46 protein-coding genes, 1 pseudogene and 3 CRISPR repeat arrays (1 of these 50 running past the window's edge) are annotated in these 57,671 nt (G+C 70.5%); of the genes and pseudogenes, 28 read left to right on the plus strand and 19 right to left on the minus strand.

Annotated features, from left to right (window positions below; all coding sequences use genetic code 11):
- Positions 1-604 precede the first annotated feature (604 nt).
- From GGD88_RS05605 to GGD88_RS05635, 7 genes are all read left to right on the plus strand, one after another.
- Positions 605-3,565 (plus strand): hypothetical protein, encoded by a 2,961-nt coding sequence (locus GGD88_RS05605; protein ID WP_184432600.1) that lies wholly within the window; start codon positions 605-607, stop codon positions 3,563-3,565.
- A 214-nt stretch (positions 3,566-3,779) separates the two neighbouring features.
- A CRISPR array of direct repeats spans positions 3,780-4,315; the repeat unit is 38 nt; unit sequence GGTGACCACCCTTCCGCTTATCCACGCGGACTGAAACT.
- Positions 4,316-4,353: 38 nt separating this feature from the next.
- Positions 4,354-5,454 carry a type IV toxin-antitoxin system AbiEi family antitoxin gene (locus GGD88_RS05610; protein WP_246423590.1) on the plus strand — a complete coding sequence of 367 codons (1,101 nt, stop codon included), beginning with the start codon at positions 4,354-4,356 and terminating at the stop codon, positions 5,452-5,454.
- Entirely contained in the window at positions 5,442-6,290 is an 849-nt protein-coding gene (locus GGD88_RS05615; protein ID WP_184432602.1) for a nucleotidyl transferase AbiEii/AbiGii toxin family protein, read from the plus strand. Before GGD88_RS05610 ends, GGD88_RS05615 begins: the two co-directional genes overlap by 13 nt.
- 118 nt (positions 6,291-6,408) lie before the next feature.
- On the plus strand, positions 6,409-8,175 hold the full coding sequence (locus GGD88_RS05620) for a Cas10/Cmr2 second palm domain-containing protein (protein ID WP_246423591.1): 1,767 nt from the start codon (positions 6,409-6,411) through the stop codon (positions 8,173-8,175).
- Positions 8,172-10,037: an RAMP superfamily CRISPR-associated protein gene (locus tag GGD88_RS05625; protein WP_184432604.1), complete on the plus strand. Its 1,866-nt coding sequence runs from the start codon at positions 8,172-8,174 to the stop codon at positions 10,035-10,037. The genes GGD88_RS05620 and GGD88_RS05625 overlap by 4 nt, the downstream gene beginning before the upstream one ends.
- Complete coding sequence (locus GGD88_RS05630) at positions 10,030-11,424, plus strand: RAMP superfamily CRISPR-associated protein (protein ID WP_184432606.1); 1,395 nt, start codon at positions 10,030-10,032, stop codon at positions 11,422-11,424. The genes GGD88_RS05625 and GGD88_RS05630 overlap by 8 nt, the downstream gene beginning before the upstream one ends.
- Complete coding sequence (locus GGD88_RS05635) at positions 11,421-13,796, plus strand: TIGR03986 family type III CRISPR-associated RAMP protein (RefSeq protein WP_184432608.1); 2,376 nt, start codon at positions 11,421-11,423, stop codon at positions 13,794-13,796. The genes GGD88_RS05630 and GGD88_RS05635 overlap by 4 nt, the downstream gene beginning before the upstream one ends.
- Positions 13,797-14,080: 284 nt before the next feature.
- Positions 14,081-15,924: direct repeats of the CRISPR family, unit length 37 nt; unit sequence GGTGAACACCCTTCCGCTTATCCACGCGGACTGAAAC.
- Between the two features lie 194 nt (positions 15,925-16,118).
- On the opposite strand, the gene cas2 is transcribed toward GGD88_RS05635, so the two are convergent.
- Together cas2 and cas1 are read right to left on the minus strand one after the other, a co-directional pair.
- The gene (cas2, locus tag GGD88_RS05640; protein ID WP_184432610.1) at positions 16,119-16,409 is read right to left on the minus strand and encodes a CRISPR-associated endonuclease Cas2; all 291 of its coding nucleotides are present in this window, start codon (positions 16,407-16,409) and stop codon (positions 16,119-16,121) included.
- A 28-nt stretch (positions 16,410-16,437) separates the two neighbouring features.
- Complete coding sequence (cas1, locus tag GGD88_RS05645; protein ID WP_184432613.1) at positions 16,438-18,447, minus strand: CRISPR-associated endonuclease Cas1; 2,010 nt, start codon at positions 18,445-18,447, stop codon at positions 16,438-16,440.
- Positions 18,448-18,710: 263 nt separating this feature from the next.
- A CRISPR array of direct repeats spans positions 18,711-19,387; the repeat unit is 37 nt; unit sequence GGTGAACACCCTTCCGCTTGACCACGCGGACTGAAAC.
- A gap of 178 nt (positions 19,388-19,565) precedes the next feature.
- Here cas1 and cas6 point away from each other — a divergent pair.
- Positions 19,566-20,534 (plus strand): CRISPR system precrRNA processing endoribonuclease RAMP protein Cas6, encoded by a 969-nt coding sequence (cas6, locus tag GGD88_RS19095; RefSeq protein ID WP_184432615.1) that lies wholly within the window; start codon positions 19,566-19,568, stop codon positions 20,532-20,534.
- A gap of 68 nt (positions 20,535-20,602) precedes the next feature.
- Here cas6 and GGD88_RS05655 read toward each other — a convergent pair whose 3' ends face one another.
- The 3 genes from GGD88_RS05655 to GGD88_RS05665 all read right to left on the minus strand — a co-directional run bounded on the left by GGD88_RS05655 (position 20,603) and on the right by GGD88_RS05665 (position 23,398).
- Complete coding sequence (locus tag GGD88_RS05655; protein WP_184432617.1) at positions 20,603-21,931, minus strand: tyrosine-type recombinase/integrase; 1,329 nt, start codon at positions 21,929-21,931, stop codon at positions 20,603-20,605.
- 540 nt (positions 21,932-22,471) lie between these two features.
- On the minus strand, positions 22,472-23,080 hold the full coding sequence (locus GGD88_RS05660; RefSeq protein WP_184432619.1) for a hypothetical protein: 609 nt from the start codon (positions 23,078-23,080) through the stop codon (positions 22,472-22,474).
- Between the two features lie 57 nt (positions 23,081-23,137).
- Positions 23,138-23,398 (minus strand): CDGSH iron-sulfur domain-containing protein, encoded by a 261-nt coding sequence (locus GGD88_RS05665; RefSeq protein ID WP_184432621.1) that lies wholly within the window; start codon positions 23,396-23,398, stop codon positions 23,138-23,140.
- 176 nt (positions 23,399-23,574) lie between these two features.
- Between GGD88_RS05665 and GGD88_RS05670 the strand changes: the two genes are divergently transcribed.
- Genes GGD88_RS05670 through GGD88_RS05680 form a run of 3 tightly spaced genes read left to right on the plus strand, consistent with a single transcriptional unit; the run spans position 23,575 to position 25,368 of the window.
- Positions 23,575-24,537 (plus strand): homoserine kinase, encoded by a 963-nt coding sequence (locus GGD88_RS05670; protein ID WP_184432623.1) that lies wholly within the window; start codon positions 23,575-23,577, stop codon positions 24,535-24,537.
- Between the two features lie 4 nt (positions 24,538-24,541).
- Entirely contained in the window at positions 24,542-25,015 is a 474-nt protein-coding gene (gene rnhA / locus GGD88_RS05675) for a ribonuclease HI (protein WP_184432625.1), read from the plus strand.
- A complete protein-coding gene (locus GGD88_RS05680; protein ID WP_184432627.1) occupies positions 25,015-25,368 on the plus strand; it encodes a YqcC family protein in 354 nt (117 codons plus the stop codon). Before rnhA ends, GGD88_RS05680 begins: the two co-directional genes overlap by 1 nt.
- Before the next feature lie 514 nt (positions 25,369-25,882).
- On the opposite strand, the gene dxs is transcribed toward GGD88_RS05680, so the two are convergent.
- The 5 genes and pseudogenes from dxs to ccmA form a co-directional block, all read right to left on the minus strand.
- The gene (dxs, locus tag GGD88_RS05685; RefSeq protein WP_184432629.1) at positions 25,883-27,808 is read right to left on the minus strand and encodes a 1-deoxy-D-xylulose-5-phosphate synthase; all 1,926 of its coding nucleotides are present in this window, start codon (positions 27,806-27,808) and stop codon (positions 25,883-25,885) included.
- Positions 27,809-27,896: 88 nt separating this feature from the next.
- On the minus strand, positions 27,897-28,775 hold the full coding sequence (locus GGD88_RS05690; RefSeq protein ID WP_184432901.1) for a polyprenyl synthetase family protein: 879 nt from the start codon (positions 28,773-28,775) through the stop codon (positions 27,897-27,899).
- Positions 28,776-28,957: 182 nt separating this feature from the next.
- Entirely contained in the window at positions 28,958-29,338 is a 381-nt protein-coding gene (locus GGD88_RS19270; RefSeq protein ID WP_184432631.1) for an exodeoxyribonuclease VII small subunit, read from the minus strand.
- 319 nt (positions 29,339-29,657) lie between these two features.
- The gene (gene ccmB, locus GGD88_RS05700; protein ID WP_184432633.1) at positions 29,658-30,326 is read right to left on the minus strand and encodes a heme exporter protein CcmB; all 669 of its coding nucleotides are present in this window, start codon (positions 30,324-30,326) and stop codon (positions 29,658-29,660) included.
- 152 nt (positions 30,327-30,478) lie between these two features.
- Positions 30,479-31,213, minus strand: a pseudogene (ccmA, locus tag GGD88_RS05705) (heme ABC exporter ATP-binding protein CcmA); the annotation flags it as partial.
- A gap of 146 nt (positions 31,214-31,359) precedes the next feature.
- Here ccmA and GGD88_RS05710 point away from each other — a divergent pair.
- Together GGD88_RS05710 and GGD88_RS05715 are read left to right on the plus strand one after the other, a co-directional pair.
- Positions 31,360-32,028: a glutathione S-transferase family protein gene (locus GGD88_RS05710; protein ID WP_184432637.1), complete on the plus strand. Its 669-nt coding sequence runs from the start codon at positions 31,360-31,362 to the stop codon at positions 32,026-32,028.
- A 19-nt stretch (positions 32,029-32,047) separates the two neighbouring features.
- On the plus strand, positions 32,048-32,920 hold the full coding sequence (locus GGD88_RS05715; protein ID WP_184432639.1) for a uracil-DNA glycosylase family protein: 873 nt from the start codon (positions 32,048-32,050) through the stop codon (positions 32,918-32,920).
- Between the two features lie 275 nt (positions 32,921-33,195).
- Here the strand turns inward: GGD88_RS05715 and GGD88_RS05720 are convergent, their stop codons facing one another.
- A complete protein-coding gene (locus GGD88_RS05720; RefSeq protein ID WP_221237022.1) occupies positions 33,196-33,990 on the minus strand; it encodes a carotenoid 1,2-hydratase in 795 nt (264 codons plus the stop codon).
- Positions 33,991-34,094: 104 nt separating this feature from the next.
- Positions 34,095-35,663: a 1-hydroxycarotenoid 3,4-desaturase CrtD gene (gene crtD / locus GGD88_RS05725; protein WP_184432641.1), complete on the minus strand. Its 1,569-nt coding sequence runs from the start codon at positions 35,661-35,663 to the stop codon at positions 34,095-34,097.
- A gap of 223 nt (positions 35,664-35,886) precedes the next feature.
- Between crtD and GGD88_RS05730 the strand changes: the two genes are divergently transcribed.
- From GGD88_RS05730 to GGD88_RS05790, 13 genes are all read left to right on the plus strand, one after another.
- Positions 35,887-36,756, plus strand: coding sequence for a polyprenyl synthetase family protein (locus tag GGD88_RS05730; protein ID WP_184432643.1), 870 nt, complete (start codon positions 35,887-35,889; stop codon positions 36,754-36,756).
- A gap of 1 nt (position 36,757) precedes the next feature.
- Positions 36,758-37,996 carry a methyltransferase gene (locus tag GGD88_RS05735; RefSeq protein WP_184432645.1) on the plus strand — a complete coding sequence of 413 codons (1,239 nt, stop codon included), beginning with the start codon at positions 36,758-36,760 and terminating at the stop codon, positions 37,994-37,996.
- Positions 37,997-38,124: 128 nt separating this feature from the next.
- A complete protein-coding gene (bchC, locus tag GGD88_RS05740; RefSeq protein ID WP_184432647.1) occupies positions 38,125-39,078 on the plus strand; it encodes a chlorophyll synthesis pathway protein BchC in 954 nt (317 codons plus the stop codon).
- Positions 39,079-39,125: 47 nt separating this feature from the next.
- The gene (locus GGD88_RS05745) at positions 39,126-40,082 is read left to right on the plus strand and encodes a chlorophyllide a reductase iron protein subunit X (protein WP_184432905.1); all 957 of its coding nucleotides are present in this window, start codon (positions 39,126-39,128) and stop codon (positions 40,080-40,082) included.
- Positions 40,083-40,118: 36 nt separating this feature from the next.
- On the plus strand, positions 40,119-41,684 hold the full coding sequence (gene bchY, locus GGD88_RS05750; RefSeq protein ID WP_184432649.1) for a chlorophyllide a reductase subunit Y: 1,566 nt from the start codon (positions 40,119-40,121) through the stop codon (positions 41,682-41,684).
- Complete coding sequence (bchZ, locus tag GGD88_RS05755; RefSeq protein ID WP_184432651.1) at positions 41,684-43,141, plus strand: chlorophyllide a reductase subunit Z; 1,458 nt, start codon at positions 41,684-41,686, stop codon at positions 43,139-43,141. Before bchY ends, bchZ begins: the two co-directional genes overlap by 1 nt.
- Before the next feature lie 215 nt (positions 43,142-43,356).
- Positions 43,357-43,563, plus strand: a complete 207-nt coding sequence (gene pufB, locus GGD88_RS05760; protein WP_184432653.1) for a light-harvesting antenna LH1, beta subunit — start codon at positions 43,357-43,359, stop codon at positions 43,561-43,563.
- 10 nt (positions 43,564-43,573) lie between these two features.
- Positions 43,574-43,756 (plus strand): light-harvesting antenna LH1, alpha subunit, encoded by a 183-nt coding sequence (gene pufA / locus GGD88_RS05765; RefSeq protein WP_184432655.1) that lies wholly within the window; start codon positions 43,574-43,576, stop codon positions 43,754-43,756.
- A gap of 141 nt (positions 43,757-43,897) precedes the next feature.
- Positions 43,898-44,722 carry a photosynthetic reaction center subunit L gene (gene pufL, locus GGD88_RS05770; RefSeq protein WP_184432657.1) on the plus strand — a complete coding sequence of 275 codons (825 nt, stop codon included), beginning with the start codon at positions 43,898-43,900 and terminating at the stop codon, positions 44,720-44,722.
- Between the two features lie 18 nt (positions 44,723-44,740).
- Complete coding sequence (gene pufM, locus GGD88_RS05775; RefSeq protein WP_184432659.1) at positions 44,741-45,718, plus strand: photosynthetic reaction center subunit M; 978 nt, start codon at positions 44,741-44,743, stop codon at positions 45,716-45,718.
- Complete coding sequence (gene pufC, locus GGD88_RS18470; RefSeq protein WP_221237023.1) at positions 45,718-47,976, plus strand: photosynthetic reaction center cytochrome PufC; 2,259 nt, start codon at positions 45,718-45,720, stop codon at positions 47,974-47,976. The genes pufM and pufC overlap by 1 nt, the downstream gene beginning before the upstream one ends.
- A gap of 605 nt (positions 47,977-48,581) precedes the next feature.
- A complete protein-coding gene (locus GGD88_RS05785) occupies positions 48,582-48,845 on the plus strand; it encodes a cyclic nucleotide-binding domain-containing protein (protein WP_184432661.1) in 264 nt (87 codons plus the stop codon).
- Positions 48,846-48,893: 48 nt separating this feature from the next.
- Entirely contained in the window at positions 48,894-49,052 is a 159-nt protein-coding gene (locus GGD88_RS05790; protein ID WP_184432663.1) for a hypothetical protein, read from the plus strand.
- A 16-nt stretch (positions 49,053-49,068) separates the two neighbouring features.
- On the opposite strand, the gene pip is transcribed toward GGD88_RS05790, so the two are convergent.
- The 3 genes from pip to GGD88_RS05805 form a co-directional block, all read right to left on the minus strand.
- The gene (gene pip, locus GGD88_RS05795) at positions 49,069-50,028 is read right to left on the minus strand and encodes a prolyl aminopeptidase (protein ID WP_184432665.1); all 960 of its coding nucleotides are present in this window, start codon (positions 50,026-50,028) and stop codon (positions 49,069-49,071) included.
- A 67-nt stretch (positions 50,029-50,095) separates the two neighbouring features.
- Positions 50,096-50,794 (minus strand): NTP transferase domain-containing protein, encoded by a 699-nt coding sequence (locus GGD88_RS05800; RefSeq protein WP_221237024.1) that lies wholly within the window; start codon positions 50,792-50,794, stop codon positions 50,096-50,098.
- The gene (locus GGD88_RS05805) at positions 50,791-51,681 is read right to left on the minus strand and encodes an SDR family oxidoreductase (protein ID WP_184432667.1); all 891 of its coding nucleotides are present in this window, start codon (positions 51,679-51,681) and stop codon (positions 50,791-50,793) included. The genes GGD88_RS05800 and GGD88_RS05805 overlap by 4 nt, the downstream gene beginning before the upstream one ends.
- A 136-nt stretch (positions 51,682-51,817) precedes the next feature.
- Between GGD88_RS05805 and GGD88_RS19100 the strand changes: the two genes are divergently transcribed.
- Both GGD88_RS19100 and GGD88_RS05815 read left to right on the plus strand, forming a co-directional pair.
- Complete coding sequence (locus tag GGD88_RS19100) at positions 51,818-52,672, plus strand: tetratricopeptide repeat protein (protein ID WP_184432669.1); 855 nt, start codon at positions 51,818-51,820, stop codon at positions 52,670-52,672.
- Positions 52,673-53,134: 462 nt separating this feature from the next.
- Complete coding sequence (locus tag GGD88_RS05815) at positions 53,135-54,349, plus strand: divergent polysaccharide deacetylase family protein (RefSeq protein WP_184432671.1); 1,215 nt, start codon at positions 53,135-53,137, stop codon at positions 54,347-54,349.
- A gap of 12 nt (positions 54,350-54,361) precedes the next feature.
- Here GGD88_RS05815 and GGD88_RS05820 read toward each other — a convergent pair whose 3' ends face one another.
- From GGD88_RS05820 to GGD88_RS05835, 4 genes are all read right to left on the minus strand, one after another.
- Entirely contained in the window at positions 54,362-54,553 is a 192-nt protein-coding gene (locus GGD88_RS05820) for a PLDc N-terminal domain-containing protein (protein ID WP_184432673.1), read from the minus strand.
- A gap of 87 nt (positions 54,554-54,640) precedes the next feature.
- On the minus strand, positions 54,641-55,450 hold the full coding sequence (locus tag GGD88_RS05825; RefSeq protein WP_184432675.1) for an alpha/beta fold hydrolase: 810 nt from the start codon (positions 55,448-55,450) through the stop codon (positions 54,641-54,643).
- A gap of 225 nt (positions 55,451-55,675) precedes the next feature.
- On the minus strand, positions 55,676-56,011 hold the full coding sequence (locus GGD88_RS05830) for a hypothetical protein (protein ID WP_184432677.1): 336 nt from the start codon (positions 56,009-56,011) through the stop codon (positions 55,676-55,678).
- Positions 56,012-56,731: 720 nt separating this feature from the next.
- Positions 56,732-57,671, minus strand: the 3' portion of a protein-coding gene (locus GGD88_RS05835; RefSeq protein WP_184432691.1) for a sodium ion-translocating decarboxylase subunit beta. It continues 191 nt past the right edge of the window; the window shows 940 of its 1,131 coding nt (coding positions 192-1,131); the start codon falls outside the window, past its right edge — the gene reads right to left on this strand; it ends in the stop codon at positions 56,732-56,734.

Consider the following 57,671-nt stretch of genomic DNA (forward strand, 5'->3'; position numbering starts at 1 on the left):
CAACGGGGCCTCCCTGGCAGTCTGTGTCGTGTCGCAACTACCAGTGTGTCAGACCGTCCCGTTGTCCGCCCCTCCCCGATTTTCCGTCATGAACCTTTTTTATGCTTCCGATGTCGGTCAATCGGGACCATTGTTGACGGTCTGAAGAGGGGCAAACAAGCTCATTTGCGACGCGAAAACGACGCACGGGATGCGGCCAACAGGGTGAAAAGCAGACAGCGCCCGGACGGAATCACAGAGCTTATACTGACGAAGGGGTGCGCCCTCGCGCCACGACAGGCGCCCAATAACCGAAAGGGGCGACCTCCGCCGGTGGGATTCAACGGCTGCAATCGGAGCGGGCTTGTGGCAATAACACGTGAAGGTGTGCGGTCTTCATGGCTCATGAGATGTCCGCTGCTGATGTTGGGTCTGTGGGGTTGTGGGCGGGGCGAAGCGCCGTCCAAAAACCGACTGACCGGACCGCCGGGCGGAAGGCGAGCCCACATTGGTTGCGGTTTCGCATAACACTGATCAAGCGCTTGGGGGCCAGGGGACTGTGGCTGAGCAGAGAGACTTCAAGGACACGCCGGGCCATTCCGATCCAGAAAGCCCGACGCATTCGGTGGTTCTGCCGCTCAATGATCTGGAGGCGCTGACGATCCTGCACCTCGTCGAGCGCCTCGAAAAGTCTCCCAACCGCAAGGCGATTCGGCCCAAGGCGCACCCGCTTAACGTCGGCTGGGGCGGACGCGCGACGATGACAGGCGCCCAGATTGATGCCCTGGCCGACACCGTCATCCTGGTCGAAATCCCCGACGGAGACCTGGCCCGCCGCATCACGCGGACCGGCCGAACGGTGACGATCGTCGACCACCACATCTATGCCGGTGCGACGGGCGGGCCCATCGACCGCCGTTCCGGGCTGTCATCCCTGGAACAGGTCATGCGCCATCTGGATGTCCGCCCGGAGGAGCTTGAGCCCGATTTCGCGGTTCACTGCCGGGCGGTGGCCGCGAACGACCGCGGCTTCATCCCGCACCTGACCAAGGAGCTGGAAGGGCACGACGCTCGGATCGCGGACATCCGCGCCCGGGATCTGACCATTGCCCGCCTCGCGTCGGACGACGGGGCGGACCTGGATCTCTCGACGTTTGACCCGGCGGTTGCCCCCTGGCGAGCCGAATGCGAAGCGACCCGCACCGCCATCGAAGTGGCCCGGGGGGCGTTGTGCGAGGCGCTGCGGGCCGGTGAGGCGCGGATGTTGGACACCGGCGGGATACCGACCGGGACGACGCCGCCGCGTCTGCTGCTGGCGCGGCTGCCGGACACCCACCGATTCGTCATGGCCGACGCCGCCGTCTGGGCCTTCAAGGAAACGGAAGGCCACAAGCTGACAGACCCACTGGAAATGCTGTTGGTCTTTCATGCCGCCGATGACAAGGCGCGACTCACCCAGATCGAATTCTCCGGCGCGCCGGATCGCGCCGACCAGGTCGCCCAGTGGTTCGATCCCCTGGTTCGCCGCGCATGGCCGGAGGGGACAGAACGCCTTGTCACCTATGCCGGCGGGATGGGGAACTACTTCGGCGCCCGGGATCCGATCGGCGGGGGGGCCGAGGCGCTCTCCAAGCTGGTCGATACCCTGCTGGGCGACCTGTTGACCGGCAACCGCCCGGTCACGGCGTGGCGCACCAGTTTCGTCCAGGCGCTGAGCCTCGGCGACCCGCTGGACAGCAAGGCCCCGGCGAACCCGGAAAACGAGACACCCCAAGAGCGGCCCCCGGCGACGCTCAAGATGCGGATCCTGGACCACTTGTCGGAGCGGCGCGCGGCGGATCCCGGGTTCGTGACGCCTGTCGCCTTCGAAGCCCAGGAGGCGCATTACTTTCTGCCCCATCTGCGCGATCTGCTGGCATGGCAGCCGAAAACCGCCCCTGAATCCGGCGAGGCCTGGGAGGCGGCGGGGAACCAGATCAAGGCCGGCCGGGCCTTCATCTCCCTCGCGCTGGCCGCGCCGTCGCTGTCGTTCACCATCGAATGGCCACGGAACACAGGCAGCAAGACGCCCATCAAGGTGGCCGTGGAGGAGGTGCGGCTTCATTTCGCCTATAACGATGTCCTGCTGATCGAGTTGACGGTGGGGGAGCAGATCCCGGAGTTCGGCGCGCATTCCGGTCTATGCTGGAAAGACCTGCTGAAGGCATCCCACCCGGCGTTCCATCGGCCGCTGGGGCAGGTGATGGAGGCCAACGCGAAGCTGCGCTACACCCATTGCGCCATGATACTGGGGGACGACGAGCAAACCGCCATCACCCTTCACCACAAGGGCACGGCGCTGGGAACACTGGTTCACGGCAAGCACATCGATCCCGATCCCTTCACCGGCTGGTTCAAGCCGTTCCTGCGAGAGATGCTGGGCCTGTCGGACGCGGACCTCTGCCAGGATGGCTGCCTGCCGAAAGACAAGCCCCAAGCCCGCCTGTTGTTCGACGACCGCGCCCGCGTCGTCACCTCGGTCGTGGTGCACGGCGCGCAACCCTGCAGCCCGAAGGGCAAGGCGGACTTCGACGTCATGCTGGCACGGCTGACCACCGTGGACGGCCACGGCACCACGCACACCTGCGATCCCGCCGCCGCTGTCAAGGAAGTCGAGGACGGGCGCTACAACCGCTACCGGTCCTGGGGATCCTGGTACACGGCCACCTCGCACAGCTTCGCTTTCCTCGGCTTCGACGGCTTCTTCCCGCGCGACATCATCCACCGCCTTCACATGCACACCATGTACCGGCGCATGGCCATCCTGGCGCAGGCCAACGTCGCCATCCTGGGCTCGTTCTCGCTTGAGGTCAGCGACGCCCTGCGGTTCGCGGCCCCGACGGACGCCACGCCGGCGCAACGGAACGAGGCCCTGACCCGCTACTACCGTCACCTTCACTGGGTCCAGTTGGAGTTCACCAACCACATCTGGTTCGATCGTGTAACAAGCCAGATCCAGGGCATCGAGCTGTTCGACCTGATGAACCGCCGCACCGAATGCCGCCGCGACTATGACCTGGTGCGCGACGAGATCGAGCAGATGCAGGGGGTCCTGACGGCCGAGCAGGACAAGCAGGAAGACCGCAACACCAAGGAGGAAGAGCGTCGCGAACGCACCCTGGCGGGCATCGGCCTGCCCTTCGTCCTGCTGTTCGCCTTCCTGGGCAGCCAACAGATCGAGGCCCACTTCTTTCTCTGGCCGTTGCTGGAATGGGGGACCGAGGCCCTCGGCTTTGACCCGGCCTACACCTGGGTGGTCGCCAGCGTCGCCGGCGCACTCGTCTCTGCCGTCGTGCTCCTGGCCGTCAGCCCGAAGTTCTTCGAAAACCTGCCCTGGTTCCGCGACAGACTGAAGGACAAGACCGGCGCGCAGGACCGATGGCGACGTCGGGCACGCAACGCCATCCTGATCGGAACGTTGGCGACGTTCCTTCTGGGCTATGGCTTGCAGTGGTCGGGCCGGATCATGGTGCAGGAGACTGAATCGGGCTTAAGCGTTGGGCAGACCGATCCCGGCGCGCCGCCGGCACCGGGGGATGGCGGTTAGCTCTGTCCGACCGCGTGCGAGGTCGAAGCGGCACGAAACGGCGCCGAAGCCCGGCAAGAACCAAATGGCGCTGCCCGATCAAAGGGTTGGCTCTTAATCAGCGCAAACGACGGTCAGTGGAAACAGCGGAAGCTATTGGAAATAATAAAGAAATGATGCCCGGGACTGCGCTTTTTCTATCTAGGGATGCAAACGGTGACTCTGAACTCGCCATGGTGACCACCCTTCCGCTTATCCACGCGGACTGAAACTTCATCTCCAGCACGCGACCGCGCACGACGTCGGGTGACCACCCTTCCGCTTATCCACGCGGACTGAAACTGATGGGCTCGACGCGCACGCGCGTCTTCCCCGAGGGTGACCACCCTTCCGCTTATCCACGCGGACTGAAACTACATCCGGCCGCTCGACCAGATCCCCGGAGGGTGACCACCCTTCCGCTTATCCACGCGGACTGAAACTCGATTGCATTCCGCGACAAGACCATCGTGATGCGGTGACCACCCTTCCGCTTATCCACGCGGACTGAAACTGAGTGGTGACGTCTTCCCACGCCACCAGGAAATACGGTGACCACCCTTCCGCTTATCCACGCGGACTGAAACCGCCCGCAAGTGCGGAAACGAATTCCTGCTGCCGGTGACCACCCTTCCGCTTATCCACGCGGACTGAAACATCGTCGGCCAGCCGGCGTCCGCGGCCAGGGCGGGGGGGTGACCACCCTTCCGCTTATCCACGCGGACTGAAACGGCCTGTTCCAGTGAAACACCGTTGACGGTTTTCACTGAATGGAGCAGTTTCAGCGGATGATGAAATCGCCGCATTCGGTGAAAGAGGTCGAGGCCGAAGCCGCGACCGCGCTCCGCGCTCTCCTCGACGAGGTCGAAGCCGTCGAGGTGGAGGCGGTGGACGGGGAACCGCCCGCAACCGATCCTGGAATCGACATGGTCGTGCGTCTCACGGCCTGGCACGGCCCGCACGTGCTCGTCTGTGCGATCAAGACGAACGGACAGCCGCGCGAGGTCAGGCTGGGCCTGCATCGACTTAGCGAAACCGCCGCACGGTTCGGTAACGGCGCGACGCCCGTCTTCATCGCCCCCTACCTCTCGCCGGCGGCGCGGGCACTGTGCCGGAACCACGGGGCGGGTTATCTCGACCTGCACGGGAACGCCCGCATCGTCTTCGGCGGCGTGTTCATCGAGCGCCATGTTCCGGGCAAGCCGCCTACGGAGCGGCGCGCACTCAAATCCCTGTTCCGGCCGAAGTCGGCCCAGGTGCTCCGCATGCTGTTGCGTGACCCCGGGCGGTCATGGCGCGTCGCCGAGCTTGCGGAGGCCGCCCAAGTCAGCCTCGGCCATGTCAGCAATGTCCGATCGGCCCTGATCAACCGCGCGTGGGCAGAGGTTGCGGACGACGGCCTGCGCCTGTCCAGTCCCGGCGCCCTGCTCGACGCCTGGCGCGACGCGTATGCCCCCCCGGTGGGGCAGCGAGCCGGCTTCTACACAATCCTGCATGGCAGTGCCTTCGAGGACGCCGCGCGCAACGCCCTGGCGTCGGCATCGGGGAAGGGACGGGCCGTCTTCGCGTCCTTCTCGGCGGCGCAATGGCTTGCGCCCTATGGCCGGGTCGGAAGCCAGCAGTTCTACGCGGACTCCGAAGGACTCAAGGTCCTCAAGGCGGGCTTGAGACTGGCGCCCGCGTCGAAGGGGGAGAACGTTTCCGTCACGCTGCCCAAGGACGAGGGCCCCTTCCTTGATGCCATCGAGCCCGCCCCCGGGATCGTCTGCACGAGCGCGGTGCAGACCTATCTGGATCTGTCCGTCTCGGGCGAGCGCGGCCGGGAGGCTGCGGACCATCTGCGGCGGGAACTGTTGCGATGGCAGACCTGACGCCCCATTATGACGACCGGGCGACGGGCGCCGTCAAGAGCGTTCCGGTTGAGATCGCCCAGACGATCGGCAGCTTTCGAGAAAAGTTTGCGGTCATCGGTGGGGCTGTTCCCTGGCTCCGACTTGACAATCCGGACATGCGGCATGTCGGCACACTCGATGTGGACCTCGCCCTTCATGCCGAGGCGCTCGGCGACGGCGAATACGCAACGCTGATCGAGGCGTTGAAGAAGAACGGGTATCGCCAGAGCCAAGACCACCGCCCTTTCCAGCTTGTGCGCCGTGTGCCCGCGCCGGATGGTGGGCCGCCCATAGACGTCGTTGTCAATTTTCTGATGCCTCGCGGTGTCGATATTGAGCCTCACAAACCCCTGCTCCTTCCCTACTTCAATGTGGTCAGGGCCGACGGCGTCGATCTTGCGCTGCTTTTCAACGATATTGTCATGGTTGAGGCGTCGATGCCGGACGGCGGGCGAAACCGGGTTGAGGTCGCGGTCTGTACGATCCCGGCGTTGATCGCCATGAAGGGACATGCCCTGCGCGGCCGGAACGAGCAGAAGGATGCCTATGACGTCTACTACAGCATCCGCAACTATGACGGTGGCCCCGACGCCCTCGCCGTGGCCTGTCGTCCGCTTCTGGAGCACGAGAGCGCGCTCAACGGCTACCGCATCGTCGCGGAAAAGTTCGAGACACTGGAAGGATACGGGCCAACCTGTGTCCGGCGATTTGTGGAGGAGACGCAGGTCCTGGATGACCGCACGCCGGAGCAATGGCAGATGGACGCCTTCGGGCAGGTCGATGCGTGGTGTCGGGCCCTGGGCCTAAGGAATTAGTCGATCCGGCCATTGGCTCCCGCCAGGATCGCAGATCCTCTCGTGTTTCCACCCCTTGTCTGAACCGGACAGTCGGGCTACCGTCCCTTGATAAGGCTCATGGTTGCATCCGGGGGGCATGATGGGGACATGGCTGTGTCGCGTCGAGGGCGTGAACTTCAACACAACCGTGTTCGACACCAATGACTTGTCCACGGTGCGCGGTGCGTCCCTGGGCTTGCTGCACCTTGACCGCGCGGTGACGCAGACCTTTCCGACATGCAAAACGATTTTCTCCGGCGCCTCTCAATGCGCGGTGGTCGTGGAGCGTGACGGCGACGAGGCGACGGTTACCCAGGCGGTCCGCAAAGAGATCAACGCGGTGCTGAGCGACCGGGCGGCCGTGCGGGAAGGTCTGGACAAGAAGGGCGAGGCCGCGCCGCCCTTCCCGGCCCTGACGACGGTCATTGATGTCGTACCGGTGGCGGACGAGCGGAAAGAGACGGTCGCCGCCGCGCTCCGCATTGCAGAGGCCCGCAACCGCTCCCGCCAGTTTCGGCAATGGACCCTTGACCCCCTGGAGGTTTCGACGGACGGGAAGGACGTGGGGGCGTTCGAGCACGGACGCCCCGGCACCGTCGCGGTTCCTCTACCGAAGGACAAGGGGCGGCCCCGGGTGCTGACGGGCGACGGGGACGACACCCTGACGGACGCCGAGACCGAGACGGCAGCCCCCAAGAGACTGTCGTTCGCGGTGGCCGCCAAACGCGAATACGGACGGACCGCGCGGCAGAAATTCTATGCCCATGAGCTGGGCTCCGATGCGTTGTTGACCAAGAACGGCGACCGCCTTGGGTTCGTGGACAGCCTGGAGGACATGCCCCACGCCGACTGGACCAAGGACGCCCTGAAGGCCATGCCGCAGTCCGTGCGCAACAAGATCGCGGTCGTCTATGCCGACGGCAACGGCTTCGGGGCTATCCGGGAACAGGTGGGGGTCGAGGCGTTCTCAAAGGCCCTTGCCCCCCTGCGCAAGGCGCTCCTGAAGGCGATCATTACATGGTTCGTCGGCCATGCGCGCGGTGCAAAATACGACGAACTATTCTTGATCGAATCGGAAAAGCGCCATGGCCGGGTCCGGCGCGGCCTGCGTCTGGAAACACTGATGTGGGGCGGCGACGAACTGCTGTTCGCCATGCCGGCCTGGCTGGCGCTGCCCTTCGTCGCCGGGCTTCACGCCGCGACCAGGGACTGGACGATCGGCGGCCACGCCCTGACCCAGGCCATTGGCGTGACCATCGCGCACCACAAGACGCCGATCCGCCAACTCACCCGCCTCGCCCACGAGGCGGCGGACGGCGCCAAGGCCGCCGACCTGAAGAACCGGACAACGGTTACCGTGGACGTGTTCGAAAGCCTGGCGCCGCCCGACGCCGGCAACGGCCTGGACCGCGCCCGCGACCGCCTGTTCGGCGCGCCCGATCCATCCTCGGGCGAGGCCGCGATCGGGGAGACGGAGCGCGCGCGCCTGCTGGCCATGCCGGGGGATTCGCTGGAGGCGTTCATCGTCGCCCTTGGCTCGGAAAAACAGAAGGACGAAGACAACACCGCGCTGCCCCGCTCCCAAATGTACGCGGCCTTGCGCGCCGCCCGCGCGAAGACACCCTGTCTGGCCGACGACAAGGCAGCAGCAGCCGTGCGCGACGCACTCGACACCTACGCCGAGCGCATGGGCAAAGGCGGGCTCGATGACGTGTTCCCGGCCAGAAACCGCCCGCCGTCCGTCGCCGAGCGGCCTCTCGGCCTGGAACTCGCGTTGGTCACCGAACTGTGGGACTACATCCATCCGGGCGGACTGGATATTCCCCCCATGACGGTCACCGGGGACGCGGGGGACAGCGAATGACCCTCGCCCTCATGACCTACACCTGCAAGGTCGCCGTCCGTTCGCCGTTCCTGTTTCGGGGCCTCGCGGCCGCGCCCTTCGGGGTTGACGCCACCGCGCTGCGCGACGATCAGGGCACGCCGATCATCCCCATGGACCAGATCCGGGGCGTGCTGAAGGAAGCCCTGCGCGATCTGCCCGAGAGCGTCGTGCCGGCCCAGGGGCCGCTGTCCATCGACAAGTTGTTCGGCGTGAAAAGCGAGCGGGAAGACGCGGCCGGTACCGCCAATGAACCCGTCAGGCGCCGCATTCATTTCTCCGACCTCGTGGCCAAGGGGATCCTGCCCGATCCCACCGAGCCGGATGTGATCGAGGATCTTCCGGCGAACGGCGCCCACCATACCCGCATCGAAATCGACCCCAACAAAGGCACGGTGAAGACAGGCGCGCTTCAGGTCGTGGAGCTTGTCGCGCCCATGGGCGCCACGGTCCTGTTTTCGGGCACGGTAGAGGTTCTGGCGCCCGCCGCCGATCACGACCGCGTCACGGACATGCTGTCCAAGGCCCTGGCGCTGGTCGGCTCCATCGGCGGCCTCAAAAGCCCCGGTTTCGGCGAGGTCGTGGAAGAGGCGACGTGCCTGACCCACGAGAGCGGTGCGGTGACGTTGACCGAACCTGTGCCCAGGGACCTCGCCCGCGACCGCCTGCGCCTGAGTGTCACCTTCGACCGGCCGATTCTGGTGAACACGAAGCGATTGGCGGACAATGCCATCGAGAGCGCCCAAGTGATTCCGGGGGCGGTTTTCAAGGGCACGCTGGCCGACCGGCTGACCCATGCCGGCGCGCAGCCGACCAAGGGATTGCTGGGCGATGTCCTGGCCGTCCTCTCGGTCTCTCACGCTTGGCCGCTGTCCCGCGCGGGCGACCGGCTGTGCCGCCCACTGCCCCTGTCGCTGGTCGGCGCGGACGCGGACGGAACCCTGACGTTCGGCGATGCCCTCAGCGTACCCGACGGACGGGGCGCCATGATCGGCGGCCGCCCGGCGTGGTTCGTCGGCGACTGGAAGAGCCCGTGGTTCGAGCCGGGTGCCGAGGCGGCCGGATATCCGACGGCACAGGTCCGTGACCCGGTCGCCCGCACCCACACCGAGATCCATTGGGATACCGGGACGGCCGCCGACCACATGCTCTACACCACGCTTCTTCAGCCAGTGCGGGAGATCGACGGCACACCCATCGCGTGGTGTCTCGACATCGACCTGGGCCAGGTTCCGGAGGGTAATAAGCGGCGGGTTGCCCAGGGCCTGATCGACCTGTTGACCACAGAGGGGTTGTACGGCGTCGGCGGTACCGGCGCGCGCGCCACTTTCACCGAGGACCCTGGCACCGTTGCGCCACCCCACGCGGCCCCGGTGCATGGAACGACCAACCGGTTCGCGCTGATGCTGGAAACGCCGGCGGTGCTGTTCGATCCGCGAGACGCGTGGCCGGCGGACGGATCGACCGTGCCGGCGCGAACGGTGTACGAAACGGCATGGGCCAGGCTGGTGCCCGGCGCCCGGCTGCTCTCGTTTTTCGCGGCGCAAAGCCTGGCCGGCGGGTACATCGCGCGTCGGCGCCGGGCGTACGGCAAGGACTGCTATGTTCCTTTTGTGCTGACCGATCCGGGCTCGATTTTCCTGATTGAGGTCAAGGACGACGCCGGCCGGGCGGCCCTCGACCAAGCGGTGCGGTTCGGCTTGAAACCGGCTGCGTTCGGCACCGAGACGGTGACTTGGCGCACCTGCCCCTACATGCCCGAGAACGGCTACGGACGGGTGTCCACCACCTACCTGTCCCAGGCGAATCAGGCCCGGCTTATGGAGGCGGTGACCCATGCCTAGGCTGCGCTACGACATCAAAGGCACCCTGGAGACCCTGGCACCGCTGCATGTCGGAACAGGCGAATGGCGCAAGGTGGCGACGGTCAAGGGCAAGGACGGCGCCAACACCCGACCCGACGTCGCGGCCCTGATGCGGGACGCGACCGGAACGCCGATGCTGCCGTCCACCACGCTCAAGGGGATGCTGCGCGGGTTGGCCGCCTCCCTTGGGAACAAGATTGCCAAACTCGACGCGGATGCCTTGATGGGAGAGATCAAGGGCACCGCCGAGGAGGATGAAAAGGGCCGGCCGTTGCCTCGGGGCAGCATGGGCCTGCTGACCGTGTTCTGCGCCCCACGCACCGACGCGGTGCCGGACGCAAGCGCGATGCCCTTCGCCGATGCGCGCCCGATTGCCCAAGAAGGCCTGGGGGACGGCGTGTTCGTCGCCGCGCGCACCAGGATTGACGGGGCCAGCGGCACCGCCTCCGACGCGACCCTGTTCTTCCAGGAGATGGTCGCCAAGGGCACCCGCTTCGCGTTCCGTTGCCGGATCGAGGCCCGGGCGGGGCGGATCGACAAGGCCGAACAGGCCCTGGAAACGCTCAAGGTCCTGCTGGCCGCGTTGACGGCGGACGAAGGCGTGCCCCTGGGCAAGGGCCAGGCGGACGGCCTGGGGCGGGTCCGGTTGCGTCCGCAAACCCTGTCCGTGACGCGGCGAACCGTGGCCGACGACGGCACGTTCACCAAGACGCCGGTTGAGGATTTCGCCCTGCCGGAAGTGATCGCGCCGCCCGAGGTGGACCGCATCCCCATCCGCCTGCGCTGCGACGGTCCGTTCGCCGTGATCGACGCCTCCCACAAGCGGGAGCGCGGTCGGCATGAGGGGGAAGAAGAGACACCGCATCTGAGTGCGCAGCGTGAAACCGAAGCCTTGCCTCTTCTGCTCGGCACGGGCGTTTCGGGAGCCCTGCGGGCGCGCGCGGCGTGGCTGTGGGCCCGCGACGCAGCGACCATCCGGGCGGCCGCAGGGGAGACCGAGGGACCGGTTCTGGACGACACAACGGTTGGACCGAAGGATCCCGTGGAGCGGCTGTTCGGACGGACGGGATTCCGTGGTCTGCTCTCCCTATCCGGAATGACCATTGCGGCGGATGCGCCCCTGAACCTTACGTCCGTGCGGATTGATCGCTTCTCCGGCGCGCCGGTGGACAATGCCCTGTTCACGACAGCCGCGTTTATTGGGGTCGATCTGAGCTTCACGCTAACGCTCGGAGGCAGCGCCACGACGATAGACAGAGCGCTATTCAATGCTCTGTGCAGGGACATCAAGGCCACGGGCCTCATGCTGGGCCACGGCACAAACAAGGGCTTCGGCTGGTTCGACTGGACGGAGGACGCGGCATGACCCTATCGCCCGACCTGATCGAAAAGGCCGTCGCCCTTCTTGAAACGTTTTCCAACATGCCGTCCCTTGAAGACGCCATGGATCACCTGTCGGAAGCGTACGAGCTGTCCGAGGCGGATCTTGAGGAGCTTGCCCGGCGGGCGATTTCCAGGCTCTCGGCGCCCCAACAGGCGAGGCCAGCCAGAAGCGGTCACCGCGAACGGCGCACCCTGAACGCCGACGTCGGCGCCCCCTTCCGGTTCGTGACCCTGAACGACATCGTCGCCCCCCGGGACACCGACGCCGGCGCCCTCGATAAACCGATTCCCGGTGGCCTGTCCGCCCATATCGAGGTCCAGTGGATCGCCGAAACGCCCTTGCTGATCGGGGTCAAGAATGCCCGGGGAATCACGGAGCCCATGACCCTTGGACCGGACGGACCACCGGTGATCCCCGGCGCCAGCCTGCGGGGGATGGTGCGGGCGGCCACGGAAATCGTTGCCATGGCACGCCTGGGCAGTGCCAACCTGCACCACAAATACGGTCTGCGTGACTTCGAGCACCCGACCTATGGCCAGGACCTTCCCGTGTCCGACGTTGATCAAGTCAAGGCCGGCTGGTTGACGTTGCGGTGGGACAACGACGTTGCGAGGAAAACCCCTGAAAACGCTTCCTGGGAAATCGCCTCTATTGGGCACGAATGGTCCCATATTCCGGTGGATGATCTCGGAGCCGTCGTCGGGTCCGCCTTCACGGACAGAGCGAACTGGATTCAGACGTCACTTGAGGAAAAATACGACCATCTCGGCATGACCCGTTCCCACGGCCATGACACTCTTTTTGACTTTGACAGGACCGTTTCTGTTTCCCATCCCCGCAAGGAAGAGACCGGCAATCGCCGCATGGTGCATCCGGGCGGTCCGGTCGAGGGCGTGGTCGTCTGTTCCGACAAGCTGCCCGGCAGCGGCGGCAACAAGAAGCTTGAATACGTGTTTCACGGCCGCCCTGAGCCGGGCGTTGCTCTGAGCCCAGAGGTCGTGGAGACCTTCCTTCGCCTGTCCTGCAAGCCGTCGCGCAACAAGCCGGAACCGGACGGCTCGTTCAAGAAACTCCTGCCGACGTTGATGCGGGGGCATCGCGTTCCGGTCTTTTTCGTCGGCGATCTGAACCGGCAGGACGATAGCTTCTTCTTCGGGCTGACCCGTCTGTTCAAGGTTCCGCACAGATACAGTGTGGGCGACATTCTGGCCCGCCAGAAGGCCCACACCGAAGGTCGCGTGAACAAACGGGACGGCACGGTCGTGGCCTACAATGCCGATTTCGTCGAGCACCTGTTCGGGTACGTCGTGGAGCGCGAGGACCTGGGCCTTGACGAAACCGACCGCATCGACCCCAACCTCGCCGGCCGCAAGGGGCGCGTCGCGTTTTCCTTCGCCACGCTGGAGCCGGGGCAGACCCATCGCCTATCCGGCGAGGTGAGAGCGGCCATGATGGCGCCGCGCGCCTCCTTCGCGCCCTTCTATCTGCGCGGTCAGGCCGAACTCGACTACAGTTATCCCAATGACGTCCGCCTGGCGGGTCGCAAGCGGTATCTACCCCGGTTTCCGGAGGGGCGCACGCAGGAGGCCATGGCCGCCATAGAGGGCATGGCGGATCGCCAAAGAGCGCAGATTCAGGGCGCACGGAGCTCCGAGATCTTCTCCAAGATGCGCTTCCTGGTGCCCGGCCCGGGGCGAACCGACCTGCGGTTCCGCAGCCGAATCCGGATGCACAACGTGACGGCGGCGGAACTGGGGGCGGTTCTGTTCGCGCTGACGCACGGCGGCGATCGGTCGAAACCCTGTCGCCACATGCTGGGTCATGCCCGCCCATTCGGAGCCGGACAGATTCGCGTTGGCCGCGTCCGCCTCGTCGTCGACCCCAACGACGCCGACGCGGCGAAACACTGCTGTGAACCAGCCGGCCCGGACGACCTGATGTCCGAGGACGGCAGGACCGGCTTCTGCCCCCCGCATACGGATCAACGCCCCAGTCACGCTCTCCGGCCTTTTCTGGCCGCTTTCACGGCCTTCATGCGCCGGTCGAGGGCATCGAACGGGGCGGGCGTGCCCCGTTTCCCGGACGTTCCGGAAATCCGAGAGTTCGTTGGGGCCAGCATGCCGGAGGTGACGGCGCGGATCGGTCAGGCGCCCCTGGATTACATGCGTTTGACATCGTTCAATGCCATCCGGAAGGCGACGAAGCCCCGCGAGGACCAGACGCGCCCGGCGGCCATCACCCCGGCTAATGGCGCGGCGCCGGTCCCGAGCGTGCGCGACCGTTTGCTTCCGGCGCCGCCGGCGGAGGTGCCGGCCGTGCCGACAAGTCCCAAGGGCGTTTCGACGAAGGGGTGACCAGAGCCAGCGCGACCGGCCGGGACGGCCATTCCGACGAGTGTCCGGGCCTGCGCCCGGCAGGCCCGGGATTTCGTGAAAAAAGGCATTTATATCAGGAGGTTACGGTTCATTCCATCGGATTGAAGATCAGTGGAAAACTGCAAGGCCATGTACTACCTGAAAGATTTTGACATGAAAACACGTCATTATAGATTTCTAAGGGTGAATCGCTCATTGGTTTTGCGTATGGGTGGAAAGTGGCCTAAAACATCGGCCTTGATCAGGGGGCTGCAAGGGGGTAAGGTGAACACCCTTCCGCTTATCCACGCGGACTGAAACAGCTCCTCACTGGGGCCGGCCGGGAACGCTCGCCGGGGGGGTGAACACCCTTCCGCTTATCCACGCGGACTGAAACCACCATCCCCGGCACCCGGGTGTTCACCTGGAGGTGAACACCCTTCCGCTTATCCACGCGGACTGAAACTCTCCTCGGTGGAACCCCCCACTATGGGGGTTCGGTGAACACCCTTCCGCTTATCCACGCGGACTGAAACATGATGATGCGTCCACACCGAGGGCGGCAGGGGTGAACACCCTTCCGCTTATCCACGCGGACTGAAACACACCATCGTTCTTGGTTGCAATCTGCTCGGGATGGTGAACACCCTTCCGCTTATCCACGCGGACTGAAACGCCGTTGTTCTGGTTCCAGCCCAGCTGGCTGATGGTGAACACCCTTCCGCTTATCCACGCGGACTGAAACGTACGATGACCATCCTTCATCACCAGCACCAAATCGGTGATGGTGAACACCCTTCCGCTTATCCACGCGGACTGAAACACATCCGCCTCAGGCAGAGGCTGCAACAGGGCATGCAGGTGAACACCCTTCCGCTTATCCACGCGGACTGAAACGCGCCGCGCGCAACCCCCGCCGCCGATCTTCGGGCAGGTGAACACCCTTCCGCTTATCCACGCGGACTGAAACGCGACCTCGTTGGACCCGCGCAGAGCGGCAGGTGAACACCCTTCCGCTTATCCACGCGGACTGAAACCCAACCCTGACCTCTTTTGCGACGCCTTTCGTCTGGGTGAACACCCTTCCGCTTATCCACGCGGACTGAAACTTGTACTGGGCCACGATGAAGCAGTCGCCAGACGCCAGGTGAACACCCTTCCGCTTATCCACGCGGACTGAAACAGATCCGCCGGTGCCGGCGGTTCCTTCTGGCCCTGGTGAACACCCTTGCGCTTATCCACGCGGACTGAAACGGCGTCCTGCAGGGCCTGGGCACCGATCGCGGTGCCGGTGAACACCCTTCCGCTTATCCACGCGGACTGAAACCTCCTGCCGGCGTGCGGCAAAACCACGGAGGGAAAGGTGAACACCCTTCCGCTTATCCACGCGGACTGAAACACCGGGCTGTCCACGTTCAGGTTCAGCGCCGCCTGGGCGCTGAAGGTGAACACCCTTCCGCTTATCCACGCGGACTGAAACAAGCGCGGCAACCTTCGCCATGAACTTGCGCGTGGTGAACACCCTTCCGCTTATCCACGCGGACTGAAACACGAACCGGTCACGCACATGCACGCCATGTTGGGCGTGGGTGAACACCCTTCCGCTTATCCACGCGGACTGAAACTTTCAATGCCCGCACCTCCCTTAGAGTCGCTTGGGTGAACACCCTTCCGCTTATCCACGCGGACTGAAACGATGATCGCCAGGTACGCCCACTGCCAGAGCGCCAGGTGAACACCCTTCCGCTTATCCACGCGGACTGAAACACAGATACGATTTCCGCGACGGTTTTGTAATCCTGGAATGGGGGTGAACACCCTTCCGCTTATCCACGCGGACTGAAACCTGTGTGTAGCCCTCTGTAGAGAAGATCTCGAGGGGTGAACACCCTTCCGCTTATCCACGCGGACTGAAACTTTGTACGCGGCAATATCCACTTCGAGCCAAGGTGAACACCCTTCCGCTTATCCACGCGGACTGAAACTCCACATTGAGACGTTCAATCTCGCCCTTGCCTTCAGGTGAACACTCTTCCGCCTATCCACGCGGACTGAAACGGCAGCGACCCAGGCAGCGTCCTCGGCAGCGGTGGTGAACACCCTTCCGCTTATCCACGCGGACCGAAATGGCCGGCGACGGCCGGCCATCCCGAGGGAGCGCAGCGAGCCGAGGGACCTCGTCCGGCCGGGCAATCCGATGAGGGGCGCGCGTTTTTGCTTGGGAGATCCCGCGCCTCCCGTGGAGGCTTCGCAGTGAAGTGCGGACGCTACCCGATTGTCCACGCGGCCAGGGGCGGAAAGGGAGCGCCCGGTCTGGCACCGTCACAGCAGCCAGAAGTCCTGGTCCTCGGCCAGCGGCGTGCCGGTGCCGTGCACGGCGCAATGCGGTCGGCCGTCGGCCGATACCGCATAGACGCGCAAGGAATCCCCGCCCTCCAGGTGAACCGCCGCCTCCCGCGCCAGCCGGTCGGCACGCGACGGCGTCATGCGGGCCTCGAACACGCTCTTCTGCACCCGCGTGGCGTGGTCCTCCAGCACCGCCGCCACCCGCCGCCGCGCCGCCGCGCGGGCGATGTCGTAGCAGAACACCATCAGCATCTCGGTGCGGCTCACCGTCCCGTCCTCCCGGCCCATGCCACGCTCAGTAATCCATGCGGTACGGCACGTGGACATGATCACCGGCGGCATGGCGGGCGAAGGACAGCACCTCCTCCTCCATCAGGCCGCGCCATTTCAGCCGCCGCCCCGACCGGGGGCTCTGGATCGGCCGGTCCAGCCACGCCTCCCACTCGCGCAGGATGGTGCGTCGCCCCTCCGGCATCACCCGGCAATGGCCGTCCTCGGTGGTGAGGAAGTGGTCCGGCTTCAGGTGGCGCTGGTTGAACAGCGTCAGGGTGGCCGCCTCCGGCAGCGGACCGCGCAGCGGCTCCAACAGGTCGAACACACAGCCGGCATGGTAATCCCGCGTGCCATGCAGCACGCCAAACCCCGGATGCAGCCCGTGGCGCACCACCAGCACCTCGACCTCCCGCGTCAGCAGCGCCGACAGCCACGACAGCACCAGATTGACCGGGTCCGGCGGCGGCCGCCGCAACCGCCGGTCCAGCCGCCATGGTGCCCGCAACAGGCGCGCCAGCGCCGGCCAGTACAGGGCCGTCGCCTCGCCCTCCACCCCCAGCACGGCCGCCACGTCGCCCTTCACCGCCACCTTGCGCAGGATGCGGCCGATGCGCGCGGCGGCCTTCGTGACCTCGGTGTCCTTCAGCGAGCGGTTCAGCCGCCGCAGCAGGGCGCGCTGATTGTGGATGCGGGCCGCGACCAGCGCGCGGGCGGCCTCGGTCCGCGCCCCCTCGTCCAGCACCAGGCGCGCCTGGGCCAGGTGCAGGCCCGCGCGCTCGCGCGGCGCCGGCAGGCACGCACCCACGGCGCGACCCCAGCCGTCCACCAGATGCACCGGAATGTCATCCAGCAGGCAGGCGCGCAGGGCCTCGTCGTCAAAGCCGGCGCCGGGACCGATCTCCACCCGCCCTGCACGGCCGGGGCCAATCGCCAGCAGATCGTGGCCGGCCTCCTCGACCGTCAGGCTCTGGTTGCGCAGGCCGAGGCGCCGCCCCGGCTCCATGATGTAGAGCACCCGGGTCACGGCGGCCAGACCGGCGGCCTCTTCCTCCTGGCGGCGCGCCTCGGCCGCCGTCTCCGCCGCGTCCTGGCGGGCGATGGCGCGCAGCACCGCCGTGGCGGGGTCGTCCTCGGCCGGCTCGCCACCCGGCGACGGCATGACCAGCGACTTGACGAACAGGTGGCCCAGGAACCGGAAGCCCTGGTCGAACGAGACGATGCGCGTCTTATCGGGATTGAGCGACAGGCCAAGCCGCTCCAGCGCCGTGCCCACGCCGGCCAGCGCCCGCCGCGCCGCCGCCTCGCTGCGGCACAGCAGCACGAAATCGTCGGCGTAGCGCACCAGGCGCACTCCGGGGCCGAAGGTCGCCGCCAGGGCCTCCTCGTCGAGGGCATCGAGATAGAGGTTGGACAGCAAGGGCGACAGCGGCGAGCCCTGCGGCAGCCCCGCCCCGCCCTCGCCGGCGTGCTCCAGCCACACGGCGATCAGGTCCATCAGCGCCGGGTCGTCGATGTGGGTCTCCAGCACCGCCAGCAGGGGCGCGTGCGGCACGCGGTCGAAATACCGCTCGATGTCGCCGTCCACCACCCAGGTGTGGCCGGCCCGCCGCAGCGCCTGGATGCGGGCCACCGCCTGCGCCACCGAACGGCCAGGGCGATAGGCGAAACTGACCTCCTCGAACGCCGGCTCCAGCACAGGCACCAGCGCGTCGGTCACCGCCGTCTGCACCACCCGGTCGCGGACGCAGGGAATGGTCAACACGCGTTCGCCGCCGTCACGCTTCGGCACCGCCACCCGCCGCAACGGCCCGGGGGCGTAGCTGCCGTCGCGCAGGGCCTTGTGAAGGCTCAACAGGCGCACGGCGGCCCCGTCGTCGAACTGCGTGACGGTCAGGCCGTCGCCCCCCGCCGCGCCGGCGTTGGCCCGCACCCGATGCCAGGCGCGTTCCAGGCTGTCCAGCCGCGTCGCGGCGTCGTACAGTGCGTGACGGGCCGGCCGGCGATCGGACGGGCGGGAGGCTCGGGGTGCCATGGGGCCGCTCTCCGGAGGCGGCGGGCGCGGCGCGGGATCGGAAACCGGGCGACGGAAAGGATGGCCCCGGTCGCGCCACACCGATCTTTGGTTTGGTTTCCGTATATCAGTGGAAAGGGCGGAAGGCAATGATCGCATTGATGAATCGGCGTCCACAGCAAGCGCGATCAACCCAAGGGTGTTTTTGTTCGCCTTTTGCGTGTTCTATCAGTGGAAACCGGGGGGTGAAATTCGGCCTTGCGCAAACCCTTGCGAGGGGGTGGGGTGAACACCCTTCCGCTTGACCACGCGGACTGAAACTCCGGCCGGCAGGCCGAATCCACCGGGCACCCCGCGGTGAACACCCTTCCGCTTGACCACGCGGACTGAAACCTACGGCTTGTGATCCCCGCTTCTTCTGCCATTGGTGAACACCCTTCCGCTTGACCACGCGGACTGAAACAGAATGCCGACCGACGCGATGGTCCCAATCGACGGTGAACACCCTTCCGCTTGACCACGCGGACTGAAACATCGCACCGCGAGGTCGCCGGGAGGCACTGAATCGGGTGAACACCCTTCCGCTTGACCACGCGGACTGAAACTTCATCTCGGCATCCCAGCCGCCGAGAAAGAACTGGTGAACACCCTTCCGCTTGACCACGCGGACTGAAACCATCGCCATTGTCGGCGAGGCGGACAGCCGCGGGTGAACACCCTTCCGCTTGACCACGCGGACTGAAACTTCTTCTTGTGGCGTTGCATCGCCACGTGCTCCTCGGTGAACACCCTTCCGCTTGACCACGCGGACTGAAACCAAGCTTTGCAGCCAGTAGAGGAGCGCATCCCAAAAGGTGAACACCCTTCCGCTTGACCACGCGGACTGAAACTTGTCGATGAACCGCAGTCCGATCCGCCGGGTATGGTGAACACCCTTCCGCTTGACCACGCGGACTGAAACAACTGCGTCACTGCATCACTAATCGCCGCAGACACGGTGAATACCTTTCCGCTTATACAAGCGGACCGGGCGCCGGCGCCGCCCCACCCGAGCCCACCGACCCACGCCCTCTGATTGCACTCCGACCCGCCCCGCCGTTATGCTGTCGTCCGCATCAGGGGGCAGCCGGAGGGCGGCGATGGAGGGCTCGGACGCGCGGTGGACCACCCACCCCAACCGTCTGCGACAGCGATTGGCGGCGCCGCTCGACCACGCCACGGCGGACGACCTGCTCGCCCGCTGGTTCCAGGCCGAAATCGTGGCGCGGCTCGGCCCCGGTCTGAGCCCGGATCGGATCACCGACCCGCGCCTTCCCGGCCGCCTGCGCGGCGCCCTGGGCGACGCCCTGCTGGAAGGCGCCAGCGCCGAGGCCCGCGCGGAACAACCCTGCCCGTGGGATCCGCCCTGCGCGCTGGACGTGCTGTGGGGCGAGACCGGCAGCGTGCGCCGGGGCGTGGAGATCCCGCGCCCGTTCGTGATCCGCGTCGATCCCGATCCGCCGGACGGCGGCCGCGTCACCCTGTCGCTGTTCGGCTTCGCCACCGATTGGGCGGAGGGCGTGGCGGACGCCCTGGTGCGCGCCCTGCGGGGCGGCCTCGGCGGCGGGGCGGACGGCGCCCGCCTGACCCTGGAGCCCCGACACCGCGCCATCGTCACGCCGGAGCCCCCCGCGCCGGTGATGCCGGAGGTCGTCGAACCGGGCCTGGGGGTGGTGGCGCTGACTGTGCGCACGCCCCTGGTGCTGCGGCGCCGGTCCGCGCTGGTGCTCGACCCCCTGGCCCTGCTGACCAGCCTGTCGCGGCGCGCGGAGGGCTTCGCGCGCTGGCACGACACCGCGTTGACGGTGGACGGCGATGCCCTGGCCGAGACGGCCTCGGCCCTGACGCTGGATGGTCAGGGGCTCAGCCCGGCCGGCTGGACCCGGGGTTCGGCGCGCCAACCCGGGCGAAGCATTCCGGTGACGGGGGTTGTGGGCCGGCTGGTGCTGCGCGGCCCGCCGGAGGCCCTGGCGCGCGCGGGGGCGCTGCTGGCCCTTGGCAGCCGATTCGGCGCCGGCGGTCATGCCGCGCAGGGGATGGGACGCTACGACATCGATCGCGGCGCATGACGGATCGGCGGCCCCCAGCAAGACGCCCGGCCCAGCCCTCCCTTCCCGGAGTCCTTACCAGGTGCCGGTCATGGGGAAGGCGCTCCACGGGCGGATCGCGCCCCTGCAAGCGTGACCAGGGTACCACCGGCCTCCGAGCCCCGGACCAACCGCATAACGTGCGCCTCCCAGGCGTCCCAGGCCATGCGCTTTTCGGTCGCGAAATCGTGATGCTGGTAGACGCCGACCACCCCGGAAAAGGTGCCCGAGACGTGGTTCAGGCACTTCTCGACGGTGGCAATGTTGATGCCCAGCCGGGCCATGCCGGAGGCGACGGTTCGCCGGATATCATGCACGCGCCACGGCTGGATTTCGTCGCCCGTGAGTTCGGCCATGAGGCGGTCGCACTGTTTCTTGGCGACGCTATGCCCGGAAATGGGCGCCGTTCCGCCGGTCGTGAACACATAGACGGGCTTCCTGCCGCGCTCGGGCGCGATTTTCGGCTGGGCCTCGATCATCTTGATGGCCGTGTCGGTCAGGTGGACGGCATGGGGCCGGCTGTTCTTGGTTCTGGTGCCCGGGATGGTCCAGGTCCGTTTGTCCAGGTCCAGTTCATCCCAGCGCATCCCGCAGACTTCATCTCGCCGGCATCCGGTCAGGACCAGCAGCTTATATGTAGGACCGAACGCGCCCATGCGGTCGGTCGCGGCCCACAGGGCTTTCAGTTCAGTATCGGTCAGGGTGCGGTCTCGCGTCACCTTCGGCGCCGGGGCCGACACGTCGGCACAGGGCGACGTTTCCAGGATGCCCCGCTCGACACACCACGCGCACATCTTCCGCAGGGCGGCCAGGACCCGGTTGCTCAGGGTCGGGCACCCCCGGTCAACGATGGCGTCCAGGATTTCGATAATGTCGCGCCGCTGCACCTCCTGGATGGTCTTCCCCTTCAGGAGGGGCAAAGCCTCCTTGCGCAACAGGCGTTCGGTTTCCGCCCAGGACTTGTTCCGGCCCTTGGCGTACCGCTCGACAAACAGGGTAATGACGGCGTCCACGTCGTCCCGTTGCCGGGCCTGCTCGGCGTCCCGTTCGGCCCGCTCGGCGGCCTCCCTGGCCTTGCGCGGGTCGGCGCCGGCGGCCAGCAAGCGCAGCCCCTTCTTCGCCATGTCGCGCGCGTCGGCCAGCCCCAGGGCCGGATACGGACCCAGGCGGAACTTTGCGGGTTTGCCGGCCCATCGGTAGCGCAGGGACCACGATTTCCGGCCGGTCGGTTCGACCGTCAGATACAACCCGTTGAGGGCCGCGTCGGGGATTTCCTGGCGCTTGTCGGTCGCCTTCCTGGCCTTCACCGACCGCTCGGTCAGCACCTCACCCATCCTCTGATCTCCGGCTCTGGGTAACAGCTGGGTAACGCGCGACACGATATCGTGTGTTACCCAGCGATGCTATCTTGCCATATCGGAGGGCATCATGACTATGAAAAACAAGCATTTTATGGCGGCAAAATGCTATGACATGAGACCCCTGGATATGGGTCTACCTCTCACTACGGATCAGAAGGTTGGGAGTTCGAATCTTCCCGGGCGCGCCATATTTTCCAAGGGCTTAGCCCTCAAAACGGCCTCGCAATGCGGGGCCGTTCTTCGTTGGGGTGAGGCGAGCCCGCATGCCTCACCACTGGAGCCGGGCGCGGGATTTGGCACACCGGCCGGGCGTCTGGGGACCGGGGTCACCACGGGCTCCGGCGGCCAGGGTCGCGATCTGCCGTCTTCCCGATAGGGACCTGTGTCACCAGGGGCTGGCAGGCGCGGGGCGCGGCTGGAGGGAGACGCGCATCAGGGCCCGGCCGCTTTCGGGCCGGGTCGCTGGTGTCAGGTCTGTTCCCCTGCCGTTGGCGATGGGGTGACGGGGCCGCGTTACGCCCCGGCGGTCGGGGACAGGCCGGCGGCTGTCCGCTGCCGTCACCGACCACCGGGGCGCTGGGCACGGTTGAACTCGACCTGATCGGCGGTGAGCTGGAAGCCGATGTAGATCGGATAGTCCAGCGCGCTCTCGCCCGCCGCCATGGGCACGGTGACACTGACCTCCTCGCCCACGTAGCGCACCCGGTCGGTGCCCTCGGGGAACAGGATGCTGGTCTCGAACACCTGCTTGCCGGCGGGCGCGGGATAGAAGCGCGGGATGGCGACGAAGTAGCGGATGTCCTGGCGCCGCCCCTCGGCCGCCGGCCCCAGCGCCGCCGTCATGTCCAGGACCAGATCCACGCGCGCGGCCGTCGTCGCGTCCTCCGCATCGTCGTCGAGGTACTGGCACTCGCCCTGGAAGCCGGCCAGTTCGGCCTCCAGCACCACGTCCGTCAGGTCGCGGCCGGGCCCCGGGCGGAAGCGGGTCAACTCGGCGGTCGAGGCCTCCAGCCGCACCGGCGGACAGGGCCGCGCCTCGCGGTTCTCGAACACGTTGGCGCACCCGGTCAGCAGGCCCCCGAGAAGCAGGACGGGCAGCAGCAGCGGCACCAGGGCCAGGGCGCGGGCAGCACGGGGACGGCGACGGAGGGGCAGGGCGGCGGCCATGGGACGGGTCTCGCGACGAAGGAACGGGAACGGGAACGGGAGCAGCGGCCCCGCGTCTCAGGACGCGGGCGCCGGCGGCAGCGTGGTGTGGGTGCCGTCGCAGAACGGCGGATCGGCGGTCTGCTTGCAGCCGCACAGGAACACCGTCTCGTCGGCCTCGGCGGTGAACCGGCGCGGCGCCAGCCCGCTGCCCTTGTGGGCGCCGTCGCAGAACGGTTGGGTCGCGGAGCGGCCGCAGGCGCACCAGAGGTAGCGCTGGCCGGCCTTGAGTGTCACTTCGAAGGGATGGCGCGGCGGGGTCGGTTCGGTGTCGGTCATCGCGGCGGCCTCCGGTCGGGAACGGGAACGGGGACGGCGAGCGGCGGGGAGTGGCGCCGGCGGGCGGGATCGGCTACAACCCCCGGACCCGTCGGGCCGCGGCCACCATACCCGCGCCGGCCGTCCCCGTCTGCCCCGAATCGCCCGCCCTCCATCGCCTGTCCGACCCGATCCGCATGGCCGTCTACACCGAAGTCAGCGACGACGCCCTGGACGCCTTCCTGGAGCAGTACCGGGTCGGGCGCGCCCTGTCCTGCAAGGGCATCGCCGAGGGGGTGGAGAACTCCAACTACCTGGTGCAGACCGAGACCGGGCCGCTGATCCTGACACTCTACGAAAAGCGGGTGGATCCGGGCGACCTGCCGTTCTTCCTCGGCCTGATGGACCACCTGGCGGCGCGCGGCATCCCGTGCCCGACGCCGGTGCGGGGGCGCGACGGCGAGACCCTGCGCCTGCTCGCCGGGCGGCCGGCGGCGCTGGTGAGCTTCCTGTCCGGCATGTGGCCGCGACACATCACGCCGCACCATTGCGATCGCCTGGGCACCGCGCTGGCCCGCCTGCACGCGGCCGGGCGCGACTTCCCGATGACCCGGCGCAATGGCCTGGGTCTGCCGGACTGGCGCCCCCTGTTCGACCGCTGCGCCGATCACGCCGACGAGGTCCACCCCGGCCTGGCGGCGGAGCTGGACCGCGATCTGGCCGACCTGGAGGCGGGCTGGCCGGTGGGGCTGCCCACGGGCGTGATCCACGCCGACCTGTTCCCGGACAATGTGTTCTTCCTGCGCGACGAGATTTCGGGCCTGATCGACTTCTATTTCGCCTGCACCGATTTCCTGGCCTACGACGTCGCCGTGTGCCTGAACGCGTGGTGCTTCGAGCGCCCGGGCGAGTTGAACGTGACCAAGGCGCGCCGGCTGCTGGACCGCTACCGCGCCACCCGACCGGTGACGGACGCCGAGGTGGCGGCGCTGCCGGTGCTGGCCCAGGGCGCGGCCATCCGGTTCCTGCTGACGCGCCTGTACGACTGGGTGAACACGCCGCCCGGCGCCCTGGTCAAGCCCAAGGACCCGTTGGAGTACCTGCACATCCTGCGCTTCCATCGCGGCGTCGACGGCGCCGCCGCCTACGGGCTGGCGTAGGGCGATGGCGGCGGCATCCGACGCGGGGGCGGGGGACGAGGTCACGCTGGTGACCGACGGGGCCTGTTCGGGCAATCCCGGCCCGGGCGGCTGGGGCGCGCTGTTGATCTATAAGGGCCGCGAGCGCGAACTGTCCGGCGGCGAGCCCCTGACCACCAACAATCGCATGGAACTGATGGCGGTGATCGCCGGAGCGGAGGCGCTGAAACGGCCGTGCCCGGTGCGCATTGTCACCGACAGCCAGTACGTGATGAAGGGCATCACCGAATGGCTCGCCGGCTGGAAGCGCAAGGGCTGGAAGACGGCGGCCAAGACCCCGGTCAAGAACGCGGATCTGTGGCGCCGCCTGGATGCCGCGCTGGCGCCGCACACGGTGCGCTGGGAGTGGGTGCGTGGCCATGCCGGCCATCCCGAGAACGAGCGCGTCGACGCCCTGGCGCGGGCGGCGGCGCGTGACGCCGCGGCCGCGGGCGGCTGATGGCGACGGCCGCGCAGCGGGGCGCGATCCTGGCCCAGCTTGACGCGATCGAGGCGGAAATGAAGCGCATCGGGCTGTGGACCGACCGCCTGCCCGATCCGCCCGCAACCGGACCGCTCGACCCCGCCGCCGGCTTCGACGCGTGGCTGCAGGGGGTGTTCCTGCCCAAGGCGCGGACCGCCGCCGAGACCGACACCCTGCCCGCGCGCAGTCAGGTGGGCGTGCTGGCCCTGCGCCAGTACGACCACCACAGCACGTGGGCGGCGGCGCGGCCGCTGCTTCGCCTGCTGAACGACTTCGACCGCATGGTGGAGGCGGCCGCTCCGCGCGGCCGGCGGCGGTCGGGCCGGTGACGGGCGGTCCCACGCCGGAGCGTGGGACCGAGACAGGGGTGGTCTCTCTCGCGCCCACGCTCCTGCGTGGGCGCCCGCGGTCGACAGATGGTCCCACGCGGGCGCGTGGGACCGAGACAGGGGTGGTCTCTCGCGCCCACGCTCCCGCGTGAGCGCCCGCGGTCGACAGATGGTCCCACGCGGGCGCGTGGGACCGAGACAGGGGTGGTCTCTCGCGCCCACGCTCCTGCGTGGGCGCCCGCGGTCGACAGATGGTCCCACGCGGGAGCGTGGGACCGAGACAGGGGTGGTCTCTCGCGCCCACGCTCCTGCGTGAGCGCCCGCGGTCGACAGATGGTCCCTCGCGGGAGCGTGGGACCGAGAAGGGTGGTCTCTCGCGCCCACGCTCCTGCGTGGGCGCCCGCGGTCGACAGATGGTCCCACGCGGGAGCGTGGGACCGAGAAGGGTGGTCTCGCGCCCACGCTCCGGCGTGGGCGCCCGCGGTCGATAAGAGAGCTGACGGAAGGCCCGGCCTCAGGCCCGCGCCGGGGCGTCGACGGCCGCCGACCCGTTCAGCAGCGCCAGCACGGTGGCGGCGATGCCGCCGGCGTCGAAGCCGGCATCGACGGCCTGCTGCTCCGGCTTGCCCTGTTCGACGAAGCGGTCCGGCATGCAAAGGGTACGCACCTTCAGGCCCTGGTCCAGCAGCCCCTCGGCCGCCAGCGTCTGCAGCACATGGGCGCCGAAGCCGCCGTGCGCGCCTTCCTCGACCACCACCAGCGCTTCGTGCTCGGCGGCCAGCCGGCGCAGCAGGTCGCGGTCCAGCGGCTTGGCGAAGCGGGCGTCGGCCACGGTCGGCGACAGGCCACGCTGGGCCAGGTCCTCGGCTGCCCGCAGGCAGGGGAACAGCCGCGTCCCGATCGACAGCAGGGCCACCACCTTGCCCTCGCGCACGATGCGGCCCCGGCCGATCGGCAGCGGCGTGCCGCGCTCGGGCAGGTCCACCCCCTCGCCCTCGCCGCGCGGGTAGCGCAGCGCCGACGGGCCGGCGTCGTAGGCGGCCATGGTGGCGATCATGTGCATCATCTCGCCCTCGTCCGACGGCGCCATCACCACCATGTCGGGCAGACACAGCAGGTAGGGCAGGTCGAAGGCGCCGTGGTGGGTGCCGCCGTCGGCGCCCACGTAGCCCGCGCGGTCCAGGCACAGCCGCACCGGCAGGCCCTGCAGGGCGACGTCGTGCACGATCTGGTCATAGGCCCGCTGCATGAACGTGGAGTAGATGGCCACGAACGGCTTGAAGCCCTCGCTGGCCAGGCCGGCGGCGAAGGTCACCGCGTGCTGCTCGGCGATGCCGACGTCGAAGCAGCGCCTGGGGAAGCGGGCGCCGAACTTGTCCAGCCCGGTGCCGGCCGGCATGGCGGCGGTGATGCCGACCACGCGGTCGTCGTGCTCGGCCTCGGCGATCAGGCCCTTGGCGAACACCCCGGTGTAGCTGGGGGCCTGCGGCGCCGGCTTGTCGAGGGCCCCGGTGATGACGTTGAAGCGGCCGACACCGTGATACTTGTCGGGGGCGGTCTCGGCCGGCTCGTAGCCGTGGCCCTTCTTGGTGACCACGTGCACCAGCACCGGGCCGTCCTGACGGGTTTCGCGCACGTTGCGCAGCACCGGCACCAGGTGATCGAGGCGGTGGCCGTCGATCGGGCCGACGTAGTAGAACCCCATCTCCTCGAACAGGGTGCCGCCGGTGACGAAGCCGCGCGCGAACTCGTCGATCTGGGCCGCCGCGCGCTCCATCGGGCCGGGCAGGTGGGCCACCAGGTCCTTGGCCATGTTGCGCACCGAGACCCACGGCTTGGACGACAGCAGTCGCGACAGATAGCCGCTCATGGCGCCCACCGGCGGGGCGATCGACATGTCGTTGTCGTTGAGGATGACGATCAGGCGGCTGTTGGTGTCGCCGGCGTTGTTCATGGCCTCGTAGGCCATGCCGGCGCTCATGGCGCCGTCGCCGATCACCGCCACCACGTTGCGGGTCGCGCCGGCCAGGTCGCGCGCCACCGCCATGCCCAGGCCGGCGGAGATGGAGGTGGAGCTGTGCCCGGCGCCGAAGGGGTCGTAGGGGCTTTCGGCGCGGCGCGTGAAGCCGGACAGGCCGCCGGGCTGGCGCAGGGTGCGGATGCGGTCGCGCCGGCCGGTGAGGATCTTGTGCGGATAGCACTGATGGCCGACGTCCCAGATCAGGCGGTCGTCGGGGGTGTCGAACACGTGATGGAGGGCGATGGTCAGCTCCACCACGCCGAGGCCGGCGCCCAGGTGCCCGCCGGTACAGGAAACCGCCTCGATCACCTCCTGGCGCACCTCGTCGGCGAGGCGGGTCAGGTCGTCCAGCGACAGGTGACGGAGATCCTCGGGGTAGGTCACGGTGTCGAGCACCGGGGTGTTGGGGCGTCCGGGCAACGCTCTGGTCCTTCTGTTGCGGCATCGGCACGGCGGGAGCGGGGCCGGCGCCGCAGGCCGGCCGGCGTGCCCGCCCCCGGTCGATGCGTTACCTGTCTCGTTCCACCACGTAGCGGGCCACCGCGCGCAGCAGGTCGGCCTCGGGGCCGAACACCTCCAGGTGCCCGACCGCCTGGTCGGACAGCAGGCGGGCCCGCTCGCGGGCGCCGTCCAGCCCCAGCAGGGTAACGAAGGTGGTCTTGCCGGCGGCGGCATCCTTGCCGGGGGTCTTGCCCAGATCCTGGGCGCTGCCGGTCTCGTCCAGCACGTCGTCCGCGATCTGGAAGGCCAGCCCCAGGTCGCGCGCGTAGGCTTGCAGGCAGGCGCGCATGCGCGCCGGCGCCTTGCCCATGATCGGGCCGGCCAGACAGGCGAAGCTGATCAGCCGGCCGGTCTTGAGCTGGTGCATGCGGGTGATGGCGGCGACGTCCATGGACAGGTCGCCGATGCCGCGCTCGACCATCAGGTCGACCATCTGACCGCCGACCATGCCGCGCGCCCCGGCCGCCTCGGCCAACTCCCGCACCAGCTCGCAGCGCACCGCCGGGTCGGCGTGGCTGGCCGGGTCGGCCAGGATTTCGAAGGCCCGGGTCAGCAGGGCGTCGCCGGCCAGGATGGCGGTGGCCTCGTCGAACTGGCGGTGGCAGGTCGGCCGGCCGCGGCGCAGGTCGTCGTCGTCCATCGCCGGCAGGTCGTCATGCACCAGCGAATAGGTGTGCACCATCTCCAGCGCCGCGGCGACCGTCAGGGCCGCGCTGGGCGAGACGTTGAACAGCGCCGCCGAGCGCACCACCAGGAACGGCCGCAGCCGCTTGCCGCCGCCCATGGCGGCGTAGCGCATGGCCTCCAGCACCCGCGCCTCGGGGGCGTCGGGCGGCGGCAGCAACTCGGACAGACGGGTGCCGACGGCCTCGCTGGTCTCGGCCATGGCGGCCTTCAGGGCGTGCGCCAGGGCGTCGCTCAGGCCGGTCACGGCCCGGGGGCGGGTGGTCGTCTCGGACAGGGTCCCGGGATCGGCGGTCATGAAGCGGTCCTTGGTCTGGGCCTGGGATCTGGGCTTTGCGGGGGCCGGCGCGCCCGCACCGGGGCGGGGCGAGTCGGGGCGGCGGGTCACTCCACGTCGAGGGGCGCGGTGGTGACGCCGCCATCGGCGCCGGTGCTGGTGCCCGTGCCGATGCGCTCGACCTTGGCGCGGGCCTCGCCGAGCCGCGCCTCGCAGTGCTTGCGCAACCAGACCCCGCGCTCGTAGGCGGCCACGGCGGCGTCGAGGTCGACGCGCCCGGTCTCCAGGTGCTGCACGATCTCCTCCAGCGCCCGCAGCGCCTCCTCGAACGACAGCCGCGCGATGTCCTCGGGCGGACCGGACGGCGGACCGGACGGCGGATCGGCGGACGATCCCGGCGCGGCCGGATCGGCGGACGCGGCGGCCGCCTTGGGGGGCGGGTCGCCGGACGAGGCGGAAGCGGACGGTTTGGACGTCTTGGAGGCCATGGAAACCGGAGTCCGGGTAAGCGGTGGGCCGGGCGGGGACTCGGGGCGCCATCCGGCCCGGACGGACTCCTCGCGGCACCCGTGCCCGTGGCACAGCCGCGATGGTCCCCCGGCTGGACGGACCACAGCCCCCCGCTGCGGTCCGGGGTCCCGAAACCGCGGGTCGGTGGGACCGGCCCCCTCGGCGCATCATACGCCTATGTCCCTGAGTCGCAACAGGGCGCGGTCCCTGTGTCAAGGAAAGGCGACAGTTTTGTGTCCGTGGTGTCAGACCACCGCGACGGTCAGCGCCACCCCACCGCCCGGGCCGCGCGGCCGGCTACTCCACCGCCTGCTTGAGCGCCGCGCTGGCGGCCCAGGGGCACAGCACCAGCCCACCCAGCAGCAGGGCGCCCAGGATCATGAGCTGTGGGCCGTAGTCCAGGCCCATCACGGCCGCATCCACGGCCGAGACGCCGAACACCAGGACGGGAATATACAGCGGCAGCACCAGCAGGGACAACAGCACCCCGCCGCGGCGCGCCCCCAGCACCAGGGCGGCGCCGACGCTGCCGATCAGGCTCAGGGTCGGGGTGCCCAGCGCCATTGCCGCCAGCAGCACGCCGTAGCCCTCGGGCCGCATCGCCAGCAGCACCGCCAGCAGCGGCGAGGCCACGATCAGCGGCAGCCCGGTGGTCAGCCAGTGCGCCGTCACCTTGCCCAGCACCAGCGCCACCGTGGGCGTCGGCGTCAGGGTCAGCAGATCCAGGCTGCCGTCCTCGTAGTCGGCCTGGAACAGGCGGTCCAACGACAGCATGGCGGCCAGCAGCGCGGTGACCCAGACCACGCCGGCGCTGATCCGTTCCAGCACCGCCAGCTCGGGGCCGACCCCGAACGGGAACAGCGCCACCGTGATGACGAAGAACGCCACCACCATCAGGCTGTCGGCCCCCTGGCGCAGGGCCAGCCGCAAGTCGCGGCGCAGCACGGCGAGCACGGCGCCGGTCATGGCCGGGCCTCCGCCTGCGGCGCGAACGCGCCGCCGTGTGGAGTCTGCGGCGCGTCCGCGCCGCCGTGTGGAGTCTGCGGCGCGTCCGCGCCGCCGTGTGGAGTCTGCGGCGCGTCCGCGCCGCCGTGTGGAGTCTCGTAGAGGTCCTCGTGCAGGCCCCAGGCGGTGGCGGCGTCAACGGCGAAGGCGTCCAGGTCCAGCACCCGCGCCCCGGGCAGGGTGACGCCCTGGTGGGTCGACAGGGCGATCATGCCGCCGGCGGCGCGGTGCTCGGCCATCACGGCCTCCAGGACGGCGATCGACGCCTTGTCGAGCGCCGTGGTCGGCTCGTCCATCAGCCACAACGGCGCCGGCGCGGCCAGCAGGCGGGCCAGGTTGAGCCGGCGCTTCTGCCCGGCCGACAGCATGCGCCCCGGCACCTGGGCCAGGTGGGTCAGGGTCAGGCGCTCCAGGGCGGCGTCCACGCGCGCGGCCAGGGTGGCGGGGGTGTCCGCCGGTCCGGCGCAGACCCGGGCCCAGAAGGTCAGGTTCTCCCGCGCCGTCAGCACCGGCTTGATGGCGTCGCTGTGGCCGACGTAGCGGGCGCGGGCGTGGTGGCGCTCGGGGTCGTCGGCCACCGGGCCGTCGTGCCAGGCCAGCGTCCCGGCGGCCGGGCGCAGCAGCCCGGCCATCAGGCGCAGCAGCGACGACTTGCCGGAGCCATTCGGCCCCAGCAGCAGCAGGGCCTCGCCGGCGGCGAGCGAGAACGCCAGGTGGGCGAACACCAGCCGCTCGCCCCGGATGCACACCAGCCCGCGGCCCTCGAAGCGGGCGGCGCTGGGATCGGCGGCGGCAGCGGTGGCAGCGGCAGCGGAAGACGCGGCGGGCGCGGAGGCGGCGGCAGTCATGCGCGGGACCATACGGGAGGGCGCGCCGGTTGGGAAGCGGGGCGCGGTCGCGACCGCCTCACCGGCGGCCGCGCGCCCGGCGGTGTCAGCGACGGACGGACGATCGGCTCTAGCCACCGCCGGGCGGCCTCCGTACACTTGCGGCCATGCGACACCTTTATCATCATTGGTTGGTGCCCGGCGCCCGGCTGGCCCGTCTGGTGCTGGGCGAGAAAGGGCTGGCGGCGGAAATGTGCGCCGTGACCCCCTGGGTGCGGGACGAATCGTTCCTGGCGCTCAACCCGGCCGGCGAGGTGCCGGTGCTGATGGAGGCTGACGGCAGCACCGTGGCCGGAACGATGGCCGTGGCCGAGTACCTGGACGAGGTCTATCCGGACCCGCCGCTGCTGGGGACCGAGCCCCGGGTGCGGGCGGAGGTGCGCCGGCTGGTGGCCTGGTTCGGCGACAAGTTCCGCCAGGAGGTCACCGAGCCCCTGGCCGGCGAAAAGCTGCTGACCCGGGTGATGGGCGGCGGCACCCCGGATTCGCGCGCGCTGCGGGCGGGCCGCGCCAACATCCACATGCACCTGGAGTACATCGCCTGGCTGACCCAGGCCAACCGCTGGCTGGCCGGGCCGCGCCTGACCCTGGCGGACCTGATGGCCGGGGCCCACCTGTCGCTGGTCGACTACGCCGGCGACGTGCCATGGGACGACCATCCCGCGGCCAAGGAGTGGTACATGCTGCTCAAGTGCCGGCCCGGCTTCCGGCCGTTGTTGGCGGACAGCGCGCCCGGCTTGCGCCCGGCCCCGCACTACGCCGACCTGGACTTCTGATGCCGCCGTTGATGCCGCCGTGACCGAGCCGCCCGCCGCCTTCGCCCCGCTCGACGACATCGCCCTGCTGCGTTGGTACGACGTCGCCGGCGTGGACGAATGCATCGGCGAGGCCCCGGTGGACCGCTTCGCCGCCGACGCCGCGCGCGCCGAACGCCGGGCGCGGGCGGCGGCCCCGCCGCCGGCTCCGAAGGCGGCCCAGAAGGCGGCCCAGAAGGCGGCTCCCGCGGCGTCCCCGCCCGCATCCGACACGTCCGCCGCCCCCGGCGGCAGCGCCCGCGCCGGCGCCGCCGCGGTGGCGGCCGAGGCGGTCACCCTGGACCAGCTCCGCGCTGCCCTGGAGGGGTTCGACGGCTGTCCCCTCAAGGTCACGGCGACCCATCTGGTGTTCGGCGAGGGCGCGGCGGCCGGCGGCCTGATGGTCGTGGGCGAGGCCCCGGGCGCCGACGAGGACCGCCAGGGGCGGCCGTTCTGCGGGGTTTCCGGGCGGTTACTGGACGACATGCTGGCCTCGATCGGCTATGACCGCAGCACCGCCTACATCACCAACGTTGTGCCCTGGCGGCCGCCCGGCAACCGCAAGCCGACCCCGGCCGAGGTGGCGGTGTGCGCGCCGTTCGTCGCCCGTCACGTGGCGCTGGTGGCGCCGCGCGTGCTGCTGCTGGTGGGTGGACTGGCGGCGGCGACGCTGCTCGGCACCAGCGCCGGCATTACCCGCCTGCGCGGGCAGTGGCACAGCCACCGGCCGGAGGCGGGGGCGGCGGAGATCCCGGCCATGCCGACGTTCCACCCGGCCTACCTGCTGCGCAACCCGGACGCCAAGCGGCTGGTCTGGCGCGACCTGCTGGCGGTCCGCCAGGCCCTGGCGGACGCGGGGAACGGCACCGGATGAGGTCTGCGGGTCCCACGCGGGAGCGCGGGACCGAGATGCGATGGGGAGTCTCCCGCCCACGCTCCGGCGTGGGCGGCTTGGCGTGGGCTGGGTCCCACGCGGGAGCGCGGGACCGAGATCCTGTGAGGGCCTCTTCCGCCCACGCTCCGGCGTGGGCGGCTTGGCGTGGGCTGGGTCCCACGCGGGAGCGTGGGACCGAGATCCTGTGAGGGCCTCTTCCGCCCACGCTCCCGCGTGGGCGGCCTCTTGTGGGCGGCCTCTCGGGAGGCGCGTCGTCACGCCGGCGGTCTGCCGTCGTCCGGCTCCCGGGGGCCGCCCCAGGTCACCCGCGGCATGCGGAACGGCAGCATCAGGCGCACGATGGTGCGCTTGAAGCAGTCCAGGCAGATGCTCTCGTGCATGGCCCGCACCGGCTCGTCCACGAGGTGGGTGTTGAGGATCGACCGCGCATAGAACGGCGTGTCCTCGACCGTGCGGGCCACACTGGCCACATGCCCCGGGTCGCAGCGGGTCTCGCGCCGCACCCGGTAGATGGCGGCGCGCGGCAGCGGCGCTTTGGGCGGGGCCTCGAACGGTTCGGCCTCGCCGCCGGGCGGGAAGCGCAGCGCCAGCGGCCGCGCCGGCCCGTGATGCGGCACCATGTCGTAGAGGATGGCGGCGCCGCCGTCGGCCAGCGGGGCGCGCGACCAGGTCCAGGTCTTGAAGCCCTCCTCCAGCGATTCGGTCCCCCAGTTGGAATCCCAGTAGCCGGCGCCGTGCCAGGACAGGCCCGGGGCGCTCATCTCGACCTCGATCGAGGCGTGCGGGGCGATGGGCCACCAGCGGTGGCGTTCGCGCGGGTCGATGGCGAAGGCACGGGTGGTCAGGGCGCGCGGGCGCACCCGCACCACCCCGCGCACCGGGCGCGGCACCGGGGCGCAGGTCTCGCGGACGTGGACCGTCAGGGTCTCGCCGTCCCAGGTCATCCGGCTGGGGCCGATCACCAGGCGGTCGGGCGCCCGGCGCACCGCGTCGCGGCCGCGCTCGGTCATGGCCCAGCGGCCGCCGGGACCGTAGACGGCCACGTTCATGACGCAATGGTTCAAGGGGTCGCGCCGACCCGACCATGCATAGTAGGGCGAAAAGACGCTGCCCACCATGGCGATGATGGTGATGGCGTGGCGGCCGTCGTGGCTCAGCCCGTCGACGTACCACCAGGCATAGCCCCCCGGCGGGACCGGCTGGTCGAAGCGCGGTCCGTCAGGATGCTCATGGCGGCCTGCCGGCCCGACAGCGCCGCCATCGGCACGCCCGGTCCCGGATGCGCACTGCCCCCCGCCAGATACAGTCCGGGGATCCGCGTGCGCGCCCCCGGGCGGGTGAAGGACGCTTGCCAGCCGTGCGAGGCCCGTCCGTAGAGCGCCCCCCCGGTGGCCGGGAACAGGCGCGCGAACTGGCGCGGTGTCGTGATGGTGGTGCTGTCCGGGTCCAGCCGGACGCGCAACCCGCAGCGCGCCAGCAGGGCCAAGGTGCGGTCCTGACATGCGGTGATCTCCGAGGGGTCCAGGGCGGGCGAGGGGGAATCGCCGTCGGCGGGGGCGTTGACGAGCATGAGCAGGCGCTCGGGACCGGCGGGGACGCTGTCCTGGGTGGCATCATCCAGCCGATCCTGGGCACAGATATAGACGGTCGGCTCGGCCGGCAACCGCCGCCGCTTCAGAATGTCGTCGAACTCGCGCGGGTAGTCGCGGCTGAAGAACACCGTATGCCGCAGCAGGGGGAACCCTTCGGTCTCGGCGTGCACGCACCAGGTCACCGCCGACAGCGAGCGCGCCGCCTTCGGCACCGCCGGCACCGCCGTCTTGACCGCCGGCCCCAGCAGGCCCTCGGCCAGGGCGTTGACGTCGCCGTTGAACAGGATGGCGTCGGCCTCCAGGCGGCGGCCGTCGTCCAGCACCACGGCGCGGGCGCGCCCGCCGGCGGTTTCGATACGGCTGACGGCCTGGCCGTAGTGCACGGTTGCGCCCTTGCGCTTGGCCAGTCCGGCCAGCGCCTGGGCCAGGGCGTGCATGCCGCCGTCGACGCTGTAGACCCCCTCCAGCTCGACGTGGGCCACCAGCATCAGGGTGGCCGGCGCCAGGAACGGCGAGGCCCCGACGTAGGTGGCATAGCGCCCGAAGAGCTGTTGCAGGCGGACGTCCTGGAAGTGCTTGCCCAGCGCCGCCCACAGGGTGGTGAACGGATGGATGCGGGCCATGTCGCCGACGCCGCCGACGCCGGCACGGCGGATCAGGCCCGGCATCGAGGTCTTGGAGTTGCGGATGTAGGTGTCGACCAGGGTGTGGTAGATGCGCGCCGCCTCGTCGCGGAAGGCGCGGAAGCGCTTGACCTCGGCGGCGCCGGACAGGGCGCCGATGGCGTCCTCGGTGCGGCGCGGGTCGGCGAACAGGTCGAAGCGCACGCGGTCGGCCTGGGGGCCGTCCCAGGCGTGGCGCGCCAGCACCGACAGCGGCCGCAGGCCCACCAGGTCCTCCAGGCGGCCGACCCCGGCCCGGTCCAGCAGGTCGTCGAACACCCAGCGCATGGTGAACACGGTCGGGCCGCCGTCGAGGGCGGCGGGGCCGGCGGGCACCCGGCGCATCTTGCCGCCGGGCTGGTCGGCCTTGTCCACGACGGTGACCTGAAGGCCCTGGGCGGCCAGGTCGACGGCGGCGGCGAGGCCCCCGACACCGGCCCCGACGACGATCACCCGATCCCCCGACATGCGCGCTCCTCTTCTCCCGACTTCTCCCGACCCGGGTCCGCCCGGGATCGGCAACATGGTCGTTGACACTCCGAAGCGGGATGTCCACTCTAGATGACACATCGGGGTGACAACAAGCGTTTACACCCCCGCCCGCCGCGCGGTCCCGTCCGTTGGGGCTGCGCCCGCTGGCGATCGCCAGACCGGTCGCGGGACCCGTTAGCGTAGGCCTGGGGAGGGGACCATGGGTTCAGGTAACCGGATCGAAGCCGCTTTGGAAGTTGCCCTGGCGCGCGCCGAGTCGCGCTCCGGGCCGCCGCTGCTGGCGCAGGCCCTGCGGCACGCCGTGTTTCCGGGCGGCCAGCGCATCCGGCCGCGTCTGTGCCTATCGGTGGCGATGGCCTGCGGCGACGACATGCCGGTCGTGACCGATGCCGCGGCGGCGGCGATCGAGCTGCTGCATTGCGCCTCCCTGGTGCACGACGATCTACCGACCTTCGACAATGCCGACACCCGGCGCGGCAAGCCGACCATCCACAAGGCGTTCAACGAGCCGCTGGCGGTGCTGGCGGGCGACGCCCTGATCGTGATGGCGTTCCAGACCCTGGCCAAGAGCGTCGCCGCGGCCCCGGATCGCCTGGCGCCGCTGGTCGAGATCTATAGCGAGGCCGTGGGCGCGCCCAACGGCATCTGCGCCGGTCAGGCGTGGGAGAGCGAACCGACCATCGACCTGGTGGAGTACCAGCGCGCCAAGACAGGCGCCCTGTTCGCCGCCGCCACCGAGGCCGGGGCCGCGGCCGCCGGCCATCCGCACCAGGCGTGGCGGGTGCTGGGCGAGGCGCTGGGCGAGGCCTACCAGATCGCCGACGACCTGCGCGACGTCGCCGCCGACCCCGAGCAGCTCGGCAAGCCGGTGGGCCAGGACGCCACCCTGGGGCGGCCCAACGCGGTCCAGGCCCTGGGGCTCAAGGGCGCCGTGGGCCGGCTGAAGCGGCTGGTGTCGGCGGCCGTCGAGTCGATTCCGGAGTGCCCGGGGCGGGCGCCGTTGCAGGCCGCCATCCTGGAGGAGACCGGGCACTTCCTGCCCAAGGAGCTGGCCCAGCAGGCGGCATGACGTGACGCCCCCCGACGGACGGTCCGGCCCCCTCGATCCCGCGACGGCGGCCGCGCCGCCGGCGGTGACGGCTGGAGTCGCGGTCGACCGCCGGCCCCATACCCTGCGCGATCATCTGTTGGCGGCCCGCGATTGGCTGTGGCGGCGGCCCTGGTTCACCCGGAGCGCCACGCAGCTGCCCGTCGCCCGCTGGATCGCGCGGCGCCGGGCGCGCCAGATGTTCGATCTGGTGGCCGGCTTCGTCTACTCCCAGGTGCTGCTGGCGGTGGTGCGGCTGCGCGTCTGCGAGACGCTGGCCGCAGGGCCACTGACGCCGGCCGCGCTGGGCGCCGAGGTGGGGCTGTCCGAGGACGCCGCGCGCCGGTTGCTGGATGCCACGACGGCGCTCGGCCTGACCGACCGGCGCTCCCGTGGTCGCTTCGGGCTGGACGAGTTGGGCAGCGCGCTGCTCAACACCCCGGCCGTGGTGCCGCTGATCGACCATCACAGTCTGCTGTACGCTGACCTGGCCGATCCCGTCGCCCTGCTGCGCGGCGAATCGGGCGAGACCGCGATGGCGCGCTACTGGGCCTATGCCCGGTCCGCCCGCCCGGCCGCCATGGCTGACGAGTCGGTGGCGCCGTACTCCGAGCTGATGGCCGCCTCACAGGCCATGTTGGCCGACGACATCCTGGCCGCCTTCCCGCCGCGCGGGGTGCGGCACTGGCTGGACGTGGGCGGCGGGGAAGGGGTGTTCGCCGCCGCCGTGGCGCGGCGGGCGCCGGAGGCGCGGGTGACGGTGTTCGACCTGCCGGCGGTGGCGGGGCGCGCCCGCGACCGGCTGGCGGCGGCCGGCCTGGGCGCCCGAGTCGAGGCGGTGGGCGGCGACTTCCTGACCGACTCGCTGCCGACCGGGGCCGACGTGGTCTCGCTGGTGCGGGTGATCCACGACCACGACGATGCGGTGGCCCTGGCGATCCTGCAGGCGGCGCGGCGCGCGCTGGCGCCCGGGGGGTGCCTGCTGCTGGCCGAGCCGATGGCGGGGACCGGCGGCGCCGAGCCGATCGGCGGGGCCTACTTCGGATTCTACCTGCTCGCCATGGGCAGCGGGCGGGCGCGCACCCCGGAGGAGTTGCGCGCCCTGCTGGCCCGGGCCGGGTTCCAGGACGCGCGCCTGCGGGACACCCGTCAGCCGCTTGTGACGCGGCTGATCGTGGCCCGGCCGGCACCGCAGGACGCGGACGGGACAGCGGCCTCGTAACGGTCACGACATGACTTTCCCGTCATTTTAATGTAAGTCGGGATTGACATGCGGGGCAGTCAAGCTAGACTGACAGTCCTCACTCAGGGCTTCGACGACGTCCCGTGGAGCAACCGCCGCGAGGGTTCATGCACACCGACGCCATCGTCATCGAGCAACCGGAGCGCCTGTCGCTGACCCGGCTCGACCTGGACCCGGCCGCCGATGCGGACGTGGTGGTCGCGGTCGAGTGGAGCGGCATCAGCACCGGGACCGAGCGTCTGCTGTGGACCGGCCGCATGCCGCCCTTCCCGGGCATGGGCTATCCGCTGGTGCCGGGCTACGAGTCGGTGGGCCGCGTGGTGGCCGCGGGGCCGGCAGCCGGGGTGTCCGAGGGGGCGCGCGTGTTCGTGCCGGGCGCCAAGTGCTACGGCGCGGTGAAGGGCCTGTTCGGCGGCGCGGCGTCGCGTCTCGTGGTGCCGGGCGCCCGCGTGGTGCCGGTGCCCGAGGACCTGGGTGAGAAGGCCGTGCTGCTGGCGCTGGCCGCGACCGCGCGCCATGCCCTGGCGGGCCGCGACGGCGCCGGGGATGCGGCCTTGCCCGAGTTGGTGGTGGGCCACGGTGTGCTGGGTCGGCTGATTGCCCGGCTGGTGGTGGCGATGGGCGGTGCGGCCCCGGTGGTGTGGGAACGCGATCCCACGCGGGCGGCCGGAGCCCTGGGCTACACGGTGGTGGACCCGGCGACGGACGCGCGGCGCGACTACCGCGTCATCTGCGACGTCAGCGGCGATGGCGCCATCCTGGATGCGCTGATCGGGCGGCTGGCACCGGGTGGCGAGATCGTGCTCGCCGGCTTCTACGAGGGCACGGTGGGCTTCGACTTCGTGCCCGCCTTCCTGCGCGAGGTGCGCGTGCGGGTGGCGGCGGAGTGGCGCCCGGCGGACCTTGCCGCCGTGCTGGCTTTGATTGCGGAGGGCCGTTTGTCCTTGGACGGCCTGATCACTCACCGGTCCGCGGTGACCGAGGCCGAAGCGGCCTATCGCACCGCCTTCGGTGATCCGACGTGCTTGAAAATGATTCTGGATTGGAGAGCCCGCGCATGACCCCGACCCGCAGCAGCGCCGCCCCGAGCGTCGTGTCGCCGCGTGCCATGGCCGAGACCGCCGGTGCCGGCGGGCCGCGTGCCGAGACGGCCGCGCCCACGCGCCCGCAGATCATCGCCATCTACGGCAAGGGCGGCATCGGCAAGAGCTTCACGCTCGCCAACCTGTCCTACATGATGGCGCGCCAGGGGCTGCGGGTGCTGCTGATCGGCTGCGACCCGAAGAGCGACACCACCTCGCTGCTGTTTGGCGGGCGCAACACGCCGACCATCATCGACACCTCGGCGAAAAAGAAGCTGGCCGGCGAGGACGTCACCATCGGCGACGTCTGCTTCAAGCGCGACGGCGTCTACGCCATGGAACTGGGCGGCCCCGAGGTCGGGCGCGGCTGCGGCGGGCGCGGCATCATCCACGGCTTCGAGATCCTGGACCGTCTGGGCTTCCAGGAGTGGGACTTCGACTTCGTCCTGCTGGACTTCCTGGGCGACGTCGTGTGTGGCGGCTTCGGCCTGCCGATCGCCCGCGACCTGTGCCAGAAGGTGATCGTGGTCGGCGCCAACGACCTGCAGTCGCTGTACGTCGCCAACAACGTCTGCTCGGCCGTCGAATATTTCCGCAAGCTGGGCGGCAACGTCGGCGTGGCCGGCATCGTCATCAACAAGGACGACGGCACCGGCGAGGCCCAGGCCTTCGCCGCGGCAGCCGGCATCCCGGTGCTGGCGACCATTCCGGCCGACGAGGACATCCGCCGCAAGAGCGCGGCCTATCAGATCGTGGGCACCCCGGACGGCCCGTGGGGGCCGCTGTTCGAGACCCTGGCCACCAATGTGGCCGAGGCGTCGCCGGTGCATCCCGCCCCGCTGAGCCAGGACGGCCTGTTGGGTCTGTTCAAGAACGAGGACGTGGGCCGGGACGTGGTCCTGGAGCCCGCGACCGCCGCCGACATGCGCGGCGGCAAGGTGATCGAGCGCGCGTCGCTCGAAGTCGTCTACGACACGGTGTGATCCCCCGTGGAGACCGAAAGGCAAGGCGCTGATCCGATGACCGACTGCACCACCGACATTCGCGACGATGTGCGCGCCGAGGGGACCGCTGACGCGGCCACCGACGCGGCGCCGGTTGCGCCCGTGTCGGCGGCGCCGGTCGGCGTGGACGGCGCGGCCGGCTCCGACGCGGCGGGATGCCACGCCGGATCCGACGAACTGGCCCGCGCCGCCGCGATGGCGGGGCAGGGCCCGGCCACCGAAGCCCTGGCGCAGCTCGCTCGCGACTACCCCCAGGGGCCGCACGACCGGCCGCAGACCATGTGCCCGGCGTTCGGCTCGCTGCGCATCGGCCTGCGCATGCGCCGCACCGCCACGGTGCTGAGCGGCTCGGCCTGCTGCGTCTACGGCCTCAGCTTCACGTCGCACTTCTACGGCGCCAAGCGGCCGATCGGCTACGTGCCGTTCGACTCCGAGACCCTGGTCACCGGCAAGCTGTTCGAGGATATCCGCGAGGCCGTGCACGGTCTGGCCGACCCGGACAAGCTCGACGCCATCGTGGTCACCAACCTGTGCGTCCCGTCGGCCTCCGGCGTGCCGCTGCGGCTGCTGCCGCGCGAGATCAACGGCGTGCGCATCATCGGCATCGACGTGCCCGGGTTCGGCGTGCCGACCCATGCCGAGGCCAAGGATGTGCTGTCCGGCGCCATGCTGGCCTACGCCCGCGCCGAGGCCGAGCAAGGCCCCGTGATGGCGCCGCGCGGCGGGCCGGCCGAGAAGCCGACCGTGACCCTGATGGGCGAGATGTTCCCGGCCGACCCGGTCGGCATCGGTCACATGCTGGCGCCGATGGATCTGGCCGTGGGGCCGGTGGTGCCGACGCGCGAGTGGCGCGAACTGTACGCCGCCCTCGACTGCGCCGTGGCCGCCGCCATCCACCCGTTCTACACCGCCTGCGTGCGTCAGTTCGATCTGGCCGGTCGGCCGGTGGTGGGCTCGGCGCCGGTGGGGGTCGAGGGCACCGCGGCGTGGCTGGAGGCCGTCGCGGCCGCCGCCAACGTGCCGGCCGCCGCCCTGGACACCGCCAAGGCGCGCACCCTGCCGGCGATCCGCGCGGCGCTGGACGCCAAGCCGATCCGGCACCGGGTGGTGGTGTCGGGCTACGAGGGCTCGGAACTGCTGGTCGCCCGCCTGCTGATCGAGAGCGGCGCCGAGGTGCCCTACGTCGGCACCGCGCTGCCGCGCACGCCCTGGTCGGCCGACGATGCCGCCTGGCTGGAGGCCAAGGGCGTGACCGTCGCCTTCCGTGCGCCCCTGGAGCGCGACATCCAGGCCGTGGACGAGGTCGATCCGGACGTCGCCATCGGCACCACGCCGGTGGTCCAGCACGCCAAGGAAAAGGCCATCCCGGCGCTGTACTTCACCAACCTGATTTCGGCCCGTCCGCTGATGGGGCCGGCCGGGGCGGGCTCGCTCGCCCAGGTCATCAACGCCGCCGCCGCCAACAAGGACCGCTTCGGCACAATGCGCGCCTTCTTCGCGGGCGTCGGCACGGGCGAGACGGCCGGCATCTGGGAACAGGCGCCGCGGGAGAGCGCGGGTCGTACGGGGAGGGCCGGCTGATGCTCGTGCTCGACCACGACCGCGCCGGCGGCTACTGGGGGGCGGTGTACGTCTTCACCGCGATCCGCGGCCTGCAGGTCATCATCGACGGCCCGGTGGGCTGCGAGAACCTGCCGGTCACCGCGGTGCTGCACTACACCGACGCGCTGCCGCCGCACGAGCTGCCGGTGGTGGTGACCGGGCTGGGCGAGGAGGAACTCGGCCAGACCGGGACCGAGGCGGCCATGAAGCGCGCCCACGGCACCCTCGATCCGTCGAAGCCGGCGGTGGTGGTGACCGGCTCGATCGCCGAGATGATCGGCGGCGGGGTCACGCCGGAGGGGACCGGCATCCGCCGCTTCCTGCCGCGCACCATCGACGAGGACCAGTGGCAGTGCGCCGACCGCGCCCTGACCTGGCTGTGGAAGGAATACGGCCTGACCAAGGGCCGCAGGCCCAAGCCGCGCCCGCGCACCGACGGCGCCAAGCCGCGCGTCAACATCGTCGGACCCATCCATGGCATGTTCAACACCTGGTCGGATCTGGCCGAGGTGCGCCGCCTGATCGAGGGCATCGGCGCCGAGGTGAACCTGGTGTTCCCGCTCGGCTGCGCGCTCAACGACGTCGGCCGGCTGGTCGATGCCGACGCCAGCGTGTGCCTGTACCGCGAGCTGGGCCGGTCGCTGTGCGAGGCGCTGGAGACGCCCTGGCTGCAGGCGCCCATCGGGCTGCATTCGACCACCCGCTTCCTGCGGGCGCTGGGCGAGGTGCTGGACCTGGACCCCGAGCCGTTCATCGCGGCCGAGAAGCACACCACCATCAAGCCGGTGTGGGACCTGTGGCGCTCGGTCACCCAGGACTTCTTCGGCACCGCCAGCTTCGGCATCGCCGCGACCGAAACCTACGCGCGCGGCGTGCGCCAGTTCCTGGAAGGCGAGATGGGCCTGCCCTGTCAGTGGTCCTTCGCCCGCACGCCGGGCGGCAAGCCCGACAACGCGGCGATCCGCGCCGCCATCCACGCCGACACGCCGCTGATCGTGTTCGGCAGCCACAACGAGCGCAGCTACCTGGCCGAGGCCGGGGGGCGGGCGCAGTACATCCCCGCGTCGTTCCCGGGCGCCATCGTGCGCCGGCACACCGGCACGCCCTTCATGGGCTACGCCGGCGCGACCTACCTGGTGCAGGAGGTCTGCAACGCCCTGTTCGACGCGCTCTTCAATATCCTCCCGCTGGGCACCGACCTGGATGCGGTGGACGCGACGCCGTCGCGCCTGCATCGGGAACTGCCCTGGGACGACGACGCCAAGACCCTGCTCGATGCGGCGGTCGAGGCGCGGCCCGTGCTCGTGCGCATCTCCGCGGCCAAGCGCCTGCGCGATGCGGCGGAGCAGGCGGCCCGTCGTCACGGCGAGGACACCGTGACGAAGGCGCGGGTGGCCGAGGCCCTCGCGTCCTTCGCAGAGGGGCCGGTGGCATGATCGACGCGTTCGACATGCAATCGGCCTCGCTCCCCACTCCGGGTTCCCCCGCACCCGTCGTCGGCTGGCGACCGCGGGGGGAACGGGGGGTCGCCCGGAAACGTGGTGCGGGCGGCTTGGACGGTCGGACCGTGAGTCGGGTCGGCGGCGGGTGCCGCCGGGTCGGGCACGGTCGGCAACGGCCGGAAGTGGCCAACTACCAGGAGGTTTAGGATATGGCTGAGAACGTGAGCCCCTCGGGCATGACCGAAGACGAGGCGCAGGAATTCCACGGCATCTTTCAGCAGACCTTTGGCGGCTTCGTGGGTGCCGCCGTGGTCGCGCACATCCTGGCGTGGATGTACTGCCCCTGGCTGAGCAGCGATGCCTGCAACGCCGACGTCGCCAGTGTCGCGACGACCGCTCTGACCCTCGTGTCCTAGGAGAGATATCATGTGGAAGATGTGGCTTCTCTTTGACCCGCAGCGCATCCTGATGGCCCTGGGCGTTTTCCTGCTCGTCCTGGCGCTGCTGATCCATTTCATCCTGCTCAGCACCGATCGTCTGAACTGGATGGAAGCCTCGGCGGTCAACGCGGTGGATATGGCTGGTTCCACGACGCGTCTGATCTCCTAGGGCTGTCTTTGGAGGTCGCGGTCGCAAGACCGTGTCTCGTTGGTAGCGGTCGGGTCTCCGGCGCGAGGCCCGGAACCCGCCGCTGCTGATCTATACGTGGAGGCGGCCATTACTTAGCCTCCCGGCCGGAGGGTCCCAACAATGGCCATGCTGGATTTCGAGCGAAAATATCGTGTCCGTGGAGGGACACTGATCGGCGGGGACCTGTTCGACTTTTGGGTGGGGCCGTTCTATGTCGGCTTCTTCGGGGTCGCGACAGTATTCTTTGCCGTTCTAGGCACTCTTCTCATCATCTGGGGTGCGGCCATCGGGCCGGACAACACGATCTGGGAATACAACATCGCACCGCCTGACCTGAGCTACGGCCTGATGCCGGCGCCCATGGCGGAGGGCGGTCTGTGGCAGATCATCACCATCTGTGCGACCGGCGCGTTCATTGCCTGGGCGCTCAGGGAGGTGGAAATCTGCAACAAGCTGGGCATCGGCTATCATGTGCCGATCGCCTTCGGGTTCGCCATCTTTGCCTACGTCACGCTGGTCGTCATCCGCCCGGTGCTGATGGGTGCGTGGGGGTATGGCTTCCCCTATGGCATTCTCAGCCACCTGGACTGGGTGTCCAACGTCGGCTACCAGTTCCTGCACTTCCACTATAACCCGGCGCACATGCTGGCGATCACGTTCTTCTTCACGACGTGTCTCGCGCTGGCCTTGCACGGCAGCCTGATCTTGTCGGCCTCGAACCCCGGCAAGGGGGACGTGGTGAAGCTGCCGGAGCATGAAAACACGTTCTTCCGGGACTTCATCGGCTACTCGATCGGTCCGCTCGGCATTCACCGCCTGGGTCTGTTCCTGGCCGTCAGCGCGGTGTTCTGGAGTGCCGTGTGCATCGTGATCAGCGGTCCGTGGTGGACGCGCGGGTGGCCGGAATGGTGGACCTGGTGGCTCGACCTGCCGATCTGGAGCTAGCGCGAGGGGGTCATCACGATGGCTGAGTATCAGAGTATCTTCACGCGCGTGCAGGTCAGGGCCCCGGCCCACCTGGGCGTGCCTATCGACGAGGGCGAGCTGGGCCGTGTCGGCAAGCCGATCTTCTCGCGCATCGCGGGATGGTTCGGCGACGCGCAGATCGGTCCGATCTACCTCGGCTTCTACGGCGTCCTGTCCGTGGCGTTCGGTCTGGTGGCCTTCGAGATCATCGGGCTGTACATGTGGGCGTCCGTGGACTGGGATCCGGTGCAGTTCGTGCGCCAGCTGCCCTGGCTGGCCCTGGAGCCCCCGGGCCCCGAGTACGGGCTGAGCATTCCGCCCCTGAACGAAGGCGGCTGGTGGCTGATGGCCGGCTTCTTCCTGACGGCGTCCCTGCTGCTGTGGTTCGTCCGCACCTACCGCCGCGCCACCGCGCTCGGCATGGGCACCCACACCGCGTGGGCGTGGGCGGCCGCCATCTTCCTGTTCCTGGCCATGGGCCTGATCCGGCCCGTGTTCATGGGCGGCTGGAGCGAGTCGGTGCCGTTCGGCATCTTCCCGCACCTGGACTGGACGGCGGCGTTCTCGGTGCGCTACGGCAACCTGTACTACAACCCGTTCCACATGCTCTCGATTGCCTTCCTGTATGGCTCGGCGCTGCTGTTCGCCATGCACGGCGGGACCATCCTGTCGGTGGCGCGCTACGGCGGCGACCGCGAGGTGGAGCAGATCACGCATCGTGGTACGGCGGCGGAGCGCGCGGCCCTGTTCTGGCGCTGGACCATGGGCTTCAACGCGACCATGGAATCGATCCATCGCTGGGCCTGGTGGTTCGCCGTTCTCACCCCTGTCACCGGCGCGATCGGCATCATCCTGACCGGGACGGTCGTCGACAACTGGTTCCTCTGGGGCGAGAAGCACGGGCTCGTGCCGACGTACCCCGACCTCTACCCGGGCGTCACTGACCCGGCGCTGATGAGCGGAGGGACCCAGTGATGAGCGAGTTCAGGAACGAAGCCCAGAGGAAGGCCACCTACAAACTCAGCTCGGTGCCGCTTGCGGGACTGATCTGGGTGGCGACCTGCCTCATCATCGTCTTTTACATCTTCACCCTGATTCCGCCCAAGACGGTGGAGCAGCTCGGCTACCGCGGCGTCGCGATGGAGAACATCCAGAACGTGCGCACGGTGAAGGCGCGCGATCTCGTCAACCAGCCGCCGGATGAGTGGCCGCCGTTCCCGGCGGACGGTCCTCTGGCGTCGGATGTGTACGAGAACGTGCCGGCCCTGGGCCACCTGACCCAGGCCAACTTCGACCGGATGATGACCCTGATCACCGAGTGGGTGTCGCCGGCCGAGGGCTGCAACTACTGTCACGTGGTGAACGAAGACGGCGGCGTCGACTACGTCTCCGATGACATCTACACCAAGGTCGTCTCGCGACGCATGGTGCAGATGACGCAGCACATCAATGCGGTGTGGAGCGATCACGTCGCGCCGTCGGGTGTGAACTGCTACACCTGCCACCGTGGCAACCCCGTGCCGACGGAAATCTGGTTCGACAACCCCGAGCCGGTTGAGAGCGCCCGCGAGGGAGCCGGCAACCGCTTCGGGCAGAACGCGCCCGATCCGCTGGCGGCCTACTCGTCGCTGCCGAACGACGCCCTGTCGATCCACTTGAAGGAGATGGATCAGGGTCTCGGCGACATCCGCGTGGTGCCGACCACGGCGCTGCCAACGGAATGGAAGCTGGAGCCGGACCTGAAGGACGGCGAGGTGACCTACGGCCTCATGATGCACATCTCCGAGGCCCTGGGCACCAACTGCACCTACTGCCACAACTCGCGGGCGTTCGTGGAGTGGTACCCGACACGCGTCACCGCGTGGTACGGCATCCGCATGAACCAGGATCTGAACCAGAACTTCCTGATCCCGCTGCAGCCCGAGTACCCGGCCATGCGGCTGGGCGCGCTGGGCGACGCCCCGAAGGCGAACTGCGCGACCTGCCACCAGGCGGTCAACTTCCCGCTCAACCGTGCCGACATGATCAGCGCCTATCCGTCGCTGGCCGCGCCGGCGACCGAGGGGACCGACCTGCGGGCGGCGAGCTACAAGTTCGTCACCACGGCTCCGGCCGAAGACCCGGCTGCCGCCGAGGCCGCTCCGGCCGAAGAGGCTGCCGCTGAAGACCCGGCTGCCGCCGAGGCCGCTCCGGCCGAGGAAGCTGCCGCTGAGGAACCGGCTGCCGCCGAGGCCGCTCCGGCCGAGGACGCCGCCGCTGAAGACCCGGCTGCCGCCGAGGCCGCTCCGGCCGAGGACGCCGCCGCTGAAGACCCGGCTGCCGCCGAGGCCGCTCCGGCCGAGGACGCCGCCGCTGAGGAACCGGCTGCCGCCGAGGCCGCTCCGGCCGAGGAAGCCGCCGCTGAGGAACCGGCTGCCACCGAGGCCGCTCCGGCCGAGGAAGCCGCCGCTGAGGAACCGGCTGCCGCCGAGGCCGCTCCGGCCGAGGACGCTGCCGCTGAAGACCCGGCTGCCGCCGAGGCCGCTCCGGCCGAGGACGCCGCCGCTGAGGAACCGGCTGCCGCCGAGGCCGCTCCGGCCGAGGAAGCTGCCGCTGAGGAACCGGCTGCCGCCGAGGCCGCTCCGGCCGAAGAGGCTGCCGCTGAGGAACCGGCTGCCGCCGAGGCCGCTCCGGCCGAGGAAGCCGCCGCTGAGGAACCGGCTGCCGCCGAGGCCGCTCCGGCCGAAGAGGCTGCCGCTGAAGACCCGGCTGCCGCCGAGGCCGCTCCGGCCGAGGAAGCCGCCGCTGCTGAGGAACCGGCTGCCGCCGAGGCCGCTCCGGCCGAAGAGGCTGCCGCTGCTGAGGAACCGGCTGCCGCCGAGGCCGCTCCGGCCGAGGAAGCTGCCGCTGAGGAACCGGCTGTCGCCGAGGCCGCTCCGGCCGAGGAAGCCGCCGCTGAGGAACCGGCTGCCACCGAGGCCGCTCCGGCCGAGGAAGCCGCCGCTGAGGAACCGGCTGCCGCCGAGGCCGCTCCGGCCGAGGAAGCCGCCGCTGAGGAACCGGCTGCCGCCGAGGCCGCTCCGGCCGAAGAGGCTGCCGCTGAGGAACCGGCTGCCGCCGAGGCCGCTCCGGCCGAGGAAGCTGCCGCTGAAGACCCGGTCGCCCCGGATGCGGCCGCTGAGGATGAGACCGTGACCGAGGCGCCCGCGGACGACGCGGCGGCCGAGGTCGAGCAGGCCGCGGCCGCGCAGTAGAGCACGCGCGCGACGCGGATCCGTTAGGAGACTGGGACCCTCCCGTCACGGCGGGGCCGATCAGTGGCCCCGCCATGATGGGGTCCGCCCCGGGGGGTACGACCGGGGTGGTGCGCCGGAGGCCGGCGAAGGCGGGAGCACTGCCCGCCAGACCGGGGCCCGGGCGCGACGGTTTTGAAGGGACGACATCGTTTAAGGCTGTTTTCCCGCCAGGACACACCGACGAAGAATCACCCGGGCGCGAGGGTCGCGCGCCGGGTGTTCTTCGTTATGGGGCCCGTGTCGCAGGGCTGCGCCCCTGGGCCGGGCGCATGGCGCCCCGGACCGGGCCGGATCCCGGGCCCTCTGCCGGCGCGTCGTGACCAAGAGGACCGAGCCGGGACCTGGGGCGTGTCTTCGCGCGATGCGCCGGAGACGCGGCGGCGTCTTCCCTTTTTTCGCAGGGGTGATCTCGGTATACTTTCGGGCCGCTGGGGCCTGCGCGGAAAGGCTCCGGGCCGACGGCCGGACCGCGACCGCGTCCACCCGGTCCGCAGGCCCGGCACGCGCGCGGACCCCGCCCGTTCCCCCGTTCCCCCGCTCCGCCTTCCGCAGGAGGCCCCGCCATGGACCGCTCGCGTGCGCTGGACGATCTGCTTACCGCCCATCCGTTCTTCGCCGGCATGGAGCCGGGACACCTGTCGGCCCTGGCCGGCTGCGCCCGGGAGGAGCGGTTCGAGGCCGGGACCCTGCTGTTCCGGGAAGGTGGCTTCGCCGACCGCGTCTTCATCCTGCGTCAGGGGCAGGTGGCGGTCGAGGTGCGCGTGCCGGGCGAGGGCGCGGTGGTCCTGGAGACGCTGCACGAGGACGACGTGTTGGGCTGGTCGTGACTGGTCGCGCCCTACAACTGGACCTTCGACGCCCGCGCCGTCGGGGTTGTGGGCGCCATCAGCCTGGATGCGGTGTGCCTGCGTGCCCGCATGGACCAGGACCAGGCCTTCGGCTACCACCTGCTGAGCCGGTTCGTGCCGGTCATGGGCGAACGGCTGCGCGCCGCCCGGCTTCAGATGCTGGACCTCAAGGCGCCGGCGGCGTGAGGTCGGCGCGCGGCGCTTACGGGCGCAGGTCCGCCAGCGCCTGCACGATCGCCCGCCGGATCCCCGGCTCCATGGCGGCGTGGCCGGCGTCGGGCACCATGACCAGCCGGCTGCCGGGCCAGGCCGTGTGCAGCTCCCAGGCGCTGGTGGGCGGGCAGACGAGATCATAGCGGCCCTGGATCAGGATCGCCGGCAGGTGCGCGATGCGGTCGATGTCGCGCAGCAACTGCCCCTCGTCCAGGAACCCCTGGTGCATCATGTAGTGGGCCTCCATGCGCGCGAGCGGCAGGCAGGCGTCCGCCGGGGTGTCGCTGAGGCGCGGGACCAGGCGGGAGCAGGCCTCCTCGTAGCGGCTCCAGGCTACCGCCGCCGGGCCGTGCACCCCCGGATCGGGGTCGCACAGGCGGCGGTAGTAGCTCTGCAGCGGCGTCGCCCGCTCCGCTGCCGGCAGGAAGTCGAGGAAGGCGTGACGGGCCTCGGGGAAAAAGTGCCCCATGCCGTTCAGGAACCAGTCGACCTCGCGGGCGCGGAACAGGAAGATGCCGCGCAGCACGAAGCCGAGGCAGCGATCCGGATGGCGCTGTCCGTAGGCGAGGGCGAGCGTGCTGCCCCAGGAGCCGCCCAGCACCAGCCACCGGTCGAGGCCGAGGTGGCGGCGCAGCCGCTCGATGTCCGCAACAAGGTCCCAGGTGGTGTTGCCGTCGAGCGTGGCGCGCGGCGACGAGCGGCCGCAGCCGCGCTGGTCGAACAGGACCGCGCGATGCCGGCCGGGGTCGAAGAAGCGGCGGTAGGTCGGCGCGATGCCGGCGCCCGGACCGCCGTGCAGGAACAGCACCGGCAGGCCGTCGGGGCGGCCGCACTGTTCCCAGTACAGCGCATGTCCGTCCGCCACCGGCAACACGCCCGAGTCAAAGGGTGTGATGGGCGGATGAAGGTCGCGAAGGTCGGTCTGCGTGTTGGCGGCGTTGGCGCTCAAACTGGTCCCCCAGGACTGAGTCTCGGGCGTGCGGTGGGCGCCGCCGGGGCGCCCGGCCCGCCCTTCCTTACGACGGGCACCCCCCCGAAGACCACTGTTTTTCGATGTCGTCGCGGCGCGATCGCGGGGCCAGCGCCCGGGCCGCGACGGCCAGGTCGGCGGGTCGGTCGATGTCCAACACCACCCCCGGGTCGGCGACCGGGACGCGGATCAGACGGTCGGGCCGAGCCTGCAGGAGGGCGCGCCCGCCGATGTCGCCGTCGAGGCCGGCCAGGGCGGCCCGATGGGCGCATCCCCACAGCACCGGATGGCCGGGCCGCCCGCCGTGCACCGGGCGCGCGATCGCCCGCTCCGGCGCGGCGGCGGCGCCCCAGGCCGCCGCCACCGCCGCCACGCTGGCGGGGGCGATCGTCGGCATGTCGCCCAGGGCCACCATGATCCCGTCGAGCCCGCTCCCGGGCAGGGCCACGACGCCGGTCGCCAGCGAGACCCCGAGGCCGGCGGCGGGATCGGGTGAGGCGACCGCGCGGTAGTCCAGCCCTGCCAGCGCGGCCGCCACCGCCTCGGCGTCGCGCCCGGTGACCACCACCCGGGGCGCATCGGGCAGCGCCGCGGCCAGGGCGGCGGCGGCATGGCGCACCACGGGGGCGCCGTGCAGGTCCCGCAGCAGTTTGTTCGGTCCGCCCATGCGCCGGCCCAGCCCGGCGGCCAGCAGGACGACCCCGAGCCGTCCTGGCGCCGCCGTGGGCACCGGCCGGACCGTCACGCCGAGGACTCCGCGGCGGCGGTCTCGGCCAGGATGGCCCGCAGGCCGTCGCGATAGGTCGGGTGCCGCAGGCGCACCTTCAGCCGTCCCTTGAGGCGCCCGTTCCACACCCGCCGGGTGTCGGCGTAGAAGCTGCGGGCCATCGGCGACAGCTCGGCCTCCGCCAGCGGCACCTCCGGCGGCGGCGTCACGCCCAACAGGGCACAGGCCTCCGCCACCACGTCCTGGGGCGGGGCCGGTTCGTCGTCGGCCACGGCGTACAACGCGCCGGGTTCCGGGTGCGCCATGGCGGCGCGCAGCACCTGCACGATGTCGTCGACGTGGATGCGGCACACCACGTGCCCGGGCTTAACCACACGGTGGGCGCGGCCGGCGCGCACGCTGTCCAGCGCGCTGCGGCCGGGGCCGTAGATGCCGGCCAGGCGGAACACCTCGACCGGGCGGCCGTGCTGGCGCCACAGGTCCAGCCAGCTCGTCTCGGCTGCCAGGCGGCGCCGCGACCGCTCCTGCGTCGGGCGCGGCGGCGTCATCTCGTCGACCCAGGCCCCGCCGCTGTCCCCATAGACCCCGGTGGTCGACAGGTAGCCGATCCACCGCACGCCCGCCGCCGCCGCCAGCGCGTCGCCGAGGGTCTCGAGCACCGGGTCGCCGGCCTCGTCGGGCGGAATCGAGACCAGCACGTGGGAGACCCGATCCAGGGTGCCGCGCGGCAGCGGGTGGTCGCGGTCGAACACCAGGCCCTCGATGCCGTCGCGGGCCAGCGCGGCGGCCCCGTCGGCGGTGCGGTGGGTGCCGGCGACGGTCCAGCCGTGTGCGAGGACCTCCCGGGCCAGGCGGCGGGCGGTGTAGCCGAACCCGAGACAGAGCAGGTGGGGCGGGGCGGACATCGGGCCTCCGGGCGGTGGCGTGGGGGACGGGCGCGGCCCGTGCGTGCCCGAGACATAGGCCGGATCGCGCCCCGTGACGAGGGGGGGCGCGCCGCCTATCATCGGGCCCCGACCGATGCCCCAGGGAGCTGCGCCCATGTCCGATCCCCGCTCGCCGATGGTGCGCACCGCCGCCCGGATCGCGGGCCTCGCCGTGGCCGTCGCCGGGGTGGCCGTCGCCGGGGCGGCGGGCACCGGGCCGGCCCGTGCCACCGCTCTCCCGGTGGAGGATCCGCGCGCGGCCTATGCCGCCTGCCTGGACCTGGCCGAAAGCGACCCTCAACGGGCCTTCGGGGCGGCGGTGGCATGGCAGGGCCTGGGCGGGGGCGAGCCGGCCCGGCACTGCGCCGCCGTCGCGCTGTTCGGCCTGGGTGAGTACGCCGCCGCGGCCGAGCGCCTGGAGGGACTGGCCCGGGACAGCCGCCGCGGGTTGCCGTTGCGCCTGGAGGCCCTGGCCCAGGCCGGAGCGGCCTGGCTGCGGGCGGGCCGTCCGGGGCGGGCCGAGGCGGTCCTGGACACCGCCATCGCGCTGACCGAGGGGGCGACGGCGGAGGCGCGCGACCGGCTGCCCGGGCTGCTGATCGACCGCGCCACGGCGCGCGCCGACCGCGGCCGTGATCTGGAAGCGGCGCGCGACCTCGACCGTGCCCTGGACCTGCGGCCGAACGATGTCGAGGCCCGGGTGTTGCGGGCCAGCGCCCTGCGCCGCCTGGAGTCGCTGGCGGCGGCGCGGGCGGACGCCGAGGCGGCGCTGGCCCTGGTGCCGGCGCATCCCGGCGCGCTGCTGGAACTGGGCAACGTCCACCGCCTGCAGGGGGCCGCCGACCGGGCGCGGCGGACGTGGTTGCTCCTGCTCGCGGTCGCGCCCGACAGCCCGGAGGCGGCGGCCGCCCGCGACAACCTCGCGCGGCTCGACATGGCGGGGCCTGAGGGGGCCTTTCAGCCGCAATAAATGTGTGGAATGCCAGTCCCTTGAAGACCCATCTTGCCAGGTCACTTGAGCTGGATTAGGGTTTGGGGAACGCCCTGGCGCTGCGCTAGACTTGGTGCGGGGCGGACGGCATTTCTACGCAGGGCGCGGCGGGCACGAGAGATGGCGACACGCGGAACAGGCTCGGGACGCGGCGGCGGGACGGGGGCCACCCCGACCGGGCGCACGGGGTCGCGGGCGCGGCGTCCCAAGGCATCGGGTCCGGCCACGGCGACCAAGCCCGTCAAGGCGGGGTCCAGACCGGCGGCCAAGACGGCGCCCAAGACGGCGCCCCGGGCCTCCGCCAAGGCGCCCGGGAAACCAGCCGCAAAGTCAGCCGGAACGTCAGTCGGAAAGTCGGGGGGCAAGCCGCCGGCGCGCGGCCGGGCCGAGGGTGGTCGGCCGAACTGGGCCGTTTCCGGCAACCGGGGGGCCCGCGCCGCCATGGGCGGGGCGCCGCCGGGCATCGGGCGCCGGGCGGTCATCGGGGGCACCCTGCTGTTCGCCGTCGGGATGGGGCTCGGTCTGCATCTGCGCGGCGGCGGGGGCGGGGCGGGCACGACCCCGGCCGAGCCCGTGGCCACGCCGCTGCCGCCCCGGCGGCCGCCGCCGGGGACCGTGACCGTGGCCGACGTGCCCGCCGCCGAGGCGGTGCGCATCGACCTGCCGGTGGCCGAGGGTGCGATGCCCGACGTGCTGGTCGCGCCGGCGCGGCCGGCCCGGGTGGCGGTGCCGGACCGCACGGTGCTGGCCCACCTTCCACCGGAGCCTGCCACACCGGAACCGGCCGCACCGGAGCCGGCCGCGATCGGGGTCCGCCCCGGTGTGAAACCGGCCGCCGGGCCTGCGCCTGCGCCTGTGTCGGCCACGCCGCCACGGACGGTACCGACGGCACCGATGGCAGGGTCGCCACCGCGCGCGCCGGCGACCCCGCGGCCGCCGCTGTGGCTGGCGAATGCCCGCAACGTCGCGCATCCCGGCCGGCGCCCGATGGTGGCCGTGGTGATCGACGACCTGGGCCTGGACCGCGACCGCACGGCCCGGGTGTCGGCGCTGCCGGGGCCGCTGACGCTGTCGTTCATGGCCTACGCCGAAGCCCTCCCGGCGCAGGCGCGGGCCGGCCGCGCCTTCGGGCACGAACTGATGCTGCACATGCCGATGCAGCCCAGCAGCGCCCAGGTGAACCCGGGCCCGGGGGCGTTGCTGGTGGGGCAGAGCGCGGGGGAGATCCGGCGCCGCCTGGAGCGCGCCCTGGCGGCGTTCTCCGGCTACGTCGGTCTGAACAACCACATGGGCTCGCGCTTCACCGCCGACACCGCGGGCATGCATGTCGTCATGGACATGGCGCGCCGGCGCGAGCTGCTGTTCCTGGACAGCCGCACCACCGGGGCCTCGGTGGCGCCGCGGCTGGCGCCGGCGGCCGGGGTGCCATTCCTGGAACGCACGGTGTTCCTGGATCACGACCCGGCGCGCGCCGCCGTGGACCGGCAACTGACCGTGCTGGAGCGGCTGGCCGTGCAGCACGGCCATGCCATCGCCATCGGCCACCCGCGCGACGCCACCATCGCCGCCTTGGCGGCGTGGATCGAGCCGGCGCGGGCCCGTGGGCTGGCGCTGGTGCCGGCGAGCGCGGTGGCGCGCTTCGCCCGCGCGGTGTAGGGGGCGCCCGGGTTACAGCCGGCGGCGGGCGCGCGGCCCCAGAAAGAACCAGGCGATCAGGCCGGCCAGCGGCAGGAACAGCAGGGCCGCCAGCCACAGTGCCTTGGGCAGCGGGTCGGCGTCGCTGCCCAGGACGTGCATGGCGGCCCACAGGACGACGATCAGGAAAAGCAGGCCGAGGAGGCCGAACTCCAGTCCGAACACGGGGCGGGGTCCCTTCGTGGTGAGTGGGCGTGGTGAGTGGGCGTGGTGAGTGGGGCGCGGCGGCAAGTCGTCCAACCGGCGTCGCCGTTACGCGGATCGGGAAGACAATGGGGGCAGGCGATCGAGAAAGCCACCCATGGCGTCCAGCGTGGCCTGGGGCGCCTCGGCGTGCACCCAGTGCCCGGCGTCCGGCACGGTCTCGACCGTGGCGGCCGGGAACAGGGCGCGCAAGGTGGCGTGGTGCGCGGGGCGGACGTAATCCGAGGCGCCGCCCGCGAGAATCAGCGTCGGCCCCTCGTAGCACGCCCCCGGCGGTGGGTCCGGCCACCCGGAGATCGTCGCCATGCCGTCGAGCAGGGCGCGCAGGTTAAGGCGCCAGCGCGGACCGGGGGCGTCCGGACCGCCCAGGTCGAGGTTCTGCAAGAGGAAGGCGCGGATGCCGGGATCGGGCACCGCGGCGGCCAGGCGCGCGTCGGCGTCGGCGCGGCGCGTCACCCCGTCCAGGGGCAGGTCGCGCATGGCCAGGGCGTAAGCCTCCAGCCCGTGCCCATAGGCCACCGGGGCCACGTCCACGGCGATCAGCGCGCGCACCCGATCGGGGCTTTCCAGGGCCAGCCGCATGGCGGCCTTGCCGCCCATGCTGTGCCCGGCCACCACCGCCGGCGTGGTCCCGGCGGTCTCGTCCAGCAGCGTGCGCAAATCCGCCGCCATGGCCGGATAGTCCATGGCCGCCTCCCAGGGCGAGGCCCCGTGGTTGCGCAGGTCGGGGGTGATGACGCGCCAGCCTTGCGCGGCGAGCCGGCGGGCGATCAGGCCCCAGTTGCGGCCGGATCCGAACAGGCCATGGAGGATGACAAGCGGGGGGCCGTCGCCGACGGCGGTCCGGTGCAGGTGCATGGGCGGGTCCGATGGATCGAGGACGGGTCCGGGCGGACGCGGCGGACCCCTGGGGGGGACACCCGCGCGGACCCTATCCCATCGACGCGGCGGCGTGAACCGGTCCCGGGGCCGCCGCGCCGGCGGCGGGGCGCCCGCGCGGGCGCGACCCCGACGCGCAGGGGCCGGCCTCCTCGCGGCGGCCGGCCCCTCCACACGGTGGCCTCCTCGGTGGTGCCGGCGGGGTTACCCGGCGCGGGCCTCCAGCAGGCGTTGACGGGTGCGGCGGGCGATGCCGGCGACCTCCTCGATCGACAGGCCATCGCGGCTCATCACCAGGCCCACGATCGGGTCGGTCAGCACGCTGTTCAGGTCCGGCTCGTGGTCGCAGTCCCACACCTGGCTCGGGGTGCCGCCCGAGCAGGGGGAGACCGGGCGCGCCGGCCGGGCCACGCTGGCGCCGGCGCGCGGATCGGGCCGGGCGCGTGACGCGGCGGGTGGGGTCTGTGGGTGTTGGGACGCGGCCTTGCGCCAGGGCTGGGCGAGGCGGCGCCGGGTCTGTGCCTGGGCCTGGTGGGTCATGAACAGTCCTCCCTCTGACGGCCCCGCGTGATTTGTGGTGTGGGTCGTGCCGGATGTGTGTGCGCATGTTTGTTGATTGGGGGCCGTGCGCGCAGCCCATCGCCGGTCGGGGTCGGGTCCACGGCGGCCCACCCCCTTGCGCGCCCCAGAGTCGGGCGCCCACATCACGGAGGCGGGCCAGCGCGATCGACATCGGTCAGGCGATGCCCTGCGGCATACTCGACAAATATGGTCCCTTTTCCGGCACTGTCAATTTGTTTCGTCGCAGCCGCTATTTTGTGTCACAAATTTCACAACCTCGACCCTGGTGCGTGCCGGTGTGCGTCGCAATAAACCCCTGGGTCGAGGGCGCGGTCGTCTGAGACGTGCGTGAGGGGCGCGTGAGGGGCGCGCCGGCGCCGTCACCCCGCCGTGTTGCGGTTGCGTAATTCTCTCACTCCAAGGACGGGTCCGCGCGGCCCTCCCGGGCGTCGGCGCGGCCCCCCCGGCGGCGCCCCCGCAGACTGGCGATGCAGCGCAGCATGGGCGCCCGATGCGGGTCCTGTGCGCGCCCTATGCCCGCCCTTTGCGCGATTGTCCGGCTTGCCTAGTCAACCGGTTTGTCAATGGACGGTGCGGGCGGACCGCGGTCCGGACCGGACCGTGGTGTGCGGACGGGCGCCCCCGAGTCGGGGCACCGTCCCGCCACCAGGTCGGCCGCCAGGATCGGCTGAAGCCGGGTCAGCCGAAGGTGGCGATGAAGTAGCCGGCCACCACCGCGGTCCCGATGACGCCGGCCACGTTCGGACCCATGGCGTGCATCAGCAGGAAGTTGCCCGGATCGGCGCGGCTGCCCTCGACCTGCGAGACGCGCGCCGCCATGGGCACCGCCGAGACCCCGGCGGAGCCGATCAGCGGATTGATCTTGTTGGTCTTGATAAACAGGTTCATGCCCTTGGCCATCAGCACGCCGGCGGCGGTGGCGATGCCGAAGGCGACCACGCCCAGGGCCAGGATCTTGAGGGTCTCAAGCTGCAGGAACCGCTCGCCGGTCATGGTGATGCCGACGCTGGTGCCCAGGAAGATGGTGGTGGCGTTGATGATCTCGTTCTGCGCCGCCTTGGACAGGCGCTCGGTCACGCCGCACTCGCGCAGGAAATTGCCCAGCATCAGCATGCCGATCAGGGCCGAGGCCGCCGGCACCAGCAGGATCACCAGCACGGTGACGATGAGGGCGAACAGCAGCTTTTCCAGGCGCGACACCTGGCGCAGCGAGCGCATGCGGATGCGCCGCTCCTCCGCCGTCGTCAGCGCCCGCATGACCGGCGGCTGCAACAGCGGCACCAGGGCCATGTAGCTGTAGGCGGCCACCGCGATCGGCGCCAGGAGTTCCGGTGCGAGCTTGTTGGCGAGGAAGATCGAGGTCGGGCCGTCGGCGCCGCCGATGATGCCGATGGCGCCGGCCTCCTGGGCGCTGAAGCCGATGGCCGTGGCGCCGATGAACGTGGCGAACACGCCGAACTGGGCCGCCGCCCCCAGCAGCAGGGTACGCGGGGCGGCGATCAGGGGGCCGAAGTCGGTGAGCGCGCCCACGCCCATGAAGATCAGCGGCGGGAAGATCTCCAGGTGGACGCCCTGCTGGATGTAGTAGAACAGCCCGCCCGGGTGGTCGCCTTCGGGC

The sequence above is a fragment of the Roseospira goensis genome (genome assembly GCF_014197795.1).
Taxonomy (GTDB): Bacteria; Pseudomonadota; Alphaproteobacteria; order Rhodospirillales; family Rhodospirillaceae; genus Rhodospira; species Rhodospira goensis.

What these genes read in the sequence shown, in the direction of transcription:
- pufA (WP_184432655.1), top strand. Translation starts at nt 43,574, where the DNA reads ATGTGGAAGATGTGGCTTCTCTTTGACCCGCAGCGCATCCTGATGGCC.
- GGD88_RS05690 (WP_184432901.1), bottom strand. Translation starts at nt 28,775, where the DNA reads ATGGCCGAGACCAGCGAGGCCGTCGGCACCCGTCTGTCCGAGTTGCTG.
- bchZ (WP_184432651.1), top strand. Translation starts at nt 41,684, where the DNA reads ATGCTCGTGCTCGACCACGACCGCGCCGGCGGCTACTGGGGGGCGGTG.
- GGD88_RS05610 (WP_246423590.1), top strand. Translation starts at nt 4,354, where the DNA reads ATGGAGCAGTTTCAGCGGATGATGAAATCGCCGCATTCGGTGAAAGAG.
- GGD88_RS05625 (WP_184432604.1), top strand. Translation starts at nt 8,172, where the DNA reads ATGACCCTCGCCCTCATGACCTACACCTGCAAGGTCGCCGTCCGTTCG.
- pufM (WP_184432659.1), top strand. Translation starts at nt 44,741, where the DNA reads ATGGCTGAGTATCAGAGTATCTTCACGCGCGTGCAGGTCAGGGCCCCG.
- GGD88_RS05620 (WP_246423591.1), top strand. Translation starts at nt 6,409, where the DNA reads ATGATGGGGACATGGCTGTGTCGCGTCGAGGGCGTGAACTTCAACACA.
- GGD88_RS05615 (WP_184432602.1), top strand. Translation starts at nt 5,442, where the DNA reads ATGGCAGACCTGACGCCCCATTATGACGACCGGGCGACGGGCGCCGTC.
- GGD88_RS19270 (WP_184432631.1), bottom strand. Translation starts at nt 29,338, where the DNA reads ATGGCCTCCAAGACGTCCAAACCGTCCGCTTCCGCCTCGTCCGGCGAC.
- pufL (WP_184432657.1), top strand. Translation starts at nt 43,898, where the DNA reads ATGGCCATGCTGGATTTCGAGCGAAAATATCGTGTCCGTGGAGGGACA.
- pufB (WP_184432653.1), top strand. Translation starts at nt 43,357, where the DNA reads ATGGCTGAGAACGTGAGCCCCTCGGGCATGACCGAAGACGAGGCGCAG.
- GGD88_RS05710 (WP_184432637.1), top strand. Translation starts at nt 31,360, where the DNA reads ATGCGACACCTTTATCATCATTGGTTGGTGCCCGGCGCCCGGCTGGCC.
- cas6 (WP_184432615.1), top strand. Translation starts at nt 19,566, where the DNA reads ATGGAGGGCTCGGACGCGCGGTGGACCACCCACCCCAACCGTCTGCGA.
- crtD (WP_184432641.1), bottom strand. Translation starts at nt 35,663, where the DNA reads ATGTCGGGGGATCGGGTGATCGTCGTCGGGGCCGGTGTCGGGGGCCTC.
- GGD88_RS19100 (WP_184432669.1), top strand. Translation starts at nt 51,818, where the DNA reads ATGTCCGATCCCCGCTCGCCGATGGTGCGCACCGCCGCCCGGATCGCG.
- GGD88_RS05630 (WP_184432606.1), top strand. Translation starts at nt 10,030, where the DNA reads ATGCCTAGGCTGCGCTACGACATCAAAGGCACCCTGGAGACCCTGGCA.
- GGD88_RS05815 (WP_184432671.1), top strand. Translation starts at nt 53,135, where the DNA reads ATGGGCGGGGCGCCGCCGGGCATCGGGCGCCGGGCGGTCATCGGGGGC.
- GGD88_RS05665 (WP_184432621.1), bottom strand. Translation starts at nt 23,398, where the DNA reads ATGACCGACACCGAACCGACCCCGCCGCGCCATCCCTTCGAAGTGACA.
- GGD88_RS05635 (WP_184432608.1), top strand. Translation starts at nt 11,421, where the DNA reads ATGACCCTATCGCCCGACCTGATCGAAAAGGCCGTCGCCCTTCTTGAA.
- GGD88_RS05680 (WP_184432627.1), top strand. Translation starts at nt 25,015, where the DNA reads ATGGCGACGGCCGCGCAGCGGGGCGCGATCCTGGCCCAGCTTGACGCG.
- GGD88_RS05730 (WP_184432643.1), top strand. Translation starts at nt 35,887, where the DNA reads ATGGGTTCAGGTAACCGGATCGAAGCCGCTTTGGAAGTTGCCCTGGCG.
- GGD88_RS05660 (WP_184432619.1), bottom strand. Translation starts at nt 23,080, where the DNA reads ATGGCCGCCGCCCTGCCCCTCCGTCGCCGTCCCCGTGCTGCCCGCGCC.
- cas1 (WP_184432613.1), bottom strand. Translation starts at nt 18,447, where the DNA reads ATGGCACCCCGAGCCTCCCGCCCGTCCGATCGCCGGCCGGCCCGTCAC.
- GGD88_RS05670 (WP_184432623.1), top strand. Translation starts at nt 23,575, where the DNA reads ATGGCCGTCTACACCGAAGTCAGCGACGACGCCCTGGACGCCTTCCTG.
- GGD88_RS05720 (WP_221237022.1), bottom strand. Translation starts at nt 33,990, where the DNA reads ATGAACGTGGCCGTCTACGGTCCCGGCGGCCGCTGGGCCATGACCGAG.
- bchC (WP_184432647.1), top strand. Translation starts at nt 38,125, where the DNA reads ATGCACACCGACGCCATCGTCATCGAGCAACCGGAGCGCCTGTCGCTG.
- GGD88_RS05805 (WP_184432667.1), bottom strand. Translation starts at nt 51,681, where the DNA reads ATGTCCGCCCCGCCCCACCTGCTCTGTCTCGGGTTCGGCTACACCGCC.
- pufC (WP_221237023.1), top strand. Translation starts at nt 45,718, where the DNA reads ATGAGCGAGTTCAGGAACGAAGCCCAGAGGAAGGCCACCTACAAACTC.
- GGD88_RS05830 (WP_184432677.1), bottom strand. Translation starts at nt 56,011, where the DNA reads ATGACCCACCAGGCCCAGGCACAGACCCGGCGCCGCCTCGCCCAGCCC.
- ccmB (WP_184432633.1), bottom strand. Translation starts at nt 30,326, where the DNA reads ATGACCGGCGCCGTGCTCGCCGTGCTGCGCCGCGACTTGCGGCTGGCC.
- GGD88_RS05745 (WP_184432905.1), top strand. Translation starts at nt 39,126, where the DNA reads ATGGCCGAGACCGCCGGTGCCGGCGGGCCGCGTGCCGAGACGGCCGCG.
- GGD88_RS05825 (WP_184432675.1), bottom strand. Translation starts at nt 55,450, where the DNA reads ATGCACCTGCACCGGACCGCCGTCGGCGACGGCCCCCCGCTTGTCATC.
- GGD88_RS05785 (WP_184432661.1), top strand. Translation starts at nt 48,582, where the DNA reads ATGGACCGCTCGCGTGCGCTGGACGATCTGCTTACCGCCCATCCGTTC.
- bchY (WP_184432649.1), top strand. Translation starts at nt 40,119, where the DNA reads ATGACCGACTGCACCACCGACATTCGCGACGATGTGCGCGCCGAGGGG.
- rnhA (WP_184432625.1), top strand. Translation starts at nt 24,542, where the DNA reads ATGGCGGCGGCATCCGACGCGGGGGCGGGGGACGAGGTCACGCTGGTG.